Source organism: Streptomyces sp. JNUCC 63 (assembly GCF_054366325.1).
The window spans coordinates 6,837,872-6,895,542 of the sequence record NZ_CM135963.1; the positions used below are offsets into that span (position 1 = coordinate 6,837,872).

A 57,671-nucleotide genomic window follows, 5' to 3' on the forward strand; every position below is an offset into this window, starting at 1 on the left:
CAGGAAGCAAACCTGGCCTACCAAGACGAGTCCGGCTTCTGCTTCTCGGCGGATGTGGCGACTGTGCGCGAGCATGAGTACGCGCTGGCCCCGGCACGTTATGTCGGCGTGGGCCTGCCAGCCGCCGTGGAGCCGCAAGCGGTCCCGCGGAGCGGTCCCGCGGCCCTGATGAAGGACCTGTACGCAATCTTCGACTGAGAACCGCCAGCGAGAGCCCCGGCTGGGCGGGGTGCCTGAGGCGCGTAAAGCGAGAACGCTGGGCACACGCCGTCTGGCCCCACACGCTCGTCACGACTGCACTACGCCACCTGGGACGGCCGCGCCCCTCTACGGTGCTGTCCTGCCCACGACGGCACCGTGGAACCTGTCATTGGTCGGGACCCGGAACATAGGCACGAGCACAGGCTGCCGCCGACAGGGCCGTTGGATAAACGCGGCCGTGCGCGCATCGGCCCGCGAAGGGAGGGGAAGCGCGCACGGTAGCGGACCGTATGGCGCACCTTGACGGGGTCATGGTGCGCTTCAGCCCCGTCAAGGGCGCTCGGGGAAGCCGGGGAAGTTCTCGACCTCGGTTGTGGTGGTGAGCGCACCGCCGACGAAGATGGCGCTGCCGAAGAGGAGCGGCTTGAACTCTGGCGCGGGCGGTGTAGAGGGCGGCGGTGAATCCGGCGCGGCCGGAGTCGATGACGATGACCTCGCGTATGCCGGTGTCGGTCACTGAGGTCACGCGACGACGTGACCCCCCACAACGAGGAGCGGTGGGATTGCGCGGGTACCACCGCTCCTCTGCCCATATCTGGCAACCTTGCAGGTCGCTGAACTATCTGGGAGGGGACCCCGCTGTGACCGAAGTGCTGCCTAGCTTCGACAACGCCGGCGACGACGACGCCGACGCCGACGCCGACCGCGAAGCTGTCGAACAGGAGCGGGCCAAACTGCGGGAGTTTGTCGCAGGGCTGAGCGCGGACGACATCAAGTCGGGCGGCTGGTTTACGAAACTCTGCACCCAGGCGCTGCGGTCGTACGCCGAGAAGGCCACCTGGGAGTATTTCCAGCAGAAGTACAAGGGCGTGCCCGCGGACGGCATAGTCGGGCAGCAGATCAAGCTCGCGGTAAAGAACGCCATGATTGAAGGCGGGATCACCTCCAGCCTTTACAACGGGACGATCGCTGCCACCATCGGGTCGTTGGGTGGCGCCAGCCCTGCCACTGTTCCGGCCGGTGTCTTCACCTTTATGGTTGACCTGACGTACATTACCCAGCTGCAGATGCGCCTGGCCTACGACATCGCGGTGATCTACCGGATTCCCCTGGACGTGGACGATCCCGAAGACACGATGAAACTCGTCCGGGTGGCACTCGGTATAAAGGCCGGAGAAGCCGCCCGCGTCAGCCTGAAGTTCGTACCCGGCCTGGTCCGGCAAGTCCTCAAGAAGTACTACTCCGGTGCGGTCCTTGCCGCCGCGAAAAGCCTTCCGTTCGTCGGGAAACACCTCCTGCAACGCAATATCATCAAGTTCGGCATCCCCGGCGTTGGCATCCCCTTGACCATCCTCGTGAACCGCTACACGACCTTGGCCGCAGGACGCTATGCCAAATCCGTGTTTCGTGACGAGGCAGAGGTAATTGAACTCGCCGACACTTTGATCCGACGTACGCAGCACCCGAGGCTGATGCTGTGGGTCGCGTGGCTCGTCATCAACGCGGACGGCGAGATCACTGACGCCGAGCGCCTGCTGTTCCAGCGGCTGACGCGGCTTGCCTGGGAACGGCATCAGGTCGATGACGAGCAACTCGCCAACGTCGTCAACATTGACCCGGGCGAGGTATGGCACCGCATCGATGCCGAGCCTGGGGATCTCAGTGACGTTGTCTACGCCGCCGAACGGGTCGCCGCCGTTGACGGGGATCTCAACACACACGAGAGGGCGGTCATCGCCGAGCTACGGGATCGCTGCCAGCGACGCTAAACCCGTGGTGCGCAGACCCCACACGAAGGCCGAGGTCTGCCAAACGGCGGGGTCGCTGCCGGGGCGGCACCACCGGTTGCCCGGAGCGGCTGGCATCGCGCGAGGTGGATACCGCGGTGACGGCCGCCCTCGCGTTGACGTCCTGGTCCCGGCTATGCCGGGAGCCAGCCGGAGTTCATGCGCACCTAGCCCGATCCAAACGATCACGCGCATAAAGCGGATGGCGTCTGAAGTCAGAAAGCCAGGATGTTCATTCGCCTGCCGGGTGAGTCGACGGACGTCCATCCTGGGGGCATGACGCAGTTCGCGCCTACCCGGCGCCACAGAGCACACAGAGGATCACGACACTCGCGCGACGCGACATCTTCGACTACCTGTGCGGTGAGGGCGGCCCCTGGTGGGGAATGCTCGACGAGGTCGACTTTTTGGGATCCCTGTACGACCTCGACAGGCTGGCGTCGACGGACTCCCGGTTCACGGCGGCACCTGAAGACATTTTCCAGTACCGGATCAACAACCCACTCGACTGGTCTGACGACTGGGTCTTCGAATACCCCCAGTTTCAACTCCTCGATGGCCCTGACGAGGTTCTGCTCGCCTTCCTAGCGCGGTTCGTGCATCCCGAGGTGCAGCCCGACGTTGACCACTCATCCCAAGGGGTCGCGAAGCTGAACCGCCTCCTCGGGCCGGGCGGCTGGACCCTCCGCCCTTCAAGTTCATATCGGGGCGGCCGGTCTACGGATCAGCCCCCACACCGGACACCGGCCCGCTAGTCTCACTGCCGCTCGATGACGACGACACCGGCAAACTCGACCTCGTCCTCGGCCAGAACTACAGCCTCCTCGACCGCGACGGCGAGGAAGTCGCCCGAGACCTGCTCCGCCGGACTGTACTGACGCTGCGCCGCGACGGCGGCTTCTACCACCCCATTCCCGGTGACGGATGGACGGACGCCACGTCCGAGGCAGTCCTCACCGTGCCTTCTGTCCTCCTGCCTGCATTCACGGAGGCCGTCATCAACGCGGTCTGGCAACGACTGGAAGCCGTACTCACCCGTCTCCAGCACGAAGACGTCCAGTCCCTCGTGGTCGAAGGCGACATGGGGCCGCTGCCGGCCGTCTCACCGGACTGGAGGAACCAGACGGCCGAGCCCGATCTCCCTGTCCTGTCGCCTGGTTCAGTGGCCCGTCAACAGGAATGTGACGTATTTCCGGACACCGAGGTTGCGTCGGGTCTCCGTCCGTGCGGTGCTGAGTTCGCCCTTCACTCTCGCTCGTTCCGCCTCGGCGCCGCTCAGCTGCTTCTGGCGTTGCAACAGGTCAGCACGCCTGCGCTGGGTCTCCATAGCGCGCTGCTGTCGGTCGGCCGTGAGCCGCTGCCGTTCGTCGGTGATCTGCTTTTGGAGGACGTCCCTGTCCTGCTGGGCCTTGCTCTCCGCCTGCTTTACCTCCTGGTCGTACTGCGCCCGCAGCGTGGCGATCTCTGCGCGGATCCTCGTCAGGGCGGGCCCGGGCAGCTTGGCGGGTGCGGAGGCCCTGGCCCGTTGCTCCAGGGACCGCCGCCATGCGTCGAGGGCACTCGCCCGCGCTTCGCCCACGCCGGACACGCGGACGTGGTGGCCGCCTGGGCGGACGAAGTAGGCGACACGGCTCCCGGAACCCTGGCTCTGGGAGTAGGACACCCCCGTGAAGTCGGCCGCCGTGCGGATACCGGCCTGCACCAGAGCCCCGACCGTCTTGGCGCCCATGTTCGGCAGTGACCGCGCTTCCTGGATCGAGGTGGCGCGCAGCTTCGCCTCGACGTGCTGGCGCACCGCGGGTTCCAGCGCGGCGGCGATCATGCTCTGCTCTCTGGCGGGCAGTTCCGCCTTGCGCTTGCCGGACTGGTCGGTGCGGCGGTTCAGGTCCATAGTGATGCGGGCCAGTCCGTCGCGCAGGTCGGTCTGGAGGGTCTGGATGCGCTTGTCGGTGGCCGCGCCGTCCTTGGCCGTGGCGGCGTCCAGCTTCTGGATCTCCTGCTCCAGCCGCCGGTGGGCGCCGGCCGGATCCTTGAGTTCGCGGGCCCGGCGACGTAGTCCCCGGACCCGTTGGCGGGCGGTGCGGTACTCCGGCCTGAGCCGCCGGCCTACGCCGATCATGGCGGCCGAGGCGAGTAGGGCGGCCCCCTGCGCGGCAGGCAGGTAGCCCTCCGGCTGTCCGACAGTGACCGCGAGCACGGCGGGGGCGGCGGTGCTCAGTACGGCGGTGGCCGCGGCCGCCAGGTCGCGAGGGCGGCGCCCGGTGAAGCCGGCGGAGGCGGGGGCCGGCGCGCTAGTCGGCACCGCTCTGGCGGGGGCGGACGCCACGCGATCCACCAGCCAGGCTGGGATGCCACCGGAAGGTGCATTTGCCGGGGCGGCGGCACCCGTCGTACCGCTGGTCGCCGTCGGAGCCGCGGCGCCGCCCTTTCGCTTGCGGGGTGGGGCGGGGAGCGTGAGGGCGGCGGCGGTCAGGCGGGGCAGCCCGGAGCAGGGTTGCCCGAGGAAGCCCTGGACGCGGGCGGCCTCCGTGCGGACGCGTTGGTCGGAGTGGCCGAGGAGCAGGGGCCAGGCCAGGGAGGTCGCCGGGTCCTTGAAGTCGGGCTCGGAGAGGATCAGGTACTCGCCCTGGGTGTCGTGGAGCTGGGTCCACAGGCCGGGGTCGGTGGCGACGGCGATTAGGGAGAGGTGGATGAGCCAGGCCGAGAAGCGGTCCATGGTCGGCCCGAAGTCGGCGGCGCTGCGCTGCGGCGACTGGTAGTTGCGGTGGCCGTTCTCCGTCGCCGCCTCGCCCTTGAGGGCGGGGACGTACATGCCGTCGTAGTCGACGAGCCGGAGGGTGTTGTCGTCCGCCACGAGGATGTTGCCGTGCTGCAGGTCGCCGTGGGCGATGCCGTGGTCCTCCAGGTCGCCCGCCAGCGCGAGGAAGCGGTCGGCTAGGGCGAGGACGGCAGCCGAGTCGTGGCGGTGGCGGTCGATCCATGACATGAGGTCGGTGCCCTGCACCCACGCCATCCGCACCACCGGGAACCAGTCGCCGAGAGCCAGCACGCCCTGCTCCAAGAACTCGAAGCGCATAGGCCACGGCTGGGAGAGGCCACTGGTGTCGAGGGCGCGCAGGGCAGCGCTGATCGCGGTGTAACGGACGCCGATGGCGGAGGTGTCTCGGGTGAAGCACTTGAGCGCGTAGCGCTGCCCGTCCCGCGTGGTGACGGAGAAGACGCTGGCGAAGTTGCCAGAGATCGCCTTGGGTCCGAGGACGGGGCTCTGCTGGACGGTTCCCTGCTGGAGATCGGGATCGCGGAAGCAGAGTTCGGGGTGCTGCAGGGCCTCCGCGTAGTTCGCGCCCGTGGGGAACTTCCGGACCGCACCGGTTCCGGTGGCTTGGCGACCGCCGCGGGACACAGCCATCACGCCTCCGTTCTCACCCGGATCCGGATCAGGGTCACGTCGTCGTTGCGCATGAGCCCGCGCGCCCGCTGGTCCTCCACCCACTCCGTGAAGGGCTCATCGCCCACCTCGGCAAGCGTGGCCAGCACGGTGCCCGGTGCCCGGTGCCCGTGGTGCGGGGACAGCAGCCAGGCCGCGAGCGCGTCGCTGGCCAGCAGCACCTCGTCGCCCGGCGCCAGGGTGCCGTGGGCGAGCCGCAGCCGCTGGGCCACCAGGGCCGTGTCGTGGTTACGGCTGCCGAGGAGCTGGGGGGTGATGCCGAAGCCCTCGACGTCCTCGACGGGGAAGGCCCGCCGGACGACACCGTCCCGCAGGTGGAACAGGCAGCTGTCGCCCAGGGCGAAGGCGTGCCAGGACCAATCGGCCGTACCGTCACCGGACACGGTGGCTCGGACCTCCGCCCCCAGGACGGTCGCGAACGCGCCCTTCTCCAGGCCGGGTTGTTCGTACCAGGTGATGGGCCGGCCACGGGCGTCGCGCTCCGCCCGGTACCACTCGAGGTACGCCTCCCAGCGAGGCGCGGACCGTTCCATGAGGTCGACGACGAACGTGTCCACGTCGTCCCACCAGTCGCGGCCGAGGGACATCGACTCGACGGCGTCCGCGACGAGACGCTCTGCCCAGGCGCCCGCGAGCAGGCTTTCCGAGGCGCCGTCGGACACCGCCGCGTACAGTGGGAGGACGGTACGGCCCTGGTCGTCGGCCCGTGCGTCCCCGACCCAGGACCGCCCGGCGTCCTCGCACTCCTTGAGCGTGTTGCCCGCCTTGGGCACCCGCAGCAGCTGGCATTCCGGCAGGGCCGAAACGTCCTCCATGGTCAGCGCAGCTCCGTCTCGGTGGTCAGCGCAGCTCGGTGGCGCGGGTGCCGATGTCCAGGAACTCCACGATGGAGGTGATGTCCGCGTTGTAGACGAAGCCCCGGGTGGTCTCGCTGATGCGGTGCCCCTGCGAGGCCGCGTAGGAGCGCATGTGGCTGGGCAGCACGCTGGACATCTGGAACAGCAGCCGGGCGTACGTGTCCGGCAGCCCCTCCTCGCTGTCCGGGAAGGTGACCGGTGTGCCGCCGCTGCCGGACACGTGGAGGTTGAACAGGAGGACCGCGCCATCCGCGGTGGCGTGCGAGGCCAGCGCGATGGCGGCGCTGGTGGGGTCGCCATCGGTGGACTCGCCGTCGGTGAGGTTGAGCACGATCGGCGGGAAGCCGCTCGGGTGGGCCTCGACCCAGTTCGCGACGAGGCTGTCAGCGTAGCCGAGGGCGCGTGTCATGGGCGTGCCGCCGTTGGTCACCGGGTCCATCCAGACCGGGAACTGCACCGAGGTCTCGACCAGGCCGCCGGCGCCGTCCGGCACCTTCTTGGTACGGCTCTCCACCCGCGCCGGGTTGTTGGCGACCTCGCTCAGCGGAACGAGGTCGCGCCCGGCCAGCGCCCCCTGGAACGCGGAGCCCACGTGATTGTGTCCGTACCCGATCACGGCCACGTGGAAGTAGTCCCGTACGCCTTCCTCTTTGGCACACTTGACGGACAGTTCGGTCAGCAGCCGGTTGATCGCGTCGGAGACGACCTCGGCCCTCTGCTGCGCGACCTCACCGGCGCCCATGGGATCGCTCATGGAGGCGGACTGGTCCACGAGGAAGATGAAGCAACCCGGATTGGTTCGGCTGATCTCTGCGGTGTACGGCACTGCGCCCCCCTTGCTGTGAAGGGGATCACCATATCGAATGACCAGTGCTTTCACACTGCCTTCACAGTCTTGGTGCCGAAGGTGATCGACACTCACATGCCGCTCCACCGGCCGCCGGCATGAGCCCCCGACGGTCTGCTCGACGACGTTTGGATCCACGTGCTGCTCGGAGTCGTGAAGGAGGTTTTCGATGTCTCCGGAATCGAGGCTAGTGCCTTCACCCAGGGCAGATTCCCATCAGGGCAGATTCCCGTGATCAATGACATGCGAGGCAGTCTGCTGGTTACGTCTCGTGTGGCCACTGGGGCTGCGCGGCGCTCGGAGTGATGAACACCGCAAGGCAGCGGAACTCGCCACTTGAACCCTCCAGTTGGGTGTACTGACGCCAGGCGAGCGTGTAGGCGCCGCGCAGCACTCGGGTGTTGTCCGGGAAGGAACCGCCGGCCCACAGCAAGGTGCCGCTCAGTTCGCGCCCGTGGTGGATGCGGAACTCCTCGTCCCTGGTGGGCATCCTGCGTTGCCTGGGGCGCCACAGGGCCGCCTCGTTTGTGATGAGCAGGGCCAGCCCGTTCTGGTCCTCGCGGTCGCAGAAGCGTTCCAGCCTTGCTACGTCCCGCAGGAAGTCCCTACGTGCGACGTCCGGGGCGTTGTGTCCGCGCAAGGCGTACTCCTCGGGAGGCGTCCCTGTAGTACCCGACCATTGTCGGGTCACGTACTTGAACTCGATTGCCGTACGGCTCGCCGGCCCCAGGCACAGGAGGTCCAGGTACTCCGAGGCGTTGCTTCCGCGCACCGGGATCTCGAGACGGCACCTCACCTCCGGTGCGACCTCGCCTACGGCGAGGGCGAAACTGTGCTGGAGATCGGCCTCGGAGTGGAACACCGGCCGCCGCGCGCGTAGACACTCCAGGACTTCGTCCAGCGTGGCGCTACCCGCGATCGTCTCCAGAGTGGGGGGCGGGGGTGTTGACATCGGCGTGGCCATGACGCCATTGAAGACTGTGCGGCCTGCCCATGTCAGCTGACAGTCGACTACCGTCGACAGGACCTCGGCCACATCGCTGGACGCCGAAGCGCTCATGATCCGGCGAACTCATCTTCAAAGGGTGCCCCTATGGTCTTCGTCAAGTGGGTGTGACGGCCGGGGCCTGGTAGAAGGTGCCGTCGCGGAGCATGGCGAAGAGCACGTCGATCCGTCGTCGGGCGAGCGCGATGACGGCTGCGACGTGGTGCTTTCCTTCCCTGCGCTTCTTGTCGTAGTAGGCGCGGGACTCCGGCTGTTTGAGCGAGGCGAACGCAGCGAGATAGAGGGCGCGTTTGAGTTGCCTGTTGCCGCGCCGGGAGGGGTGCTCGCCGCGGATCGAGGAGCCGGAGGCCCGGGTGACCGGGGCGAGGCCGGCGTAGGTGGCCAGGTGGCCGGCGGTGGGGAAGGCGGTGCCGTCGCCGACGTCGATGAGGATGCGGGCTGCGGTCCTGACCCCGATGCCGGGCATGGAGGTCAGGACCTGGGAAAGAGGGTGAGCCTCCAGCAGGTCCTCGATCCGGACGGACAGGGCTTTGCGCTGTTCGAGGACGGCAGCGAGGGAGGAGGCGAGACTGGGGACGATCAGTGCTGCGGCCTCGGTCCCGGGAACAACGACGGTCTGCTCGTCGAGTGCGGTGAAGATGTCGTCCACCAGGCGCTCGGCCATGCGCGGGGCCTTGGGCCGTAGCAGCGTGACCAGACGGCGGCGTCCGGCTTTGCGGATCTGGGCGGGTGAGCCGTGTCGCTCCAGCATGGCGAGGACGGCGGGATGGTCCAGGCGGGGGCCCAGGACCTGTTCGAGGGAGGGGTGGATCTGGGTGAGCAGGCCACGCAGGCGGTTCTTGATGCGGGTGGTTTCAGTGGTGAGGTCGTCGTCGAAGCCGACGATCATCTGCAACTCGGCCGTGGCCTCATCAGCCGGGCCGATGGCTCGGAGCGTGTGCGGCATAGTGCGGGCTGCGTCGGCGATGACGTAGGCGTCCCTCGCGTCGGTCTTGGCCTCGCCTGGATACAGGTCAGCGATCCGACGCATCGTCAGTCCCGGCAAGTAGGCGATCCGGCAGCCCATGTCCCGGGCGACCGCCAGAGGCAGGGCGCCTATGGAGGCGGGCTGGTCGACCACGACCAGTACGGTGCCGTGCTTGGCCTGGAGCTTGGCGAACAGCTCGCGCAGCTTGGGTTCGGTGTTGGGCAGAGGCTTGTCGAAGGCCTTCTTCCCGGCCGGGGTGAGGGCAGTTGCGTGATGCTCGCCTTTGCCGACGTCCAGACCCAGGTAGACGTCGACGGTCTCGTCCTGGTTCACGCGAACATGCTCCCCACCTCAGAACGGTCCCGGCCTGCCTGCGGCATCAGCGTGCCGGCATCCACGTTACGGAGAGCCTGCCTCACCCAGTGCGGGTTCGGCGCCCATGCCCCTGATCAGCGGTCTGCCGATGCCTCCGTGCCCGGTGACAGCACCCTTTCGATCATGACTGACTGGGCCACAGAATCATGCCGGGACCGGAGGCCGGGAGCCCCGTTGCGGGGCCAAGAAGAAGGTAACGGGCCGATACCGAGGATGCCGTCGGGCGGCAGCGATCTCCTAAAGAAGGTTCGTACGACGGAACCCGGGCTTGCTCGACTACTGGTGCAGCGGCGGCGTGCATCATGACCAACGGTTATCGAGTCGCGCCTCGGGAGCACGTTCCGCACGCGGTACGGCCTCCTCTGATGCTGGTCAGGGTGAGGGTGATGGCCGTGCTGCACCTGCAGCGGCAGCGCCACCGGTCGGTGGTCTTCCCCGGATAGGGCTCCAACGGCTCGAACCCGGCGGCGCGTGCCTCCGCGGCGGCTGCCGCGGGATCGGTTCGGCCACCGGATCGGGGGCACTTCTTGCAGCCGGTGGTTCCAGACCGGACGGATGACAGGCGCGTCATGACCTCGTTTCCGCAAGAACAGCGGCAGCGCCAACGGTCCGTGGTACGGCCGGGGTACGGCTCCAGCGGCTCGAACCCGGCCGCCCGCACTTCGGCGGACGCACGCTCGTCGGTTGCCGAGTTGAGGGCACAGAACCGGCAGCCCTTCGAACCGCTGTTGACGTTGGAGTAGGTGGGGCTGGTTTCGCGACCGCATGTGGTGCAGCGGCACCGCCACGGCGTTTGGCTGCCCGGGTAGGGTTCAAGCGGTTGGAGTCCGGCCGCGCGCATGGTTTCTTGGGCCTTCGGCGCGTTCGTGGCGGCGCGTTTCGCCTGGGTTTCCTTTGCCCGGCAGACGCGACAGCGCTGGCCCGCGTTACGGACGGCATTGAACGAAGGACGCCCCTCGTGCCCGCAGGTCATGCAGCGCGAGGGCCAAGTCGCGTTGGTGCGGCCGGGATACGGCACGAGTGGCTCGTATCCGCAAGCCCGCATCTCAGCGGCTGCGGCCTCCGCGTCGATGAGGACCGCGGCACGTGGTCGGCCGCCAACTCGGGGCGCATAGGGTTTTTCTGCGCTCCGTGTTTCCTCATCGACCATGGCCCAGACCTCGGCCGCCGTGATGCGAGCTGCGGAGCAGGTCTCGGTCCAGCCGTTCGGCATGACGTCGCTCGTGAGGAAAGGAACGAGTCCGGCCTGATGCAGGCGGCCCAGCACGGCCTGCTCGACGTCGTAGGCGGCTGCGCCGGTGGTGTAGTCACGGGCCTGATGCAGTCGCCAACCCTGGCGTTCGTGTTGGATGAGGCGAGAGGTGTAGCCGGTGCAGGCACCGATCCCGATCTTGACGGCTTTCCACTCCTGGTGGGTGATCACGTAAACCTTCGACGGTCCTGACAGGTCGATGCCGTGGGTGGCACAGAACTTGCACCCTCCACCAGCACGAATCTTCATGAGCGTCGGGGAGACCTCGTTGCCGCAGGTTGTGCAACGGCACCGCCACGCCGTCACCGAGGTGGCATAGGGCTCCAGCGGCTCCAGCCCGGCCGCGCGCATGGCAGCCACCGCGGTGCCCGGGTCGGTCTTTCTACCCGCTGCCGCCCTCACGTCGGCACAGTGCCGACAGCCGCCCTGGCCCGCCAGAATGCCGCCCAGACTCGGTGACGTCTCACGCCCACAGCCGTTGCAGCGACACCGCCACGCCTTGTCACGACGCCCGGCGTACGGTTCGAGCGGTTCCAGGTCGGCGGCACGCATGAGGGCCTCGGCCTCGTCCGCGGGCCAGCGGCGTCGGCCACCCGAGGAGGGAGGGCAGTACGGGCAGGCCCGAAGGCCGCGCCTGAGGTTGCTCAACCTGATCTCGACGTCTCGGCCGCACGCGAGGTGGCGGCAGTGCCACAGCCCGCTCGGTCCCGGGTAGGACTCCAGCGGCTCGAGGTCGAAGTCCTTCGCCTCAATTGCGGCCCGGTCGCCGTCCGTGCGGGGCAGTTCGCGGCGACGCGACCATGCCCGGCTGATGCCCTGCCCGGCGCCCTTGCGCCCGCACGGGCCGCAGCCCCCTTGTCCGCCCTTGACCGACCCATGAGTGGGTGTCCCGATCGTGCCGCAGGTTGTGCAGCGGCACCGCCAGGGGATGTCGGTCCCGGGATAGGGCTCCAACGGTTCCAGACCCGCCGACCTCATGAGCGCGGCGGCCTGGTCCGGATCGACCGGCGCGTTCGGCGCGCACCATCGGCACGGTCCCCCTCCGCGTTTGATGTACGAGTAGCGCGGCTTGACCTCCCGACCGCACGGCACGTGCCGGCAGCGCCAAGGGGGTGTCGCCCCGGGATACGGCTCCAGCGGTTCCAGGCCGGCCGAGCGCATCAACGCCACCGCCTCCTCCGGAGGAATCGGAGCCGTGCCTGAGCAGTACCGGCAGCCGCCCTGCCGGCCCGCGGCAATGTTGCCCAGCCGCGGTGACACTTCTCTCCCGCACGCTTCATGGCGGTAGCGCCAGGGCTTATCACTTCCTGGATAGGGCTCCAGTGGTTCGAGCCCGGCATCCCGCAGAATCACCACCGGATCGCGTGGATCCTTCCGCGGACGTCCCCTCGCCATCTGGCCTCCTTCTGAAGTGCCCGCTTCCGGGGTGAGGATCGCACGAGGCACTGACAACAGCCTTGTTCGCGTCGCGAGCTTGGAGCGGGCTTCCTCGCGGCGGCCTTCTTGCTTGGCCCTTCCGGGCTGTCCTGTTCGTGGCCTTCGGCAGCTTGTGGACGTTGGCAGGCCCGTTTTCGCCGCGAGGAGACTTCGCTCGGGTGGGGACTCGTTCAGGGCGGTCATGAGGTCCGATGAGCTCTCCCAGTCCTGCAGGCGGTTTGCGCGCTGCTTGCGGGTATCGGCGGGTCGCTGCGCTCGTGACCGGGCGGCTCGTGGGCTGATGTCCCGAGGCGCTACTTGGTCCGCGACTGGTCCGGCGGGATCTCCTTTGGATGCCAGACAGTAGCTCGAAGAACCCAATTGATTACAGTGGGTACCTATAATGTCGGGGCGCCTGGAGCGCAAAATACCTCCAGGCAACCCGAATGCAGGCTCTAGAAGAACCCAAGCTTCTGAGGGCTGTAAGAACAAAGAACGTTCTTCGTCTGCTGGTAGCGCGGCGCTTGCGTGTCTCTGGCCTGTGTCGATGCCGTAAGTTGCTCCTGATGTGGCTTCGTTGGCCCGTCAATGGTCCGGATCTTGGCTTCTCGCATCCGCCGGTGAGGGCGAGAAATCCGGGCCCAGCTACAACCGATGGGGGGCGGCGAGACATCTTCGCGTGCTTGGGGCCCTGTGGTGCGGCGGGAAGGATGGCGCTCAATGAGAGGCGCCTCCGCGCGTGCCGGTACTACATGGCACAGGTTGTAAAGACTGTCCGTGGGCGTCCAGGCCAGTCCAGGACAGGCGCAAAAATGCAGGTCAGGGCCTCATGGCCTGAGGGAGTCCACCCAGTTTGTGATACGGGTGTGAGAGCTTGACCCGCAGAAGCCCCGTCGGGAAGCTTCCCGACGGGGCTTCTGCGGGGGTGAGCTACGACGGAGTGAAGCGGTCGGCTGAGGCTGCGCTGTACTCGGGCTCCCCGCTCTCGAGCACCCGGAGCAGGGACGCAGTGACGACACGCGTCGCACGGCCGACGCGCAGCACACGGCATGGGAACTCGCCGCGCCGAACCAGGTCGTAGCCCTTTGCCCGCGAGAAACCCAACGCCCTGGAGGCATCCCCCACACTGCCAGTCCCGTCCCAAGTGGCGCGCATGCGTGCGGGGCTGTACTGGGCGCCCTGCGATTCATTGCTCTGTCTGTGCATAGGGGCTCTTATTCATAGTTGCGTCCACTTGCTCCTATGTCAATCAGGCTGCTTGCCGGAGGGAGTCCTGGTGAGCGCCGATGTGGGCGTCGATGAGGAGGGCGCGGTAGACGACGTCGGAAAGTCGTCGTCGTAGTGCGCGTATGGCTTCGGTGGTGGTGTTGCCCCTTTCCTTGCGTCGCTGAAGGTAGGCGCGGGCATCGGGGTGGTAGTGGGCCTGGGTGATCGCGATGCGGTGCAGGGCTGCGTTGAGCTGCCGGTTTCCGGTGCGGGCGAGGCGATGGCGCTCGCGGTTGCCGGACCACACGGGTAGTGGTGCGGTGCCGTTGTGACGGGCGTAGGCGCTCTTGGTGCGGAACCGGCCGATGCCGGTGGTCTCGCCGAGGATCTTCGCCGCGTTCAGCGTGCCGCAACCGGGAATCTTCAACAGATTCGGGGCGGCCTGGCTGACCAGCTCCTTGATCTCTGCATCCAGGGAGCGGATCTCGAGGGTGAGGTGGTGGCACCGCTCCAGCAGGTACCGGGCCAGCCGCGCCACGGTGCCGCCCGCATCGGCCAGCTGTGTCGTGAGGGCGGCGAGGTGTTTGACGCGGACCAGGCAGCGGGCTGGCGGGTCCAGGGCCGGGTCGAGCTCATGGAGGTGCCAGCGCAGCCGGTTGATGGCGCGGGTACGTTCGGCGACCAGGTCGTCGCGATGATCGACCAGCAGCCGCAGCTCACGGGCATCGCCGTCCAGGCCGGCGGCGGGCAGGTCTGGTTCACGCAGTGCAGCGCGGGCCACGGCGAGGGCGTCGATCGGGTCGGACTTGCCGTAGGTGCGCGCCGAACTGCGGCAATTGGCCATCAGTTTGGGCGGTACTCGCACAATACGCTCGCCGGCGGCCAGCAGGTCCCGTTCCAGCCGACGGGACATCTGCCGGCAGTCCTCGATGGCCCACAGCCGGTCCCCGCCCCACTTCTGCGCCCAGGCGAGAAGGCGCAAGTGATCATCGCTTGTCGTTCCGGTGGTGCGCTCGCCCAGTTTGCGTCCGCGGTCATCCACGGCAACTGCGGTGTGGTTGCGTTTGTGTGCATCGATTCCGAAGATCACCATCAGCCGGACCCTCTTGCTGTCTACCGGTGTCGGGACCAGCCGGTGGGCACGCCTCAATCAGGGCCTGTGCCGTGCTCCTATCAAGCCACACCGGCCGGTGTGGTCCCGTCGGCCGCACAAGAGGACCAGGCCACAGCCGCGGGGCTGGGCAGGAAGTGGTGGAGCGAGCCCACGGAACCACCAGCAGCATGACATTGAGGGAAGTGGTGTACCGGTTCCCACCTGATCCGGGTGTTTGGCCCGGCGTCGGAGTGAGTGTCCGGATACGAGAACGGCCACCGGCTGATCTTTCAAGACGACCAAGTCTTTGAAGGAGATCAGCACGATGACCGCACCCGACAGTCTGCCCCTGCACGCCCTCGCCGAGGACAATCTCGCCGCGGCGAGTCCGGACCTGCTGCGCGCGATGATCAAGACGTTCGCCGACGCGCTCATGTCGGCGGAGGCCGACGCCCTCTGCAACGCCGAATACAGCCAGGTCAGCGACGAGAGAGTCAACCACCGCAACGGCTATCGCCCGCGCGAGTGGGACACGCGGGCGGGCACGGTCGAGCTCGCCGTCCCCAAGCTGCGGTCCGGCAGCTACTTCCCGCACTGGCTGCTGGAGCGCCGCCGCCGGGCCGAGCAGGCCCTGATCTCGGTGGTCGCCACCGCCTACCTCCTCGGCGTCTCCACTCGCCGGGTCGAGAAGCTCGCCGAGTCCCTGGGCGTCACCCAGCTGTCGAAGTCCCAGGTCAGCGCGATGGCCAAGCACCTGGACGAGCAGGTCGCCGCCTTCCGCAACCGGCCCCTGGACGCCGGCCCGTACTCGTTCGTCTGGGTCGACGCGCTCACCCAGAAGGTCCGCGAAGGCGGCCGGATCATCAACGTGCATGCCCTGATCGCGGTCGGCGTCAACGCCGACGGCCACCGCGAGATCCTCGGCATCGACGTGGCCACCGCCGAGGACGGCGCCGGCTGGCTGGCCTTCCTGCGCTCGCTGATCGCCCGCGGCCTGTCCGGCGTCCAGCTGGTCGTCTCCGACGCGCATGCCGGCCTGGTGGACGCGATCGGCGCGGTGCTGCCCGGCGCCTCGTGGCAGCGCTGTCGCACCCACTACGCGAGGAACCTGCTGAGCCAGGTGCCGAAGTCGGCCCAGCCCTGGGTGGCCACCCTGCTGCGGACCGTGTTCGAACAGCCCGATGCCGACGCGGTGAAGGCGCAGATGACCCACGTCCTGGACGCTTTGGAGGCCAAGTTCCCCAAGGCCGCAGCCCACTTGGACGCCGCCCAGCACGACCTGCTGGCCTTCACCGCCTTCCCGCGCGAGATCTGGCGGCAGATCTGGTCGAACAACCCGCAGGAGCGGCTGAACAAGGAGATCCGGCGCCGCACCGACGTGGTCGGCATCTTCCCCGACCGCACCGCGGTCATCCGGCTGGTCGGCGCGGTGCTGGCCGAGCAGAACGACGAGTGGACCGAGGCCCGCCGCTACATGGGCCGCGAGCTCCTCGCCAAGGCCCGACTCCACCCGATCGAGTCAGAAACCGACGACACCGCCCTGCCCAACGAACTCACCGCATAGCCTCAGATCGAGATCACCGAGTGGCCGTCGATACACCACTCCAGCGGACGTGACCCAATTCATTTCAAGGTGGCGCTGCTTGCGTACAGCCGATAAGTGCTGGAACTGTGAGATCTTGGCTCTAATGCCTGCGGCGAATCAGTGGACCGCGGTGCTGGGCCGGAAACTGGTTAGAACAGCCGGCAGCGAAACCGAAGGTCCGCCACGTCGCGCTCTAAGATCAGCGCCAGGCAGGCCCCGTGCGTCGAGATGGATCATTCCTGGCTCCATGGCATTGAGTACCTTGAGATTTGGGGCATGCCGTGAATCGACTCAGCGCGAGCTACGTGGCAGCGCGCTGCGGTCACGGTGCGTATTGAGCTAAGTGGTGGCCTGTCTTGAGTGTGCCTTCCGATGCAGGGAAGAGCGGTGGCGGTGGAGCATCCATGATGCGCGGGATCGCCGGTTTGGCTAACCGGCGATCCCGCGCTATGTTCCCTCGCTCCGTGCCTCGAGGCGGCAGGTATCGGCGCCGTTGGCGAGCAGTCGATCGCCATGGGATGGCATTTCGTGGGAATGTCTGGACGTGTTCCCGATGACTCATGTGCTTGTAGCCAAGGGCTCCGGACCCACAGTTTTGTCGGTGCGAGCTATGTGCAGTGCGGGTGTTGCGGGCGATATCTTGAGGCTCGCACCGCTCATTTGACGCTGTTTCTGATCGGAGGTCGGGCACGCTGCGTTGCTGGTCAGGCCCTCTGGTGCAGGGTGTCAGTGATCTCCCGTCTCAGGAAGCCGAAGCCGCCCGTAATGACGATCCTCATGCGCTGTCCCCTCGGTAGTCGTTTAGCCAGCCGAGGCCGTCGCTCGTGCCGGCACGGGGGGTGTACTCGCAGCCGATCCACCCGTCGAAGCCCAGGTCGTCGATGACGCCGAACAAGTAGCTCACGTCGAGCTCACCGTCGTCGGGCTCGTGGCGGTCCGGCACGCCGGCGATCTGCAGGTGACCGACCCGGCCGGTCGGGAGATCGCGGCGCAACGTCGTCGTGAGATCGCCTTCGACGATCTGGCAGTGATAGAGGTCGAGTTGCACCTTGAGATTCGTGGCGCACACCTCCCCGACCACCGCGTGGGCCTCCGCCTGCCTCGCCAGGAAGTAGCCCGGCATGTCCCGGCCGTTGATCGGCTCGACCAGGATGTCGACATCCAGCTCGGAGGCCCGCGCCGCGGCCCACTCCAGGTTGACCAGGTAGGTGTCGCGGTACTTGGCCAGTTCCTTCGGAGTCACGTCCGGCGGCACGAGACCGGCCATCACATGCAACCGTGGGCAGTCCAGTGCAACGGCGTACTCCAAAGCCCGGGCGATCCCGGAGCGGACCTCCGCCTCGCGGCCAGGAAGCGCCGCGATCCCCCGTTCTCCGGATTCCCGCGCCCCGTAAGGTGCGTTGAAGAGCACCTGGCTGAGGCCGTGGTCGTCAAGCCGGTGACGCAGCTCCGTGGCGTCGTAGGCGTAGGGGAAGGGGTACTCCACGGCGGTGAAGCCGTCCGCCGAGGCCGCGGCGAAACGGTCGAGGAAGTGGTGCTCTGTGTACATCATGGACAGGTTGGCTGCGAACCTTGGCATGCTGGCTCCTGTGTGCGGGACTGGAGGGGCTGGCGCGCACGCGGTTGTCGAGGTGGAACAGAGGGACCACACTGATGAGGACGGCGGGGATCGCCTCCAACAGGAGCATCCGCGCCAGCCCTGCCAGCCGTTCACATCCTGGAACCGGCCATGACCCAGACGGAAAGCGGGTTGCCGAAGACGCCGGACACCAAGATGGCGGACACGAAGAGAGCGATCACCTGAGCACGGCCCAGAGCGAACAGGTCCATGTCCTGCTCTGGCCTCCTGGGCGGCAAGCCGTTCGAGGAACAGCTGACGATGTTCGGCTCCGAGTGGGCCGTGGCGACCACGAGGCGGGTGACTGCATCCACAATGATCTGCATACCCGCCGAGCCATCGCGGAGCCCTCCGAACCCCGGCGCCTGTGACCGGTAATTACCCTACCCACCACGGGCATCCCATCCACCAAGGGTTGGATGGCAACTCGACCGCGGTTTTGCTGGTGCCAGTAGCGGTCCGCTGACCGGAAGGGTTTTCCCAGCGAACCGGCGCAGTCAGCCAGTCGACCACCTTCTGAATCGCGACAGCCTGCCACCGGTGGGTCTGTTCGTTGAGGTAGTCGGGATCCCCGCTCACTGCGAAGCCGTGCGCCGCCCCCTCAATCTGCACCAACACGTCACAAGCCTTGAGCCGCTTGATGGCGGCCCGGGAAGAGTCGATGGGGACGAATGTGTCCTCGGTGCCGTGAACGATCAGGGTTGGCGCCAGAATCTCATCGAGTACGGTGAACGCCCTGATCCAGAATACCTCGTTCAGCAGTGCACGCCCGTGGTGCACGGTGGGAGAGTGGTCCAGGAAACCACGCTCCCTGAGCTGCCGCGCATGCTCCTCGTCGAGAAAGTCATTGACCCACCACGGCTTCTGATCAATGAAACGATGCTTCTGAGTTTGGCTTCTCGGGGTGACGAATAGTGTATATGGGTGTATTCCGGAGGTATGCGGTACCCCGATGGTGGCGGCCTGACCGCGAAGCAACGTGCCCAGCGGGAGCGGCTGCGGTTCGAGGCCGCCGAGATGTTCGCCCAGGGGGTCCCGCCGCCCGAGGTGGCCAAGCGGTTGAGGGTCTCCCGGAAGTCGGCCTACGCCTGGCACGCACGCTGGCGCGAGAAAGGACCGGACAGCCTTGCCTCCAAGGGGCCCAGCGGCTTCCCCAGCCGGATGCGACCGCAGTGGCGGGCCTGGCTGGAAGCGGAGCTGGACCGCGGTCCCGCCGCTCACGGCTGGACCGAGGACCAGCGCTGGACCCTGGCCCGCGTGGCGACCGTGATCGCCCGCCGGTTCCACGTCCGGTTCAGCCTCAAGCATGTCTCGCGCATCCTGCACCAGATGGGCTGGACCGTGCAGAGCCCCGTGCACCGGGCCGCCGAACGCGACGAGCAGGCCGTAGCGACCTGGGTCAAGGAGGCCTGGCCCCGCGTGGGAAAACCGTGAGGAACCGGGATGCCTGGCTGTGCTTCGAGGACGAAGCAGGGCAGAGCATCAGGCCGCCCAAGGCGCGTACCTGGTCCCGACGCGGCCATCCGCCGGTGGTCAGGGTCAGCGGCAAGGGCTCCGGGCGGATCTCCCTGGCCTCGATGCTGTGCACCAAGCCCGGCACCCGCACCCGGCTGATCTACCGGATGCTGGTTCAGCACGCCGGGCGGAAAAAGGAGAAGAAGGGCTTCAAGGAGCCGGACCTCGCGGCGCTTCTGGACGCGGCGCACGCCGAGCTCGGTGCGGAAATCGTGCTGGTATGGGACAACTCCACGCAGCACACCGACCGCGCGATGCGTGACCTGCTCGCCGCACGATCCTGGCTGACGGTGTTCCACTTCCCGCCGTACAGCCCGGAGTTGAATCCGGATGAGGGCGTGTGGGCGAACCTGAAGGGGAGTCTGGGCAACCTGGCAGCGTGCACCACCGACCAGCTCGCGGCCTTCGCCCGGACCCGGTTGAAGAAGATGCAGTACCGGCCCGAGCTCCTCGACGGGTTCATCGCCGAGACCGGACTGGCCCTCGCGCCGCCGTAGAGATCGATGTCACCCCGAGAAGCCAACCTCAGTTGCGCCAGCGCCGCACGGTGTCCAGATGCACGCCAAGGGCGCGGGCGATGGCCGCATTCGCGCCACCGTCCGCATAGGCCAGTGCGGCCCGGGCCCGCTGCACCCGGCGCAACGGCGCGGTCCGTGACCGCGCCAACTCCTCCAGCACTTTGCGCTGTTCACCACCTCAGGCCACCTGGAACGGACTTGCCACCGGCACGCGCCCCACCCCTTCGAATCCATGAATCGCGTTGATCATTGCTGGGGGCGGCGGGAGACGTTCCACCAGGGCAAGGCGGGCGTGGGTGGCAGGATGGCCGCCATGGCGAACAGTAGGAGCGCGAAGACCCCGCAGACGGCACCGAGCAAGACCGTGCACAAGATCAAGATCACCTTGCGGGACTCCCGGCCTCCGATCTGGCGCCGCCTGGAGGTGCCGTCAGGCATCACCTTGCGCGAGCTGCACGACGTCATCCAGGCCGCCTTCGGCTGGGAGGACTACCACATGTGGGCCTTCGAGACCGGCCGGGACCGATACGGCGTCGCCGACCGCGACCTGGGAATCCGCAGCGCCGCTTCCAGGCGGCTCGGCCAGGTGGCCCCCCGCACCGGCGACCGGCTTCGCTACACCTACGACTTCGGCGACGACTGGGAACATGACATCCTCATCGAGGACGTCACCGCACCGGAGGCCGGCACCGCCTACCCCCGATGCCTCACCGGCCGCCGAGCCTGCCCGCCCGAGGACTGCGGCGGCATCTGGGGATACGACTACCTCATCGAGATCCTTGCCGACCCCCACCACGAAGAACACGAGGACCGCCTGGAATGGCTGGGCCTCGACTCTGCCGACCAGTTCGACCCCGCAGCCTTCGACGCAGCCCAGGTCAACTCCGCGCTCTCCGCCCTTGCGACCGTGCTTGTCAAGAACTGACGCATCACCCTCCGCCGTCAGCAGCCCGCGTCGCCGCTGACGGCGGGGCACATACCCCCGCAAGATCAATGCGGCGCTGCACTACTGAGGTTGGCTTCTCGGGGTGACATCGATCTCTACGGCGGCGCGAGGGCCAGTCCGGTCTCGGCGATGAACCCGTCGAGGAGCTCGGGCCGGTACTGCATCTTCTTCAACCGGGTCCGGGCGAAGGCCGCGAGCTGGTCGGTGGTGCACGCTGCCAGGTTGCCCAGACTCCCCTTCAGGTTCGCCCACACGCCCTCATCCGGATTCAACTCCGGGCTGTACGGCGGGAAGTGGAACACCGTCAGCCAGGATCGTGCGGCGAGCAGGTCACGCATCGCGCGGTCGGTGTGCTGCGTGGAGTTGTCCCATACCAGCACGATTTCCGCACCGAGCTCGGCGTGCGCCGCGTCCAGAAGCGCCGCGAGGTCCGGCTCCTTGAAGCCCTTCTTCTCCTTTTTCCGCCCGGCGTGCTGAACCAGCATCCGGTAGATCAGCCGGGTGCGGGTGCCGGGCTTGGTGCACAGCATCGAGGCCAGGGAGATCCGCCCGGAGCCCTTGCCGCTGACCCTGACCACCGGCGGATGGCCGCGTCGGGACCAGGTACGCGCCTTGGGCGGCCTGATGCTCTGCCCTGCTTCGTCCTCGAAGCACAGCCAGGCATCCCGGTTCCTCACGGTTTTCCCACGCGGGGCCAGGCCTCCTTGACCCAGGTCGCTACGGCCTGCTCGTTGAGCTGTCCCGAGTTTCGTAGAGTCCGGCGGTCTTGTTTCAGGCGGACTGCGGGGTGGCTTCCTGTTGCCGCCACCAGTCGCGTTCGTACTCGGCGGGCGGTACGTAGTCGAGGGCGGAGTGGAGCCGTTCCTCGTTGTACCAGGTGACCCACTGGAACACTGCTCGCTCGACCTGATCGAAGCCGGTCCAGGGCCCTTGCATCTCGATCAGCTCGGCCTTGAACGTGCCGTTCAGCGCCTCGGCCATCGCGTTGTCGTACGAGTCCGCGACGGAGCCGACCGACGCGGCGGCGCCGATCTCGGCGAGCCGGTCGGTGTAGCGAATCGACACATATTGCGACCCCCTGTCACTGTGATGGATCAGCCCGGAATCCTTCTTGATCCGCCTCCTCCACAACGCCATCTCCAGGGCGTCCAGCGGCAGGTCGGTGCGCATGTGGTTCGCGACCTGCCAGCCGACGATCATCCGGGAGAACACGTCCAGGACGAACGCCACGTACACCCAGCCCGTCCAGGTGCGGACATAGGTGATGTCCGCCACCCACAGCTGGTCCGGCCGGGATGCGGTGAAGTCCCGGTCGACCAGGTCCGGCGGCCTCGGCGCCGACGGATCAGGCACGGTGGTCCGCCGCCGCTGACCGCGGATGACGCCCTCCAGACCCAGCTCGGCCATCAGCCGCTCGACGGTGCAGCGGGCCACCTGGATGCCCTTGCGCCGCAGCGCGCGGGTGATCCGGCGGACACCATAGGTGCCACCCGACTCGGCGTGGACCTCCTTGATCAACGGCATGAGCTGCTCGTCACGCAGCCGGCGGGCCGACTTCGGCCGCTTCTTGCGCGCGTAGTACGCCGACTCGGACAGCCCCAGCACCCGGCAGGCGAACCCGACCCCGAGACCCTTGTCCCTGAGGTGCTCGATCACCTGGTCGGCCTCGTCCGGGGACGGTCGAGTTCGGCCGCAAAAAACGCGCTCACGGCCTTGAGGATCTCATTCGCCCGCCTCAACTCCGAGTTCTCCCTGCGGAGCTGTTTCAGCTCTTCCCGCTCAGCGGTGGTCAGCCGGTCGTCGCGCTCGCCGGCGTCCGCTTCGGCCTGGCGGACCCAACCGCGCAGGGCCTCCTTGTGGATGCCCAGATCCTTCGCGACGTGCGCAATCGGACGGCCGGTGGCGCGGACCTCGCGGACGGCCCGCTCGCGGAGCTCGTCCGGGTACTTACGTGGTGCTGGCACTGCTCGTGGTTCTCCTTCGGGCCAGGATCATAAGCCTGGCTTCAGGGACTCCACGAAACCGGGGTCAGCTCATCGTCGCGTTCGGCGGCCCGGTGCACGGGGCTCTGCACGGTCCAGCCCATCTGGTGCAGGATGCGCGAGACATGCTTGAGGCTGAACCGGACGTGGAACCGGCGGGCGATCACGGTCGCCACGCGGGCCAGGGTCCAGCGCTGGTCCTCGGTCCAGCCGTGAGCGGCGGGACCGCGGTCCAGCTCCGCTTCCAGCCAGGCCCGCCACTGCGGTCGCATCCGGCTGGGGAAGCCGCTGGGCCCCTTGGAGGCAAGGCTGTCCGGTCCTTTCTCGCGCCAGCGTGCGTGCCAGGCGTAGGCCGACTTCCGGGAGACCCTCAACCGCTTGGCCACCTCGGGCGGCGGGACCCCCTGGGCGAACATCTCGGCGGCCTCGAACCGCAGCCGCTCCCGCTGGGCACGTTGCTTCGCGGTCAGGCCGCCACCATCGGGGTACCGCATACCTCCGGAATACACCCATATACACTATTCGTCACCCCGAGAAGCCAAACTCAGTTGTGATCGAGCTGCGGGTTGAGCAGCACCAGTCGGGCGACCTCAGCCGGCTGCTTGGCAGCGTAGTAGGCAGCCAGACCGCCACTGAAGCTGGTACCCACCAAGCTGGTGGCGTCGACTCCGGTGACCTCACGCACGTGCGCCAAGGCGACCCGGATGTCATTGAGGTGCGACGACAGTGTCCGATCTTGTTGGCTCCCTTCGCTCTCCCCGTGAGCGCGAAGATCGAATCGGAGGCTGGGCACCCCTTCCCGCCCCAGCGCGGCAGCCAGCCGCGTGAACAATCCACACTCTTCCCGTGTGACGCCGTTGCCGTGTAACAGAACCACAGCAGGGCCTCTGGGGTGTGCCGGCAGTGTCAGCGTTCCGGCCAAGTGCAGGCCGTCGAGGGCACGGAATCTGGTGTCGATGCTTTCGATGAGCATCATTGCTCCACTTCACAGGCACGGACAGTCAACCCGGGAGGCCAGTCAGGCTGACGAGGAAGCGTCGCAGGCGGTGATCGATTCTTCCCAGGGCCGGACCGCCGGCATCATCCCCTCACCGTTGGCAGATATCCCGCTCGCAGTGTCGCTGACCGGGCCGCAGGACAGAGCGTCGAGAAGCATGCGGCCGCTCATCAGCAGGAAGCCAGCGAACGTGATGCTGCGCGACGTCGGCACCCATTGCAGGGTGCTGTTGTCCAGTTCGAATCTGCCGCCGATCGTCGGTAGAGCCGCATTGTTGATGTTCAAGCTTCCGGCATCGAGTGCCAAGGCTCCTGCAATGACGGAAAGCGCCAGACCAGTCCGCACCTTGGGCGCAGACGAACCATCGGCGGCACCCGTCTCGGGTGCAGTGCTCAAGTAGTACTCCTCATGTGCGAAATTTCAGCAGCATGCATCCCGCGAGAAAGTCCGTTCGCCATACAGAGATCGAGCGAATCACATGAACGGCCGCTCGTCGAGCAGACGGGTGGCGTCAAGTAGCGATTCTCCGCAATATGGCGGCGATTGCGTCGATCGGGTCGTTGGCCTCCAGTCGAAGGACCATGTCCGTATCCTGGGCGCTCTCCTTGAGCGGCGTGTCCACGAACACGTCCAGCAGGGCCAGCCCAGCCCGCTCGTGTGCCCGGCGTACCTCGGCGAGGCCGGTGCGGCCGGAACTGTCCAAGGAGACAACCGCCACCACGCCGGCGTGGGCGAGCAGCCGTGCGATTTCGCCCACCCGGCGTACGCTCTCTGCCTGGTCTGCGGCGCCCCGGCCGAGGTCGGCATTGAGACCATGCCGGAGGTTGTCGTCGTCGAGCAGGACGACGGGGCGGCCAGCGGCCAGCCGTAACTTCAACTCCCGCGCGATGGTTCTACTGTCCCACGTCGACGGACCGCTCAGCCACACCGTCAGGCCACGTGAGGGCCCCATCTGGCCGCCCACCGAGGCCGCATGCTGAACTCCACGGCGGACGGACAGGCTCGGACCGGAGATCACGCCCACGCCGCAGGTGTTGTTGGTGGCGTCGTCGATGAGGATGAAGCTGCCCGTGGCGCGGTTACGGCGGTAGGGGTCGAACATAAGCGGATGCCGGGTGCGCAGATGGACCCTCCCGATCTCGTTGAGCGACAGCGCCGAGGCACTCTTGTCGCGGTGCAGCGTGTTGACGTCGAGCCGGTAGTCGAGCGCAGAGACCTCCGCGGAGGTGGCCATAGTGGTGTGCTGGATGGTGTAGGTCGAGCCCGGCGTGAGCGTGGTCCCCTCGGCGAACCAGCAGACCATGGCGTCGATGTCCTGCCCTGCGTGCGGCTGGTTTCCCGGCCGGCAGATCAAGTCGCCTCGCCCGACATCGAGGTTGTCGGCGAGTTCCAGGGTCACCGCCTGCGAGGCGAACGCCTCGGCGAGCGGCTTGCCACCCGGTACCCGGACCGCCGTCACTGTGGAGGTGAACCCTGACGGCAGCACGACGACCTCGTCGCCCGGTCTGAGTATGCCTCCCGCGACTGTGCCCGCGTACCCACGGAAGTCCTGGGAGTGATCGCGAATGACGTACTGCACCGGGAATCGAGCGTCGATCAGGTTGCGGTCGGAGGCGACGTGTACCTCCTCCAAGTGGTGAAGCAGGGGTGTGCCCTCGTACCACGCCATGTTCATGCTGTGATGCACGATGTTGTCGCCGCGCAAGGCGGAGACCGGTACGAATGTCAGGTCGTGCACGTCCAGCTTCATGGCGAACCGGCCGAATTCCTCCCGGATCTGTTCAAACCTGTCCTGCGACCAGCTCACCGCATCCATCTTGTTCACGCACAACACCAGATGTGGAATGCCCAGCAGGGACGCCAAGAACGCGTGCCGTCGCGACTGTTCCAGTACCCCCTTGCGCGCATCGACCAGGATCAGAGCGACGTCCGCAGTCGAGGCGCCGGTCACCATGTTCCGGGTGTACTGGGTGTGTCCCGGGCAGTCGGCGACGATGAACTTCCGCCGGGGCGTGGCGAAGTAGCGGTAGGCCACGTCGATGGTGATGCCCTGCTCACGTTCGGCCCGCAGGCCGTCTGTGAGCAGGGCGAGGTTCGGGTACTGCTCGCCACGTTCCCGGCTTGTCCGCTCGATGCCTGCCAGCTGGTCGGTGAAGATGGTCTTGGAGTCGAACAGCAGCCGCCCGATCAGGGTGGACTTGCCGTCATCGACGCTGCCTGCAGTGACCAGACGCAGAAGCTGCTGGGCGGTCATCGGCCCTCTGGGGGACGCAACCATCAGAAGTACCCTTCTCTCTTGCGATCCTCCATGCCTGTTTCGGAGATGCGGTCGTCGGCACGTGTGGCGCCGCGTTCGGTGACGCGGGTGGCGACGACCTCGGCGAGCACCTGCTCGGGCGTCGCCGCGAGCGACTCCACACATCCGGTGCAGGTGGCGTCCCCGACAGTACGGAACCGCACCGTAGCCGCATACGGCTGCTCCCCGTCGAGAAGCGGGAGGAAGCGGGTGTGCGCGAGCAGCATCCCGTCGCGCTGGATCACCGGCCGCCGATGGGCGTAGTAGAGCGACGGCAGGTCGATCCTCTCCGCCACTATGTAGGACCAGATGTCGACTTCGGTCCAGTTCGACAGCGGAAACACCCGGATGTGCTCGCCCCTGCGGTGCTGCCCGTTGTACAGGTTCCAGACCTCCGGCCGCTGATTTCGGGGGTCCCATTGGCCGAACTGGTCGCGGAAGCTGTACACCCGCTCCTTGGCCCGGGCCTTCTCCTCGTCCCGGCGCGCTCCGCCGAAGACCGCGTCGAACGCATGCTGGTGGATCGATCGCAGAAGGGTGACCGTCTGCAGACGGTTCCGGGATGCCTGAGGTCCCCTCTCCTCGATGACCCGACCCGCGTCGATGTCGTCCTGGACATGGCCGATGAAGAGACGCGCGCCTGTCCGCTCGACAGTCGCGTCGCGAAAGGCGATCACCTCGTCGAAATTGTGCCCCGTGTCCACGTGCAGCACTGGGAACGGCGGCGGTGCGGGCCAGAATGCCTTGACCGCGAGGTGCAGCATGACCGCCGAGTCCTTGCCACCAGAGAACAGCAGCCCCGGTCTGGCGAAGGTCGCGGCAACCTCGCGGATGATGTGCACGGACTCCGCCTCGAGCGCGCCGAGGTGGGTCAATTCATATGTGCTCACGGACTGCTTCACCCCCGGTGTTGCTCCAACTGCAGAGAAACACCTCGACACACTATGCGACCGCGGCCTCGGCGGCAGGGGTGCGCAACAGACACTTCGCCTCAGTTGCGCAGTCCTCGTGACTGGACGTCAGGCAGTGCTGTTGCCCCACGGCAGGGCGGCTAGAAAGTGAGCAAGAAACGCTGTTTTCCACGCCTTCTTGCCAATCCACGCCGTGTGCGTCTCGAAGAGGAGAAGCAGTGAAAGAATGACGTTGCCCCTATGCCCTCGACGCTTCCGGAAGTGACATTCAGGCTGAGGTCGCGGTCCTCCTTCAGCGCGGCGCCGCGACACAGGTGGAACTGCCCGGTGGGGTAGTGCGTCTGGGCCGTGACCAAACAGGACGCGCTGAGACAGCTGTTGTCCGATCTGCGTGTGTCCAAAAGTGCGATCAAGCACTGGCCGGCGTGAATCAAGGTCGAGATTTCCGCAGTCTGGTCACTGCGTATGTGGGCGTCGATGGACAACATGTTCACCGCGTACGGCGAGGGTCACCGGCGGTTGCGGTCGCTGGTCTCGGGCGCGTTCAGCGCGCGTCGCGTAGCCGCTCTGCATCCGGAGATCGAAGAGATCACAGGTGAGCTAGCGGCCTCGCTCCCCGGAGATGCCAATCTTCGCGAGGGATTCGCCTACCCGCTGCCGATCGAGGTGATCTGTCGGCTCCGCGGCGTTCCGGACAACCACTGTCCGGGGCTGCGCCGCTTCATCGATGGCGTGTTCGACACCACCACTACGGCAGAAGAGGCGCTGGCCAACGAGCAGCAGCTGTACACCATTCTGGACGATCTCATCGAGCTCATGCGGACGACTCCTGGCGACGACCTGGCCAGCGCCCTCATCGCCGCCGGGACAGCGACGGCTCGAGGCTCACCGAGAAGGAACCGGTCGACATGGTGGCCCAGGTGATCGTGGCCGGCCACGAGACGGCCGTCAATCTTCTCGACCAAGCCTTCGCGGCCCTGCTCACCCACCCCGACCAGCTCGACCGCGTGCGGGCGGGCGACAGTTCCTGGAACGACGACATCGATGAGACGCTGTGGTGGCAGGCCCCGGTGGCCAATCTTCCGCTGCGCTACACCATCGAGGACATCCAGGTCGACGGAGTGATCAACCGCGCCGGTGACGCCATCCTGGCGTCGTTCGCCGCCGCCGGACGAGACCCGGACCACCACCCCGAGCATCCCGAGAGCTTCGACATCCACAGGCCCAACAAGGAGCGTCTCGCCTTCGGCCACCGCTTGCACTTCTGTCTGCGTGCCCAACTCGCCCGACTGAAGGCGGAGGTGGCGCTGCCGGCCCTGTTCGGTCGGTTCCCCGACATGTCGCTGGCCGTCGCCCTCGACGAGCTGCGGCCGGTGGAGTCCTTCATCTCCAACGGTCACCGCAGGCTGCCGGTCGTCATGCGGCCAGCCTGACGCCCGTCTTGCCCGGCGTCTCGGCATCGTGCACGGAAGTCGGTGACGCGAGCCACACCCAGTCATGAGACTCATCAGGCCGAGCAGGTCGTCGTAGCCGTACGCGGGGCTGTCATCTGCTGTGATCGTCATTCCGTGATCGTGCAACCTCAACCAAGCTTGAGGTCAACCGGGAAAGTGATACGCGCCCACCGGTCCGAGTGCGGTATGGTTTCCCTGCACGTTTCGACCAGGGAAACTCCAGGTCAAACGGCACCGGGATGTGGCGCAGCTTGGTAGCGCACTTGACTGGGGGTCAAGGGGTCGCAGGTTCAAATCCTGCCGTCCCGACTCGGATACAGCTCCGCAGTCGTATGTCAGAGCCCTGTTTCGCCACGGCGAGACAGGGCTCTGGGCGTTCCCGGCCGGTCTTGTGCCGAGGAGGGCCGGGTGCGGCCTTACCCGTCAGGTCGCGGTTCAGTGGCACCGGCCCGCAGGCCAACTCGCCATCGACTCGGGAGTCGAACGCGCAGGTGAGGAGCTGACGCCCATGGCTGAGTACAACCGCGCCAGATCGGAGTCCCTCGACGTCGAGATCTTCAAGATCAGTCTGACGGACGACGAACTCAAGGATCTGTGTGCCGAGCCGGCAGACTTCCTGAGACGCCTGCTCGAGGCCGACGGACACAAGGTCAACAACGTCCTGGTCGACGCCAGGCTGCTCGGGGAAGGCCACTTGCCTGAGTGTCTCGCGGATTGCGCGTCCGCCTTCACCGAAGGGCTGGCCGCGACGCGCCCTCAGGCGTCGCTCGATCCGATGTGCCGCACCGTGATGTTCAGGCTGACGTCGTCCTTCCACATCACCATGTCGTCGATGAGGAGCACGTCGAGCCCGGACTCGGTGAAGCACCGGATCGCGTCCTCCGGGGTACGCGCGATCGGCTCGCCGCGGACGTTCAACGAGGTATTCAGGACCATGGGGACACCGGTGAGCCCTGCGAAGCAGTCGATCAGCCGGTGGTAAAGGGGGTTGGCCTCCTCGGTGACCGTCTGGACCCGGGCGGTTCCGTCGACGTGGGTGATGGCCGGCACGAATTCCCGCCGGTCCGGCCGGACGTTGAGGGCGAGCAGCATGTATGGCGACTCGATCGCGGGCTCGAACCACTCAGCGTTCCTGTGAGCCAGGACAGACGGAGCAAACGGGCGCCACGGTTCCCGAAACTTCACGCGCATGTTGATCTTGTCGGGCATACCCGGGTCGCGCGGATCCGCCAGGATCGAGCGATTTCCCAGCGCCCGCGGGCCGAACTCCATGCGTCCCTGGCACCAGCCCACGACCAGGCCATCCGCCAGGGCCGCCGCGGCGACCGCAGCCGGGTCCTCGACCTTCGCGACCCGGTTGACTCCACTGGCCGCCACGGCCTTTGCGACTTCGGCCTTGTCGATTGCGTCGCCTAGATAGATCTGGTCGGCGGGGACCTTCGGTGCCTGCCCCGAGTGCTCGACCCACTGAAGGAACGCCGCCCCGACCGCGGCTCCGGCGTCATGGGCGGCCGGCGGGATGAAGATCTTGTCCACGATGGGAGACGCGGCCAGCATACCGTTGGCATTGCAGTTCAGCGCGACGCCGCCCGCGAGTACCAACTGCTGGTATCCGGTAAGGGACTCGAGGCGTTCCGCGAGGAAGTAGTACACCTCCTCGAGCTTCTTCTGTACGCCGTAGGCCAGTTCCCGTGAGTTCTCGTCGGGCTGCCCCTGGGCCACCTTGTAGACGTCCAGCTCCCGCAGCTTCTCGCGGTTCACGTGGTACCGCCCGGACGCGTAGGTGACCACTTCATCGAAGTTGATCCGGCCGGAACCGTAGCCAGAGAGCCCCATCGTCTTGCCCTCGTTGCCGATCGCGCCGAGGTGGCCGGCCTTCTCCTGCCGCCCGCTCCTTCTGTACAGGCCGCAGAGACTGGTGATGTAGGTGTACAAGTGCCCCAGCGATTCGGCCACCGGGTAGGATTCCAGGTAGTCGATCTTTGTGCCGGAGGCGCTCCAGAGAGAGGTGGACTCCTCCTCGCCGCGGCCGTCCATCACGAGCACATTGGCCTCGGTGAAGCCGCTGAGGTAGTAGCCGCAGGCCGCGTGCGTCAGATGATGCCGGAAGTGGCGGGCGTGACTCAGCCCGTTCTGCTCCAATTGACCCTTCGCTTCCTCCCACGTCTGCGTGTTCTGGTCTCTGATCACATTGAGGCCGTCGGCGCGGAGGTCGTCGTGGTCGATCAGGTTCTGGTCGAACGGGTTGGCGTTGTCCTTGAACTTCTCGTAGTCGAAGGTGAGGCCGACACCCAGCACGTCCTGGCGACGCACTCCTGCCTGTTCCAGGCAGTACTCGATCGCTGCGTTCGGGAACGCTGCGGTGTGCCTGTCCCGGTTGAAGCGCTCCTCCTCGACGGCACAGACCAGCTCACCATCCACGACGATCGCCGCCGATGTGTCATGCAGGATGTTCAACCCGAGAAAAGCGGCTGTCATTTGCCCCTCCAGAAACCTTCTGAGTGTTTCGCTCGACAGATTCGATAAGGGCGACGTTAATGTAGTTGGCGCCCAGCTGCCCGATTATGGTGGCTCGGAGCGCGCCGCGATGAAAGCGTCACAAATCTACGGGGAGTGGACGCTAACCCCTGGTGAAGTACCTGAGGGCAAAGTTACGGAAGTTGATCCAGCAGGGCAAGGAACACGTTCCGGGATCGTCTACAAGACGATCGTGTCGAGATGTCTGCCAGCGGGTCATCCTACCGCTGCTCTGGTGCAGCAGTTGGCGGTGCCGGTGACTGTCTTGCCCTGCGGGCGCGCAACCGAGGACTTGCGTCAGTTGCGCGCCGGAGGAGGTAGACAGGTTCAGCTGGGGGTGCGTAGACAAGCACACGCTGGCCGACTGACCGGATGTTCGATCATGTTAAGGGGCTCACGGCTTCGGTGACGGCTTCCTCGTATCCGCCCTGATGTCCGGTCTGGCTTTTTCGTTTCCCTTGACACGGTCAAACCCTCGTGATGCCCTGGATTTTCCCCGTGTCAACCTGGAATACGGAATTTCGGGCCGGCGGCGATCGAATGCACGTCGATTCTTGAAAGGAAGCGTATGCACCGACTTCCGGGCACCTTCGAGTTTCAGACATCCGCGGAGACCATTCGCGCCCACCACTGGCGGTCCTACACGGACACCTACAAGGGGTGTGAGTTCGAGTGCCAGTACTGCCTGTACAAGGGTCCCGGAGAGTACGGACGGCACGTCCGACCCGTCGAGATCTCTGTCCCGGCGCGTTCCGACCTCGGCATCGTCGACATCGGCACGACCACGGATCCGTATCAGCCGATGGAGGCCGAGCAGAAATTGACCCGCTCGATTCTCGAGGCGGCTATCGCAGAGCAGATCCCGCTGTTCGTGCTGACACGGGGCTCTCTGGTGCTTCGTGACGTGGACCTGCTGCGCGAGCTGGCCAGCGCCGGGCTAGTGGAGGTCTGTGTCTCCATCATTACGCTCAACGAGGACGTAACCACCCGTATCGAGCCGAACGCACCGCGCCCCAGTGAACGGCTGCGGGTCGCCGAGCAGTTGGCCGCCCAGGACATTCCCGTGGCGTTCCACGTGGCACCGCTGATCCCGGGCTTGGACACCCCAGAGGACCTAGCCGCCATGGGCAAGCGACTCGCGGAGGCGTGCGGCAGCCACGTCTTCAGCGCCATGCTGGGGGCCCGCAAGCCGTACTGGGAGCCGTTCTACCGGGGCATGGACGCCGTCGCGGACAAGTGCGGTTCGTTCGAGACCTTTGAGCGAGCCTACCCGCGAGACTTCGACTTTAGCCGTGACGCTGCCGGTACCTGCGACTTCGAGTACGCGCTGCCGGCTCTCACCCCACTGAGGGACGGCGTCACCGAAGGCGGCGCACTGTACGTCTCGGAGAACTACCCCTTCCTGACGACCGGAGCGCTGGAGAAGGGCATCTACCGGTGGAAGCTCCCGACGGTATACGACATGGCCAGCTGGATCGAGAGGCGCGGATCGATTGCCGAATGGCCCGAGTTCCTCGACTGGTATCGCGGTTTCCAGCCGAGCGACCGGCTCGTCGGGCTGGTCCGCTCCCTCTGGGAGAGCGGTGAGCTGTTCCTCGGCACCCATCTGGCCAAGCAGGGCGATGGCTATGCCCCCTCCGAAAAATTGCTGCTTCCCGCGCAGCACACCCTCGTTGCCAAGCGCACGCCAGTTGCGTGATCACCAGGTCGACCGCATAGTGCGGCTGCCCCGCTGCCAGTTGTGGCAGCCGCTCGAAGGGACGTAACAATGACGCACACGGAAGGGCACGCGGTCGAACGCCCGGTGAATTCTGCGGGCAAGAAGTTTGCCACGCTGGGGGAGATCTACGCCCGCGCGCGAGAACGTCTGGATGCGGACGCGTGGGCGGTGCTAGACGGAGGGGCTGGCGCGGAGCAGAGTCTACGGGACAACCTTGCCGCGCTGAACCGGTGGAGCTTTCGTCCGGCGTACATGACCGGGGTGACCGAACTGGTCACCAGCACGACCTTTCTCGGGATCGACCTAGCCTTCCCCGTCCTCACCGCACCGATCGGCGGAGACGGTCTGTTCCATGAGCGCGGCCAGTGCGAGATCGCCGCGGCGACTGCCATGGCGGGCATCGCGCCCGTGGTGTCCGAGGCGTCCCGCTTCTCCCTGGAGACCGTTGCCGAGGCGAGTGACGGACCGAAGATCATGCAGCTGCATGCGTGGGGTGAGCCCGACGAGTTCCTGGTCCTCGCCAAGCGGGCGCACCGAGCCGGCTACGCCGCGCTCTGCGTCACCATCGACTGCCCCACCCTGGGCTGGCGGGAGCGCCTCATGACGCGGCGCTTCGAGACCCCCGCGGAGCAGTGGAGCGGCAACTACGACCCCATCGGCACCACGGCGGCCAGCCGATTGGTATCTGGGTATGGCTCCGACTGGACTTGGGAGACCCTTGCCGCCGTGAAGGCGGCGGTGGGGAGTCCGTTGCTGGTTAAGGGGATCCTCACGGCGGAGGACGCCGAGCAGGCGATTTCCGCTGGGGCGGACGGGATCGTGGTGTCCAACCATGGCGGACGGCAACTGGACTGCCTTCCTGCCACCTTGGACCAGCTCCCGGAGGTAGTGGCCGCAGTGCGGGGCCGGGTACCGGTCGCGATCGACGGAGGCATCCGCCGCGGTGTCGACGTGCTGAAGGCTCTGGCGCTGGGCGCGGACGTGGTCCTGGTCGGCCGTATGACGGCGATGGCTGTGGCGGCCGACGGGGCGGCCGGGGTGTATGCGGCGCTGCGGCTGCTGCGAGAGGAGTTCGAGCGCTCGATGCTGCTCGCGGGCCGGCGGTCCCTCGATGAGCTGGACCGCTCGTTGGTGCAGCCGCGTGCGGTGGATCAGCTGTGATGGGCGTAGTGAAGGGAAGAGTCCGATGACTGACGGCGGCAGGACCGACTGGAAGGCGATGGCCGAGAAGGTCACGCCGGATCCCCGCCCGCTGCTCCATGGAGTGCGGGTCGATGTCAGCTGTGACACCTTCGATCTGCTGAGTCCCCGCGACGGCAGCCTCTTGTGCGCGGTTCCCGCCTGTGATGCGGGCGAAGTGGACCAGGCGGTGGCCCACGCCCGGGCCGAGCAACGCGTCGGATGCTGGCCGAACTTCTCGCCCCGTGAACGCGGCGCGATCTTGAGCGCCTGGGCGGACGCGATCGAGGCCGAACGCACTGAGCTCGCACTGCTGGTCAGTCTGGAAACCGGCAAGCCGATCAGGGACGCGGTGGAGATCGATGTTTCTGGCGTCCAGCGGGCCATCCGATGGTACGCAGCGCTCGCAGACAAGTTGCACGGCGACCATCCCAACGTCGGCGCGAACGATGTGGCGCTGGTCAGCAGGGAGCCCGTGGGCGTCGCCGGGATTCTGCTCCCGTGGAATTTCCCGCTGGCGCTCGTCGGCTACGACGTGGCACCCGCATTGATGCTCGGTAACTCGGTGGTCGTCAAGCCGTCCGAACAGGCGCCGTTGTCCGTGTTGCGCGCTTGCGAGCTGGCCGTGGAGGCCGGCGTATCCCGGGACGCCTTGAGCGTCGTCCCGGGACTGGGTGCCGGAGCCGGACAGGCCATAGGCAGGCATGGAGACATCGACGCGGTGTCGGTGACCGGCTCGACGGCGACCGGGCGCGCGGTGATGCGCGCCAGCGGGGAGAGCAACGGCAAGCGCGTCTGGCCCGAGCTGGGGGGCAAGTCGTCCGCCATGGTGTTCAAGGACGTCCGTGACCTGGCCGAGGCGGCTCGCGCCGTGGCATGGGGCGGGTACTTCAACCAGGGCGAGATGTGTACCGGTTGCTCGCGCGTGATGGTGGAGCGCGAGGTGTACGACCAGTTCCTGGACGTGCTGAGTGTCGAGGTGGACAAGCTGCGGGTGGGGGATCCTCTCGACTGGGAAACCTCGATTGGCGCGCTGACCACTGAGCATCAGCTGCACGATGCCCGCTCGGCCACCGAGGAGGCGGTGGCGGGCGGCGGCCGGGTGGTGCGGGGCGGCGAGCCGCTGCGCGTAGTGGCCGGGGGGCACTACTTCGCACCGACGCTGCTCGCCGACACGCCGGAACATAGCCGTATCTTCACCGAGGAGGTGTTTGCCCCCGTCGTCGCCGTACGCCCCTTCGATGACGTGGATGAAGCACTCCGGGTGGGATTCGCATCTGGGTACGGGATGGGCATCTCGGTGTGGACATCCGCTCTGGACAGAGCGTTCCGGGTGACGCGCGCGGCGAAGGCGGGCATCGCCTGGGTCAACTGCTTCGAGGGCGACGACCTCACCGTCCCGGCGGGCGGCGTCGGCAGGTCCGGATTCGGACGAACCAAGGGACTCGCCGTCCTCGACAAGTACTCCGATGTGAAGACCACCTGGGTGCACCTCGGTAGCTAACGGCGCCGCTTGTGAGCCCAGAGCCTTGGTCGCCTTCTTGACGCTGCTGCTGAAAGGAATTCCTGATGCTGTACGCCTTCGGCTTCGACAGGCTGGGGCTGGTGGTGAGTGACTTGTACTTCCAGCACCCCGACCCCCCGGAGGGGCAGGAAGGGCCGGAGCACGGCGTCCGGCTGGAACTGCGCCAGATCAAGGCAGGCGAACTTCGAGGGGGGGTCTACTCCGCTCGCCCGATCTCCGTCGAGGAGCCGATCTGGCGTGTGGACCTGCTGGAGTCGGTGGGCGGCCGGCCCGGTAGCCTCGACCGGACGCATCATCACCCGAGGTTCTCGGGCTGGGACGAGAGCGAGCGGAAGTTCGAGAAGGAGCTGTCCACCGACCCGTTGGCCTGGCTGGGGGAGAGGCTCTCGGATCTGGCTGGTGTGCTGGACCAGGCCGATGTCACCGCGGACACGGCCAGCGCCGAGGACCTGAGCGGTTTCCGGGCAGCCGTTCCGGAGATACTCGAGACCGTCCAGCGGCTGTTGGTCAGGGTACGAGCCGGGGAGCTCGGGCGGCCACCGGGAATCCCCACGTCGGGTCTCATCCGTTCCAGTTGGCTCTAAGGCTCCACATGACTGTCAGTAGGAGAGGAAGTGCGGTCGTGGAGAGGTGGGGCGCGGAATTGTACGGCGATCCTTGCCGCGATTGCGGTTACGGGTGGTCCGTGACTCCGCAGGAGGCGATCCAAATCCTCTTGAGGCTTCCCGTCCAGTTCCGCGCGTTGCTCGACGGCTGCACCGGGCAGGAACGCCACCCCGATCTCTCATGGGGGCCCACGGCCTACGTCTGCCACGTGGCGGACAACCTGAGAGCATGGGCCGAAGGGGTCGCTGCTGGGGTCCGGCTCTCCGCAGAAGTGGCCGTGCCCGGCTACGACCCCGATCTCCTCGCGGAAGCGCGTCGTTACGACAGGATCGAGCCCGCGGCCGCTCTCTGGTCGCTGGAACGCGCGGCGGACGCCTGGTCGGAGACGGTTACCGCCGCCCTTCAGAAAGACGTCGTGCTGCAGCACGCCGCCAGAGGCGTCCAACGTGCTGAAGACGTCGCGCGCAACAACGCACACGACGCCTTCCATCACGCATGGGATATTCGGCGCATCCTCGAGTACACGAGCCGGGCCGCCGTCAGAACAGCCGACGGAGCTTCTCCTCACGCAACGCCGCGAGCGCCTGCCGGGTGATCGTCCTGACCTCATCCGCAGCCGGCCGCTCCAGAGGGCTGCGGCGGTGTGTCTTGGTCGGGTCGAAGACCTCCGCCCGCCCTCCCTTGGAGTACCGCTTGCTCTCCTGCTCGAATCCGTTGGGCAGTTCGGCAGTGGGGGCGAGGTCGAACCAGCTCTCCGTCGCCAGCAAGGAGGCTTTCTTCTCGCGTACCAGGTTCTGGAACTCCAGAGCGCGCCAGGGGAGGTCATCGCCAGCGGACAGGAAACTGTCCACGACCCGACACCACGTGGTCGCGTAGAACCTGACGGAGTCTGTGGAGACGTCGCTGACGCCCGCGAGACGCCGAGCGGCGCTCCCGTTCTCGGTGTCGCGGCCCCAGGTAGACGGCGTCGCCATGTTGGACGCGACTACGTTCTCCGGTTCGCGCCAGAGGAACAGCCACCTGGTGTTCTCGGTCTTGGCCAAGCCGGCCACCACGATGGGCACGGTCCAGCTGGTGATCTTGACGACAGGCTCACGGTCGGCCGCCGCCGCCGCGTAGCAGGTGTAATTCAGCAAGGATTTCAACAGGGAGTGGAACGTCTGGGACTCCGCCCTGTGAGCGGCAAGTGCGATCCTGCGGGCGGTGACAGTGACGAAGTCCGGCTCCTTGAGAACCATGGTGGTCGGGCGCAGGGTCAGGAGATTGGCCAGCAATGTCGATCCGCACCGAGATGTGTGCGCGATGAGCCGCAGTGGCTGGTCGCCCCGCCGATCGGCGAACTGCTCGATGAATGACGCGAGCGGGACAGTCCTGCTGCTGCCGGGAGTGGTCGTGGCCGTGGTGTCGCTGTACCAGACCTCGTGGAAGCCTCGATGTGTCAACTTGCCCATGGACACGAGACCGGCGTCCGTGTCGATGTCCGTGGGCAGGTAGCCCGATTCCGCCAGATCGGCCAGTTCTTCGTTCTTGGGCATATTTTTTCCTTCCGGACCTGGGATCTGTCGTTTTGATCAGGAGGAGTTGTGAGGGACAGAGCCTCTTGGCCGAGGCGAGCGGGGCGTACCTTCCGCTGCGAGCAAAGCCGAGCGTGGGAGATTCGGCGAGTGACACAACACGGCGGATGCGCGTGGAAGGCCCTGCGATGCTGGCCTGATCCAAAGACGCGCTAGCCGCCGATCTTTTCCCGGTCCTGGGTGTGCCGTACCGCGTATGTCGCCGCCACCACTGCGGACCTGGCCGATCCCAGGGCGTCGCGTGCGGTTTCCAGACCATGCTCTTCGGTCAGCAGGGTCGAGACGTCGACGGCGCAGTCGATCAGGTGCAGGGCGACGCGCGTGAGTTGGTCATCCGCAATGCCTTTCCTTCCCAGAATGTCGCGGGCCTTGGTCAGCAGCCCGAGTACGTCCTGCAAGGAATGTGGGGGATTGATGTCTATGTCGCTCAACTTGTGTCCCCCTGTGGAAGCTGCAGCGGGGTCCGATCCATGAACTGAATCTTGGCTGATTCGAGCGGGTGTCGTTGATCCAGTCGTGTGCTTGCATGTCGCAGGTACAACGACGAACCATCCAAACTGTGGCGGTGAGGCATGCGGCGGGACGCTCCGGTCTGCGGGCGTCGTTCTTGTTCAGACCAAGAGCAGAGCCGAACGCAGACGACTAAAATGGAAACCGCTGGCGCATTTCTGGGGCGTCCTAGAGGTGCGGGCTCAGATTCTACAAGTCGACGGTCACTAGGCAGTGCAGCCTGCTCAGGAATCCAGGGTGACATGGGGGACTGCGGATGACATTCCAGCCTATCCCTGACGGTGAACATTCCAGCCTGTCGTTGCTGGAAGACAAATTAAGCCCTGCTACGACAGTTCCTATTCGAACGTTGCTGTCACCGGACTCTCCGAGGCTCCATGGTGAGAGTGACGCACACGCGCAAGTGCTTGCCGAGTCAGAGGACGACTTTCCCCCGATAATAGCGCATCGCGAAACCATGCGCGTTATCGATGGCGCGCACCGGTTGCGAGCTGCCGTGCTGCGTGGGGAGAGTGAAATCCAAGTGCGCTTCTTCGATGGAAACGAAGCTGACGCTTTCGTCCTCGCGGTGAAGGCCAATATTAAACATGGCCTGCCACTTTCACGTGCGGATCGCAGGGCTGCGGCCGAACGTATCATCGCGTCCCATCCGCACTGGTCCGATCGCGCCATCGCCTCGTCGACCGGCCTCGCGGCTAAGACCGTGGGCGCGATCCGCCGCGCGACCGGGGACATTCCTCAGTTGCGCGCCAGGGTGGGCCGGGACGGGCGGACCCGCCCGCTCGACGCCGCGGATGGGCGTCGGCGAGCCACCGCGCTGATACGGGAGAATCCCGCGGCGTCGATGCGGCAGATCGCGGCGGCGGCCAGGATTTCGCAGGGAACGGCCAGGGACGTGCGAGATCGACTGGCGCGTGGAGAGGACCCCGTGGCACCTCAGCGGCGGAGGTCCCCGCAACTGAAGCAGCAGCAGTTCAGAAGCGGCGGTCTGCCCAGAGATCGCCAGTTCACTGCGCTCGCCTCGAGTCCTGAGAATCGAGCGCTGCTGCTCGAACGCCTCAAACAGGATCCGTCGCTCCGGTTCACCGAGACGGGACGCGCCTTGATCCGGTTGCTGGGCCTGCATTCTCTCGGCCCGCGCGAGTTGCGTCGATTAGTGGATACCGCTCCCGCCCACTGTCGCGGCACCATCGCAGAATTGGTCCGAGCATGTGCCGAGATGTGGCAAGAACTCGCCTCGCTGTTCGATCAGGGTGCTTGCGCGGGGTCTCATGAGGCGGCCGCTAGGACTGACAATGGATTCGAGTAGCCGCTAGCCCAATCAGGGTCTCCGGGCAGCTCGGCGAACTGAGGGAGGCGGTGGCGCGGACAGATGGCGCGTCCGCCCGGGAGCGCGCCACCAGCGGTGCGTTCGCTGCATGTTCACTCCGTGCCGGCGGTGCTTGTGGGAGTAGTCGGCACGGCTGTCGCCGACCCGGGCGCACTCGGCAAGGGTGCCGTCCAACAAGACGTAGCCCAGGTCGGCTTCGCGCACCGCGCGCAGCAGGCGGGGCGCGCGATCGGCGAGCAGGCCGATCACCGCGGCCGTGTAGGCGTGGGCGGTGCCGATCGAGATTCCGAAGCCGGCGGCAAGCTGCGCGAGAGTGATGTGCTGGCGCAGGTACACCAGACCGACCAGAGCACGCTGGTGTGGTGGGAGCTTGCAGCGGCGGTCACCCTCGCGGGTGACGATCAGCATGGTGACTCACTCGACCAGGGCATGAGGCAGGTCGGGTGCGGCAGGACAGAGAATCAACAAGGCTTCGGCGCCATGGAGTTGAGACGTCGAACACCTCACTCAACGGCACGGGAGGCTTGTCCGTTGCGGATACCTACGCCGTCACCCGATCAGTGGCCGCGCTGAAAGACCTCACTCTCTCATTTCCCCAGAGCGGAATCGTGGTCGGAGCACTGATCGGGACGCCGGTGCGCTCCTTTGACACCAGGGCCGGATATCTGGCGCTGGTCCTGCTCTACGGCTGCGCATGCTTCATCTGTGTTGGTGCTGCGCGTTCCGCACGTTACGTCGTTGCGGGACCGCCGGGTCAGGCATAACTGCCTGTTCTCTATCCGCTCGCGCGGTCGGGCAGGGTCGAATGGTGGCCTGGTTTGGGTGAGTTGTCCGGGGCGGGTGCATGAAAAAAGGGGGCCTCCTGGTAGCTCGCGGTTGTCGAGTCCAGCGCGAACAAGAGGCCCTGTTGTCGAAGTGTCGCGTGGTCGTGGTCGCCGAGTCCAATTCGTCCACTTGTGGGCGTGACTGCCTCGCCCACAGGTTCGGGAACGCGGTCGACTGCCGCAGCGCCGGCCCCGATACGGCTCGGACATGCACGATGCCGAGTGGGCCGTGGTCAGGGACCTGCTGCCGGTGCCGGGCTGGCTTCCTCGGCGATGAAACGGAGTCAACCGCCTACTGGGTGGTCCAGCCGCCGTCGACGACGACCGTCTGCCCGGTCACGTGTCTGGCCGCGTCACTGACAAGCCAATGAACAGCGCCGGTGAAGTCATCGAACGTGGCCTGCCCGGACAGAGGTTGGTTGCGCGCCAGCCACTGGCGGAACTGTTCGTCCTGGAAAAGCTCATCGTTGATCTCGCTGCGGAAGAACCCGGGGGCCACGCAGTTGACCCGGATGCCGTTCCGCGCCCATTGCACGGCCAGCTCAGCGGTCAGCCCGGCCAGGCCCTGCTTGCTGGCGGCGTAGGACGCCTGCGGGAAACCAGGGATGCCCACCTGTCCGCTGATCGACGTGACGTTGACGATCGAGCCGCGCCCTGCGGAAGCCATCAACGGGAAGACGCCCTGGCACAACCGGAACGGCGCGACGAGATTAAGGTCCAAGGTGCGTCGGATCGCTTGGATCGGCTCGGCCTCGGCCGGGTCCCGGCTGAAGATGTCGCCCGCGACATTCACCAAAATCGTCGGCGGCCCCAGGGCTCCCGAGACCTGGGAGATGAGCCCGCTGAGCTGGGCGTCGTCCAGCAGATCGCACGGAAAGGCGGTCCCGCCCGTCTCCTGCGCCAGCGCCGCCAGCCGGTCCTGCCTGCGTGCCACGAGGGCCACACGAGCGCCCGCCGCGGCGAGGGTCCTGGCGACCTCGGCGCCGAGGCCAGAGGAGGCGCCGGTGACTACAGCCACCCGGTCAGTGAGGTCGAAGTTGCGTGACATCGACGGTGCGGAAACAGCCAAGGAAGGAGTCCTTCTCATGGTCAGAGACGGCGACGATCGCCAGTGCCGTAGCTAGGGTACGCGCTATGGATATGAAGTCCCCCGAGCCCGGATTCGCAACTCGCGCCATCCACGCCGGCCAGGAGAGCGACCCGCTGACCGGCGCGGTGGTGCCGCCGATCTACGCGGTCTCCACCTTTGAGCAGGACGGAGTGGGCGGCCTGCGAGCTGGATGCGATTACAGTCGCAGCACCAACCCGACCCGGACCGCGTTAGAGACCTGCCTGGCGTCGCTCGAGGGCGGCGCCCGCGGCCTGGCATTCGCCTCGGGGCAGGCGGCCACCGACGTCCTGCTGCGGACGATCTGCGCACCTGGTGACCACGTGCTGATCCCCAGCGATGTCTACGGTGGCACCTATCGGCTCTTTTCCACTGTGTACGCGCGCTGGGGAGTCGAGTACACGCCGGTGCCGCTGGAGGATCTCGACGCGGTCCGAGCCGCGGTCCGACCGACGACCAAGCTGATCTGGTGCGAGACTCCGACCAATCCGCTGCTCCGGATCGCCGACATCGCCGCCCTCGCACAGATAGCGCACGACGCGGGGGCGCGTTTGGCTGTGGACAACACGTTCTGCTCGCCCGCTCTGCAGACGCCGCTCGCCCTGGGTGCAGACGTGGTCATGCATTCCACGACCAAGTACCTCGGCGGGCACTCCGACGTGATCGGCGGCGCCCTGGTGGCCCGGGACGCGGAGCAGGGTGACGAGCTGTACTTCCACCAGAACTCGCTCGGCGGAGTGGCCGGCCCGTTCGACGCCTGGTTGGTGCTGCGTGGGATCAAGACCCTCGAGCTCCGGCTCGAGCGGCACTGCGCCAACGCCGCGGCGATCGTCGAGCTGCTCCAGCGTCACCCCCAAGTCACGCAGGTGTACTACCCGGGCCTGCCGGACCACCCGCAGCACGTGGTCGCGGCCAAGCAGATGCGTGGCTTCGGCGGGATGGTCTCGTTCCGGGTGGCCGGCGGGGCCGCCGCTGCGCTCGCAGTGTGCGAGGGGACACAGTTGTTCAAGCTGGCTTACTCACTCGGTGGCGTCGAGTCATTGATCGAGTATCCGGCGAAGATGACTCACGCCGCAGTCAGTGGCTCCTCGCTGGAGGTCCCGGACGACCTGGTCCGGCTCTCGGTCGGTGTCGAGAACATCGAGGACCTGATGGCCGACCTGCGCCAGTCACTCGGATGACCAGCCGCTCGGAGATGTTCCTCGGTCCATCGATATGTCTCTCGTTGGGCCCGCCTGATCGCGACCTGGGAGGCTCGCCGTGAATCGTGCGGGAAAACTGAAGGCCCGCGTGTGCGCCGAGGTGGACGCCTGGGCCGAGGAGTTGGTGAGCATATCCCGGGCGATCCATGCCCACCCAGAGGTCGGGCACCAGGAGGTCTTCGCCCACGACGTGCTCACCGATGCGCTAGAGCGAGGCGGACTCGCCCCCGAGCGCAGCGCCTACGGCCTGGCCACCGCATTCGCAGCACGGGCGGGGAACGACGGACCCACTGTCGCGGTTCTTTGCGAGTACGACGCGCTGCAGGACATCGGGCACGCGTGCGGACACAACGTGATCGCCGCCGCAGGATTGGGGGCCGGGCTCGCGGCCGCTACCGTGGCCGACGAGGCGACCGGCAGACTTCTCGTGTTGGGGACGCCGTGCGAGGAAGCAGCACCTCAGGGCAAGATGACCCTGGCCGAGCGAGGTGCCTTCGCTGGTGTCGACGCCGCCATGATGGTGCACCCGGCCGACGCCGACCTGTGGGAGATGGATACGCTGGCCAGCATCGGCCTCGTGGTCACATACACCGGCCGGGCGGCGCACGCCGCGGCGGCCCCGCAGCACGGACGGAACGCACTGGACGCCGCGGTCCTGGGATACAACGCCGTCGCCGCGCTCCGTCAGCACATCGCGCCGGACGAGCGCATCCACGGTGTGTTCACCGAGATGCCCCAGAAGGTCAACGTGGTGCCCGACCGTGTCGTTGCGCGGTGGAGCCTGCGCTCGGCGACGCTGGCCCGCGCCCAACATCTGGAAGCACGGGTCATCGCGTGCCTGGAGGGCGGGGCGACGGCCGCCGGGTGCGAGATCCACGTGACGAACCTGGGAGCGACGGAGGAGGTCAGGACCAATCGCGCGCTGACCGCGAGCTACGTCGCCAACATGGCGGCGCTGGGCCGTACCGTCGGTGACCCAGCCGACGGTGGGGGAACGGTCGGATCGACCGACATGGGTCACATCAGCTATCGGATGCCGGTGATCCACCCACTGATCGCAGTGGCTCCTCCAGGGGTCAAGATCCATGAGGTGGAATTCGCAGCAGCCGCCGCGTCCGAGGCCGCCGGCCAGGCTGTCATCGACGGCGCCAAAGCCATGGCGATGACGATGGTGGATTACTGGACGGATTCGTCCGTGCGCGCGCGGGCCCGGTCGGAGTACGAGTCCACCTTGGTCTGTGGCACCGACTACTGAGGTCTTTCAGCGCGGCCACTGATCGGGTGACGGCGTAGGTATCCGCAACGGACAAGCCTCCCGTGCCGTTGAGTGAGGTGTTCGACGTCTCAACTCCATGGCGCCGAAGCCTTGTTGATTCTCTGTCCTGCCGCACCCGACCTGCCTCATGCCCTGGTCGAGTGAGTCACCATGCTGATCGTCACCCGCGAGGGTGACCGCCGCTGCAAGCTCCCACCACACCAGCGTGCTCTGGTCGGTCTGGTGTACCTGCGCCAGCACATCACTCTCGCGCAGCTTGCCGCCGGCTTCGGAATCTCGATCGGCACCGCCCACGCCTACACGGCCGCGGTGATCGGCCTGCTCGCCGATCGCGCGCCCCGCCTGCTGCGCGCGGTGCGCGAAGCCGACCTGGGCTACGTCTTGTTGGACGGCACCCTTGCCGAGTGCGCCCGGGTCGGCGACAGCCGTGCCGACTACTCCCACAAGCACCGCCGGCACGGAGTGAACATGCAGGTGGTGACCGACCCGGCGGGGCGGCTGCTGTGGATCTCGCCTGCACTACCCGGCCGCGCTCACGACCTGACGGCGGCCCGCACCCACCGGATCTCCGGATCTGTGAGCGCCAAGGTGTCCCGATCCTCACCGACAGGGCCTACATGGGCGCCGGCCCGTGGGTGACAACATCCCTCAGACGCCCGCCGGGCCGAGAACTCACACCGACCCAGCAAACCGTCAACCGTGCGCTGTCCGCGGCGCGGGCACCGTTCGAGAGCGGCGTGGCACGACTGAAGTCCTGGCGCATCTACCGCAGATCAAGGTGCAGCTCGAAACGAATGACGTCAATCGCCGCAGTCGTCCATCACTCTGGAGCGGCAGCGCTGAAAACGCTCACTGAGCCTCTTTCATCCTGTGCTGGCGGGTGAAAGGGGCTGGTCAGCGGGTCTGGTGACGAGGCAGGGCCCCTCGTCGTTGGCGTGGTGATTCCACTCATCACACCGGCGACCGAGGGGCCCTGTTGGTTCCGTATCCTTCCATGCTCGACGTCCCGCACGAGCTCGTCGAGCACGTCTCCTGGCTCATCTACGCCCGAAGGCGTGAACTGCGATCGCCCTGGAGCAAGTTGAGCTGCTTCAAGCAGGCCCTGCTCGCCCTGGCACATCTGCGCAAGAACGAGACGTATCGGCAGGTCGGCGCCGGATTCGGGGTGTCCGAGGCAACCGCCTGGCGCTACGTCGACGAGACGATCGAGATACTCGCCTCCTGGGCACCCGGCCTGCACGAAGCCCTGACCGGACTCGGTGAAGGCGACTTCGTGATCGTCGACGGCACCCTCATCCCCACCGACCGCATCAGAGCGGACGAACCGTACTACTCCCAGAAACACAAGAAGCACGGCATGAACGTCCAGGTCATCGCACGGCCGGACGGAACCCCACTCCGCAGCACGAGCCCACGGCATCGTCCAAGCGTGCCTGACCCGGCAGATCCTCGTGCTCGCGGACAGGGCCTATCAGGGAGTCGGCGCCACCGTTCGTACCCCCTACTACCACCACAGCGAACAACCCGCGCACTACCAGGAGTTCAACCGCGATCACGCCCGTCTGCGGGCTCCTGGAGAACGCGCCTTCGCACAGCTGAAGACCTGGCGACTGCTCCGGCGGGCCAGATGCTCCACCCGCCGCATCGGCACCATCGTCCAGACCGTCCACACCCTCCTGACCTGTACGTATTCAGGATGAAAGAGGCTCACTGAACAAGCCACACCGGCAGGACAGAAGATGGGCGACGGCATGGAGCCCGGAGCAGATCTCGCGCCGGCTTCATGTCGACTCCCCCGATGATGAGTCCATGCGCATCAGCCACGAAGCGATCTACCAGGCGCTGTTCATCGAGGGCCGTGGTGCGCTCAAGCGGGAGCTGGTCACGTGTCTGCGTACCGGCCGGGCACTACGGACTCCCCGTGCGCGGTCGCAGAACAAGCCGCAGGGGCATGTCACCGCGGACGTCGTCCTCAGCGAACGCCCCGCCGAGGCTGGGGACCGCGCGGTCCCCGGACACTGGGAAGGCGATTTGATCATCGGAACGGGCCGCTCCGCGATCGGCACGCTTGTCGAGCGCAGTAGCCGCTCCACGCTGCTCGTGCACCTCCCTCGGCTCGAAGGCTGGGGCGAGAACCCGCCGGTGAAGAACGGCACCTCGCTCGGGGGCTATGGCGCGATCGCGATGAACGCGGCGCTCACCACGTCGATGGGGCAACTGCCCGAGCAGCTACGCAAGGCGCTCACCTGGGACCGCGGGAAGGAACTCTCGGGCCATGCCCAGTTCGCTCTCGATACCGGGACGAAGGTGTTCTTCGCCGATCCGCACTCGCCCTGGCAACGACCGACGAACGAGAACACGAACGGGCTGCTGCGTCAGTACTTCCCAAAGGGCACCGACCTCTCCCGGTGGTCGTCCGCGGACGTCGAAGCCGTCGCTCTGGCGATCAACAACCGGCCCCGCAAAGTCCTCGGTTGGCGGACACCGGCCGAGGTCTTCGAGGAACAGCTACGCTTGCTACAACAGCCCGGTGTTGCAACGACCAGTTGAACTAGCCCAGTACACGAGTTTCCGGCTCGCCGAGCACCTGGACGCCGCTGGCATCGCCGCCTCGATCGGATCGGTCGGCGACGGCTACGACCATGCCCTGACGGAGAGCACGATCGGCCTGTACAAGACCGAGCTGATCAAGCCCCGACGGCCATGGAAGACGCTGTCCGACGTCGAGCTCGCCACCGTCGAGTACGTCGACTGATACAACCACCGACGACTCCACGGTGAGATAGGCCACGTCCCACCCGTCGAATACGAGAACAACCACTACCACACAACCACGAAGCCCCAGGTCACAACCAACATCTGAGATCTCTACCGAACCCGGAACGGTTCAGAACACTCAGTTGATCGCAACCTTCCCACCGTGGCGGCGTTCCGGGAGACTGTCCAGCCCAAAACAGTATTCAGGTATGGGAGCATGCACATGGCCGACCGTGAGACACCTCGTCCAGAGATCAAGCAAGTCGACCGTTGTGGCTACCTACCCGTCTCCTTCACTCAGGAGGAACGGCTCCGATTCGGTCGCGAAATCCACCTGCCGAACCACCTGATCGCGTTCGGTTTGCTGGTGACCGGCTCCCTGTCGACATCAGTACTGGCCCGCGCCGTCCGCCGTCTCCTGGAACGCCACGAGGGTCTACTGCTCAACTTTCCTGAGATGCCCGGTGAGCCCCGCTTCGGCATCTGCGCCCCCTCTGATGTCGATCTGCGTGTGGTGAGCGTGAGCGGGCCGGGCACAGATGCGCAGGCGCTGGACAGAGCGGTTGCGGTCGTCGCCCGGATGACGGACGAACCATTCGACCTCGGCGGGGAACCACTGTTCAGAATCACCGCGGTACGTATCGACGACCACCAGCACCTGATCGGGATCGTGCTCGACCACGTCATAGTTGACGGCATGTCCACCCAGATCCTCGTACGCGATCTACTCACCTTGTACCAGGCCGAGTGCGATGGGACACGGGCTCAACTTCCCCCTATCCCGTTGCAGTTCGTGGACTATGCCGCTTGGGAGCGAGCCCGGCTCGACGGCCCGGGTCTGGCCAGCGCCCTGGCCTACTGGAGATCCACGCTGGCCGGGATTGACCCAATCCCCGGCTCTGGGCTCGTCGACCCCGACATGCCCGCACAGGGCGCTGGAGCCCCCGCACTAGGTGTCGAGTCCCGGCCCCTTGATATCGGCCTGTACAGCGGCATCAAACGAACCGCGCGCACTTTGCGCGCCACGCCCTACATGGTCATCTCCGCCGCCCTCAAGACCGTGATCCGGTCACGTCGTCTGGAACTCGGTCACACTGAGGACGCCGCCTCCGACGTCGCCATCATGGGCTCCCTCGCCAACCGCACCCATCAGGGAATTGCTCAGGCGATCGGCTATTTTGCCACCCCGTGCGTACTGCGCACCGATCTGGCGGGAGCCGCGACGCTTGCGGAACTGGTCGGGCGAGAACGCTCCACTGTGCTCGGTGCGCTGGAGCACCAGGATGTGCCGCACGCGTTGATCACCCGGGAGCTCAATCCCGCCCAGTATGGACTGCGCCAGCGCTTCGGTACCGTAGAGGTTCCACGCTACGTAAACTTCGAGATCTCCGGTGGATGGGAGGGCTGGATCCCCTCTCTCAATGGATTGCAGGTCGAGCCCGTGCCGATCCCAATGCCGGAGATACCGCGCGGCGGGATTCGCGTCATCGTGCACGACCTGGGCACCACAGCTCGTGTCGATCTTCGCTTGCGCACCGACTTCTACGGCAAGCGCTGGGCGCGCCACTTCCTCGCCGACCTGACGGCCGTCCTGCGGCGGATGGTCGACGCTCCCGAAAGTACACCCGCAGCCACACCCTGAACCGCACACCCCAGCAAAATGATCGCGCTGGACCCGCCCCTGGCGCCCCCAGACCAACGGCAAGGTCGAACGCTTCCACCGCACCCTGCTCAACGAATGGGCCTACCACCAGCCCTACACCTTGGACCAACAACGCCAAGCAGCGTTCACCGACTGGCTGCACTGGTACAACTACCACTGACCCCACACCGCCATCAGCGGCCAAACCCCAGCCGACCGCGTCACCAACCTGCCCGAACAACACATCTAGGGCCCGGTTCCAGTGGACCATGCCCAGAGCAGGAAAGATCCGAGGGTGACCGCCACTTCCCTGGATCCTCGGTCTCCTCATCCGCGACATCCGGAGTATCCCGACCTGCTGGCAGCAGCTGATGGCGGCCGCCCCGGTCCGCCGCCGATGGGGTCTGGCCTCCAGACGGTGCCTCCGTTGTACAGGCCGACGTTGTGCGAGAGCATGCGCGTTTGTGACCTCGCGAGCAGATGAACCCGTTGACGAAGTGGCCCCGCCCGCCCCCGCCGTAGCCACCCCCCCTTCCACTCCAGTGCACCGGGACGGCAACGTCCTGCGCTGGCTCATCGCCTACACGTTCTCCGTGGTCGGCGACGCCGCCTACTTCGTGGCACTCGGCTGGGGCGCGCAGAAGGTGGCCGGTCCGGCCCAGGTCGGCCTGGTGATGGCGGTCGGCGCGATACCCCGGGCGATCCTCATGCTCGGCGGTGGTGTGATCGCCGACCGGTTCGGCCCGCGCCTGGTGGTCATCTCTTCCGACGCGGTCCGCGCTGTGGTGATCCTCGCCGCCGCAGCAGCACTCGCGCTGAGCACGCCCGGCCTCTGGTTGCTCGTCGCGCTTGCCCTTGTCTTCGGCGTCGTGGACGCCCTGTTCATGCCGGCGGTCGGAGCCATGCCGCCGCGGCTGACCGGCCGCGATCAGTTGATGCGGGTGCAGAGCCTGCGCAATCTCGTGCAGCGCTCTGGCCACATCGCCGGTCCGCCGCTGGCCGGGCTCTCGATGGGGCTCGGCGGCCCCGCCGCCGCGTTCGCCGTGACCGGGGCCCTGTTCACCCTGTCCGTGCTCCTGCTGGTCGCGGTCCGGCTCGCGCCGCTCCCGCCCGAAGAACAGTCCGCCGCGGACTCCACCGTCCGCCGCGATCTGGTTGACGGCATCGTCTACCTGCGCCACGAGCCCGTCGTCGGGCCGCTCGTCCTGTCCGGACTGCTCTCCATGATCGGCTGCAGCCCGCCGATGACTGTCGGCGTCATCCTGCTCGCGGAGGAGCGCGGCTGGGGCCCCTTGGGCGGTGCTTGGGTGAACGCCGCCCTCAGCGCCGGCGTCTGCACGACCTCGCTCTTGCTCGTGGTGCGTGGCCGCTTCCCCAGGGCCGGGCATTGGCACAACGTCACCCTGCTCGTCGCCTCCGCCGGCATCGGCCTGATCGGCGTCATGCCCAACCTCGCTCTTGCGGCCGCCGTGGCGCTCGTCTCCGGCCTCCTGTCCGGCCTCTGCGGCGGTCTGGCCCTGGCTCTGATGCAGGCCAACACCGCTCTTTCCTTCCAGGGCAGGGTCGCCTCCGTCCAGGCGCTCAGCGCGGTTGGCATCACCCCGGTGATGTTCCCGCTCTTCGGCCTCTTGGCGGATGGGTGGGGCGCAGGCCCGACATTCCTTCTCTTCGGCTGCATCAGCATGCTCGGCGCTACCGTGTCCACCGCCTCCCACGCTGTCCGCCATGCCGACCTTGACTTCACGAAGACCGCAGACTGACACGAGGCCCCGGCCGAAGAAGCACCCAGGGCCTCTTTTCCCAGATCACCCGGGGAGTGGGGAACGTGGTGGCGTGGAACGTCGCCACGAACTCACCGACTTCGACTGGGGGTTACTCGCTTTGCTGACACGGCAGCTGTAGTTCTTGATCATGGTTGGTCGTGGCGGTGGTGTCGTTGTTGGTGGCAGGCGGTCGCGACGGCTTGGTGATGGCGCCGCCAGGCGGTCCAGTGCAGGACGTGCTCGCGGTCGCGGATGGGTGGCGGTAGCACGAGGGCTCGCAGGAGCCGGATGAGTTCGGGGCAGCTCAGCGGGACGAGCGCGGGCTCGTCCTCGGCAGCGTCGTGGACGGCGGCGGCCGTGAGGGCAACGACGGCGGCGGCGATCAGGGAGAACAGTGACCAGCGCATCCAGGAGTTCCAGCAGTTCACCTGGCCCTGGTCGAGTCCGGAGAAACCCTTGGCGAGCTGGAAGGTTTCCTCGATCCGCCACCTGCGACAGATCACCTCCACCAGCGCACCGAGCGAGACGTCGCCGGGTGCCCAGCAGCGGAAGTAGGACACCTCTCCGGTGTAGCGGTGCCGCCGCGCCACCAGCACACTCGTCCCGGCCTCCTTCTCGTTCCGGTTCTCGTCGGGAGCGTCGTCGGGGCGGACATCGAGCCAGGCCCAGTCGTACTCGCGGGTGCCCTTCATGCCGTGTCCGGTCTGCCTTCGCATCCACTGCCCGGGCCGCACTTTGTTGATCAGTTTGCGGGCCTCCCACCGGCGTCCGGTTCCGTCGGTGACCTGGTAGGTGGCGGCGATGCCAACGGTGTAGCCGAGCCCCAGCGCCCGTATGCCCCGGCGTAGTTCCCGCCCGCAGTACACCTCGTCGCCCGCGAACCAGCGGGCTTCCAGCCCAGCAGCCAACGCGTCGGTGACCATGGCCAGCGCCTGCTGCGGCTTCGTCGCGAAAGCGATCTCCTCCGGCACTCCGGCGGCCTCGCGGCGTTCCTCGTCCGCAGCCCAGTCCGCCGGGAGATACAGGGCCCGATCGATGATCACCTTCGTCGTCGCGGTGACCGCCGCCAGGTGTACCGCCACCTGGCACAGTCCCACACCGCCGATTGCACCGGAGTATTGCCGGCTGGCGCCCACGCAGTCGGTGGACGACTTCGCATCACCTGTCTCGTCCGCCACCAACACCACGCTCTGACCAACCAGTTCACCGATCACGAGGCAGGCGTTCTCCGGACGGGCCCGCTCATGGTCGAACCGGGCGCGCGAGACCAGGTGCTGCAGCCGGTGCGGGCCCGGATGCCCCAGAACCTGCGCGAGCGTCCAGCAGTTCCGCGTATTCAACTCCAGCAACAACCCCGCGACTAACTCCGCTGCCGTCGCCCGGGCTTGACGTCGCACGAAGCAGCCCGCGATCAGGGCTTGATCAAGTTCCTTGAGCGTCCGGGTTGTTGGTGATGCCCAGGAGCGGGAGGGCTCGTTCGGGCTGGTCGCGGATTGCCCGGGTGGTCTTGGCGATGTTGACAGCGCCGAGGGTTTTGAGCAAGCCGATGGCGAGGTTGCGGAAGGTGGCCATGGCGCGGGGTGCAGTGCCGGTGTGGAGGGTGGAGGCGTCCTCGGCGTAGGTCACGTCTCTCACGTGGTGCAGGGCCTCGACGGCCCAGTGGCCGCGGACGGCGGTGGCGAGTTCGGCCGGGGTGGTCTGGTGGGCGTCGAGACTGGTGACGGCATAGACGGTCTCGCGGCTTTCGCGCCCGCCGGTCTGTTTGCGGCGTCGGTGGACGCGGAGGGCGAGGCGGCCGTGGGGGAAGGCAATCCCGCCAAGTTCGTCAGCTATGCCGCAGGTCTTGATCGAGCGGGACTCCCGGCGGCCGTGTCCGGTGGAGGAAGCGGTGTGCTGGACGGCGATGTCCGGCCAGGGCAGCGCGGCGAGTTGCCGGTAGGCAGTCGGTTGATTCCGCTTGATCATGGCGATGTAGTGGGCGTTCTTCGTCTCGACCAGCCAGGTGACGTTCGCCTGGACCGAGTGCAGGGCGTCGAAGGTGACCAGGGATCCGTTCAGGTCGAGCGGTTCGAGCAGGGGCCGGAAGTGCGCGGTCTCGTTCGTCTTGGTTCCGACCTCGGCCTGGGCGAGGGTCAGGGCCCGGTGGTGGGTGACGGCGGAGAGCAGATGTCTGCGGCCGGCGGACAGGCGGGCCGATCCTCTCAGCGACTTGCCGTCGACGGCGATCACCTGCCGTTTCCCCGAGGCTGTTCCCGCGGTGTTCCGCGCGGTGAGGTAGGCGCCGACGGCCTGGTCCAGGGCGTCACCGTCGAGGGCCGCGAGCACGCGGCCGATCGTGGTCCGCGAGGGGGCACGGCGCCACCTGAGCGGATGCCGGCGAACTCCGACGGCCGTCAGCACGGTGTCCGAGGCCCGTGCCGCCCACTCGGCGATCTCGTCCACACTCCTCGTTCCGGACACGGCCGCACAGGCACAGACGAGGAGGATCGCGGTCAAGCGAGCACCAGCGGCCCCGCCTCGCCCTCGGGTCGGGCACCCGCTCGAGAAAGGGCCGCAGGTCAGCGACTTGACCGGCATCCAGAGGACCCAGCTTCACCAGCACCGGCGGGATGGGAGAAGATACAGCGGCAGGCACGGGCCACCTCATGATCGTTGAGCTTCGACACCCCAATGATCACGAAGCCCGTGCCTGCTCTGCTACGCACCCCAAGCGGTCACGGCCCGACCAACCGCCCCGACCCCGGAACTCGCCCAAGCCCTGCGCGGAGGTCGCCGAGGCCGAGTACACGGCCTTCACCGGCCGTAAGAAGGCCGAGCACGTCACCGCGCGGCTGATCGTGCGCCGGGTCCGGCGTCTGAACGCCGCGGCCGCAGCCGGCCAGGGCGAGCTGTTCACCGCCTGGCGCTACCACCCGGTGTTCACTGACAGCCCCTTCGAGATGCTCCAGGCCGAGCTCCAGCACCGGCAGCACGCCGTGATCGAGCAGGTCATCGCCGACGGCAAGGGCTCCGCGCTGGCCCACCTGCCCTCCGGCGACTTCCAGGCCAACGCGGCCTGGCTCACGCTCTGGGCGATCGCCCACAACCTGCTGCGGACTGCCGGAGCCTTCCACGCGAAGGCCACCACCGCGACGCTGCGAGCGCACCTGGTCCATGTCCCGGCCCGAATCGCCCGCACCGCCCGGAAGCTGGTCCTCCACCTTCCGCAGCGATGGCCCTGGCAGCTCGCGTTCACCGACCTGCTCGCGGTCGCCCACGCGCCGCCGACCCGCTGATCAAGCCGACCAGCCGCCCGCGAGGGCCCTACCGGAGCACATGTGGAAGAGCTGGGCAGACCAGCGGACGCCGCATGCCCTCCGCTGGCCCGCGCGCCCAAATCCTCCGAAGCGATCACCGTGGAGTCACGCCGGTGGAATCGGGCTCAGTCGTCGTGTTGTAGTTGACGTACCACCCTCCCATCGGAGCGAGGTTCGCGGCCATCTGCTCCGCCAGCTCCTCGGCTGCGAAGTCCAGCAGTGTCCACTGCCGCGGCTGGCCGACTCCGGCAGTGGACACCTCGATCCGTGCGATCTGCTGATCTGCAGCGGGACGCCCGTCAGCGTGGCCTCGACGCGCAGGCTCTCGGCGATGGGTACACCCGCAAGCACCTGTTCCTCCCTGATTCCGGTGCGCGAAGACTACCGAGGCTGGGGGCATCGCTCTCCAAGTTGCCTGCATTTTCGCGGTACTTGATGGCTTGCCCGGTGGGGTGGAGGCTCGACGGCCTTGGCCAGATCGTTCACGAGCATGGTAGCCAGGGTGTAGCGGACCCGGATTACCTCGAACGAGTCCGTTGGGCGGAGGGCGAAGACGTTCACGGACACGCGGCTCTGCGCGGCCATCGTCGATGACGGACGCGCCTGCTCACCGAAAGATCCGTGTGGCCTGCTGTGGATTTTCCCGACGGGCGACAACCTCAGCGTAGAAATTCGCGACTTGCCTGTGCATGTTCTGCATGCCGTAGTGCATCTGTGCGTGCCGCCTTGCGGGTTCGGCAGCCTCGCGGCCGGCTTCCAAGGCCGTACGGATGGCCTTGACCGCAGTGGCTGCGTCCCCCTCCGGAACGAGATGCCCGTAAGAGCCGCCACCGAGCACCTTCGGTACTCCACCCACTGCGGATGCGACAACTGGCGTTCCTGCCATCATGGCTTCGACGATCACCCTTGGGGTCGCCTCTGTACTTGACAGCAAGGCGAGCACGTCCGCAGCCGCGTAAACGACCCCCACATCACGCACCAGTCCGGTCCAGGTGGTGGCCATCGACAGAGAGAGCCGATCGGCTTGCTGCCGTAGCGCGGTTTTCATGCGGCCGGCACCTGCCATCAGCAGGTGAACGGGCGTGCCCTCGCTCCGGAGCTGCGCCGCAGCATGGAGTACCCGGTCCGGCCGCTTCTCAGGCGATAGTCGCCCCATGTAGGCCAAGAGTGGGGGTTCCACAGGCACACCATGGCGTTCGTGGAGCAACTTGCGTGCATCTGCGCGTGGTGAGGATCCTGGATCACCCACACCGTTGGGTATGTACCGGACCTGGGCGCGCGGACTCCAGGCTCGCATCCGGGAGATCAGGTCGGGGGCACACGCGATGACCCCGTCCGCGCTGCGTGTGGCAAGGGCATCCAGCATGGTCATGCTGCGTCGCCAGATTGTGTCCTGCACAACCCCGTGCTGAGTGAAGACGAGTGCGGCGTGGCCGGTTGTTGCAGGTCGGGTTCGCCGTGCAAGGGCGCACCACAGGTCGGCGCCCAAACCGTGCGCATGTACGACGTCGGCCTTCTGTGCCCGGACGGTACGTGTCAGGAGGCGGATGAAGGACCACGACGGGCGCCCTTGAGCGGAGACCACACCGATGCCTCGTTCGCGGGCGCGTATGACGAATTCATCGCAGCCATGCTGGATGACAACCACTCGATGCCCTGACTCGGCCTGGCTTTGGGCCAGTTCCAGTACATGCATATCAACGCCGCTGAGCTCACCGGCTGATTCCTTCGCTAATACGTGAACGACGCTTGGCATCACGCTCGTGAGTCCTCTCTAGTCGAAGGCTGCGTGGTTCTGGGCGCTCTCAAACCGGCTGCCCCCAGCGGGTGCGTCGTAATGGGGGAGTGAGGTTCTGCCCTGACCACAGGACGGTGTAGCGCTTCATTTCCTTCGGGGCGTTGTCCGGCCACGTCAAATCACCTCGGCAGAGGCGACGGAGAGCCCGTGGCTCTTGTGGAGGTATGCGGCTACGCTGTCGCGGTTGCAATGCCCAATCACCATGTCAGCCACGGCCAGGAGGGCCGGCTCGGCGTTGTCCACCGCGATCCCTAGTCCCGCCCACTGCAGCATGTCCAGGTCGGCTCTCGTATCACCGAAGGCAATGACCTCGTCGGCAGCGAAGCCCCGCGCCTGGCAAAGGGAACTGAGGGCGCTGGACTTGCTCACGCCTGGCGCGACCAAGTCCACGAAGCCGGCTGTGCTGTGCGCGATTCGAGCGCGGCCGACGAGCAACGGCGCAATGCTATCCACGAATGCGGATTCCGTGCGATGGGGCGCCCGCGCGAAGAGTTTCAGGAGAGGCTGGTCGATGCTCTCGGTATCAGCGACAGGCCAGTCCGGTCCAGTCCGGTCCGGGAAGTAGTGTGGCTCGACGGTGACGTCATGGGTCGAGTCGGGCACAACCCAGCCGAAGGCGATATCGGGTACGGTGGCGCGGACCTTCTCCACGATGTCCCGGGCAACTTCCGCAGTGAGAAGCCAGCTTTCCAGTACATGTCCGGAAGGTAAGGCGCAATACGCTGCGCCGGCGCAGACCACCGCCTCCCGCACTGCGGTATACGGTACGTCGAGGGCCAGCACGGCGCTCAGGTGGCGGGCTGTCACGAAGACGGTCTCCACGCCGCGTTCACGTAGTTCTGCGATCACGGAGAGTGTGAATGCAGACAGAGTGCCGTCGGAACGCAGAAGCGTGCCGTCCAAGTCGGTGGCAACGAGCCGGTATGCGGCCATAGTCTTTGATCTCTCGGTGTCCTGGATCCAGTCAGAGGTGGGTGGATTTCCCGCGTTGTCATCGGAATTCGGACAGCCACGTCTCGGTCCGCTCTAGGCAGATCGCCAACGGGCGTGTTGCGGTTTCCGTGTATGCCCGTTCTTTGATGTTCTGTTGGCTTAGCGAAAGGCTGATCACTCGGTGGTGTTTGGCCGCAATGCGCCGAGGTCGATCCTGGCGCCTTAGTAGCCGACGAGGGACGTTGATCGCGGCCGTCCAGTAATGGGTCCGCCGACCGTCGGATACTGGCTGCCCCATTCCTGTTCGAACTCAGCGAACCGGGCCTTGGCCGCCTCTTCGGTCGGTGCGGTGTGGATCTGTCGCAGTTCTTTGATGATGGCCTGCCGGTGGGCCCGGGAGGTCAACCGCAGCGAGTTGCGAATCATGCGGACGATGCAGAGCTGCACGTTGGTCTGCGGCCAGATCGCGGTCATTGAGTCCGGTAGGCCTTTCAGGCGGTCGCAGCATGAGCCAGCACGCCTGGATGCCGCGGTTGCGGAGTTCGTTGAGCCGGGTCATCCACTGCTTGGCCCCCTCGCCGTCAGTACCGACACATACCCAGCCCATGGCGTTCTCCCTTGAGATTGATCCCGGCCGCGATGTAGACCGGCTGGTTGGAGGCCGCCCCATCTCGGATCTTCAAAACGATGGCATCGATCATCAGGACTGCGTAGATCTTGTATAGCGGACGGGATCGCCATGCGTCGACCCCGTCCTTGATCTGTCGACCATCGCATTGGCGACCTACCGGTCGTCCATGCGGGGTTGCCCCGTTGCGGCCCTTGGTATCAGCCACGGCAGCTGTAGTTCCAGCGTCTGCGCTGGTCTTGTGTCCTGAACATGAAAGGGAGTTGGTCGTAGGCAACTTCTAGAAGTGGTGCTGTGTGGAAGATGAAGGTTTTGTGGCCCTTCAGAGCCGCCCTGTGGGGGGAGGTTCTAAACCGCCTCATGCTGCGTTAGCCAATGACTGTCGTGGTGAGCGATGAGGAAAAGGCGTCGTGAGAGGCGTCAGGTGGGGACCGGAAAGACGAACGCAAGTGAATCGCTGCTGACGTGTCGAAAACAGAACAGATGGCATCGAAACCGGGGTGTGACCAGAATTCCGGGATGAGCCTGGCGGGTGCCCGCTTATTGACCAGGTGGTGTCCGGCATGTAGGCGACGTGAGTCCGGTCTGCGGCTTCCGCATGGAACAGGAGAAGGCAGGACCCGATAGTGCCTGCTGTGTGGCGGCAGGCGAGAGGGAGTGCCCCAAGCGGAAGACACCGCAAGGGGTCGAGTACCGACGCGGGGCCTGCTGGCGGACCGGCTCGTAGCAGTGACGAAGCCCCTGTAACGGGGGTGGAGCGAAGGGGCCGGGTCGTTCGTGACTGAGTTGATCGCATCAACCGGACCGTGTCCGGGAGGAGTTCGATGGGCCAGTTGAAATCATCGGTCAAGCCGTTTGAGATTTCTAAGTGGGAAGTCAAGGAGGCATGGGAGGAAGTCAGGGCTAATAAGGGTGCACCCGGTGTGGACAGTCAGAGCATCGCCGACTTCGAGAAGGACCTGAAGAACAATCTTTATAGGGTCTGGAACCGCATGTCGTCGGGCTCGTACTTTCCGCCGCCGGTGCGCGCGGTGACCATTCCGAAGCCACACGGCGGGAGTGCAAGAATGCTTGGCATTCCCGCCGTCGCCGATCGTGTGGCACAGACCGTTGTGGCCCGGCATCTGATGCGCAGGGTGGAGCCTATTTTTTACCCGGGCAGCTTCGGATACCGGCCCGGACGGTCCGCCTTGGACGCGGTGGGAA

48 protein-coding genes, 1 tRNA gene and 9 pseudogenes (2 of these 58 running past the window's edge) are annotated in these 57,671 nt (G+C 66.6%); 26 read left to right on the top strand and 32 right to left on the bottom strand.

Features of this window, described 5'->3' with window-relative positions:
* Window positions 1–198 carry the end of a class I SAM-dependent DNA methyltransferase gene (locus ACX25U_RS31560; RefSeq protein ID WP_234375911.1) on the top strand. The gene continues 1,329 nt to the left of window position 1, outside the view, so only the last 198 of its 1,527 coding nucleotides appear in the window; its start codon lies beyond the left edge, outside the window; it ends in the stop codon at window positions 196–198.
* Window positions 199–540: 342 nt separating this feature from the next.
* Here ACX25U_RS31560 and ACX25U_RS31565 read toward each other — a convergent pair.
* A pseudogene (locus tag ACX25U_RS31565) lies at window positions 541–718 on the bottom strand (thioredoxin-disulfide reductase); the annotation flags it as partial.
* Window positions 719–842: 124 nt separating this feature from the next.
* Here ACX25U_RS31565 and ACX25U_RS31570 point away from each other — a divergent pair.
* Together ACX25U_RS31570 and ACX25U_RS31575 are read left to right on the top strand one after the other, a co-directional pair.
* A complete protein-coding gene (locus ACX25U_RS31570) occupies window positions 843–1,970 on the top strand; it encodes a hypothetical protein (protein WP_454385083.1) in 1,128 nt (375 codons plus the stop codon).
* Window positions 1,971–2,344: 374 nt separating this feature from the next.
* Window positions 2,345–2,743, top strand: coding sequence for an AbiJ-related protein (locus ACX25U_RS31575; protein ID WP_454394600.1), 399 nt, complete (start codon window positions 2,345–2,347; stop codon window positions 2,741–2,743).
* 2 nt (window positions 2,744–2,745) lie between these two features.
* Here the strand turns inward: ACX25U_RS31575 and ACX25U_RS31580 are convergent, their stop codons facing one another.
* The 8 genes from ACX25U_RS31580 to ACX25U_RS31615 all read right to left on the bottom strand — a co-directional run bounded on the left by ACX25U_RS31580 (window position 2,746) and on the right by ACX25U_RS31615 (window position 14,455).
* A complete protein-coding gene (locus tag ACX25U_RS31580; RefSeq protein ID WP_234375909.1) occupies window positions 2,746–3,036 on the bottom strand; it encodes a hypothetical protein in 291 nt (96 codons plus the stop codon).
* A gap of 111 nt (window positions 3,037–3,147) precedes the next feature.
* The gene (locus ACX25U_RS31585) at window positions 3,148–5,397 is read right to left on the bottom strand and encodes a hypothetical protein (protein ID WP_454385084.1); all 2,250 of its coding nucleotides are present in this window, start codon (window positions 5,395–5,397) and stop codon (window positions 3,148–3,150) included.
* Window positions 5,397–6,251 carry a hypothetical protein gene (locus ACX25U_RS31590; RefSeq protein WP_100572673.1) on the bottom strand — a complete coding sequence of 285 codons (855 nt, stop codon included), beginning with the start codon at window positions 6,249–6,251 and terminating at the stop codon, window positions 5,397–5,399. Before ACX25U_RS31590 ends, ACX25U_RS31585 begins: the two co-directional genes overlap by 1 nt.
* Before the next feature lie 25 nt (window positions 6,252–6,276).
* On the bottom strand, window positions 6,277–7,119 hold the full coding sequence (locus ACX25U_RS31595) for a vWA domain-containing protein (RefSeq protein WP_100572672.1): 843 nt from the start codon (window positions 7,117–7,119) through the stop codon (window positions 6,277–6,279).
* Between the two features lie 283 nt (window positions 7,120–7,402).
* On the bottom strand, window positions 7,403–8,104 hold the full coding sequence (locus ACX25U_RS31600; RefSeq protein WP_454385086.1) for a hypothetical protein: 702 nt from the start codon (window positions 8,102–8,104) through the stop codon (window positions 7,403–7,405).
* 139 nt (window positions 8,105–8,243) lie between these two features.
* Entirely contained in the window at window positions 8,244–9,446 is a 1,203-nt protein-coding gene (locus tag ACX25U_RS31605) for an IS110 family RNA-guided transposase (RefSeq protein WP_454385088.1), read from the bottom strand.
* A 355-nt stretch (window positions 9,447–9,801) separates the two neighbouring features.
* Complete coding sequence (locus ACX25U_RS31610; RefSeq protein WP_454385090.1) at window positions 9,802–11,142, bottom strand: hypothetical protein; 1,341 nt, start codon at window positions 11,140–11,142, stop codon at window positions 9,802–9,804.
* A gap of 2,263 nt (window positions 11,143–13,405) precedes the next feature.
* Entirely contained in the window at window positions 13,406–14,455 is a 1,050-nt protein-coding gene (locus ACX25U_RS31615) for an IS110 family RNA-guided transposase (protein WP_454385091.1), read from the bottom strand.
* A gap of 325 nt (window positions 14,456–14,780) precedes the next feature.
* On the opposite strand from ACX25U_RS31615, the gene ACX25U_RS31620 reads away from it, so the two are divergent.
* Window positions 14,781–16,019, top strand: a complete 1,239-nt coding sequence (locus ACX25U_RS31620; RefSeq protein ID WP_454385092.1) for an IS256 family transposase — start codon at window positions 14,781–14,783, stop codon at window positions 16,017–16,019.
* 796 nt (window positions 16,020–16,815) lie between these two features.
* Here the strand turns inward: ACX25U_RS31620 and otnI are convergent.
* The 3 genes from otnI to ACX25U_RS31635 all read right to left on the bottom strand — a co-directional run bounded on the left by otnI (window position 16,816) and on the right by ACX25U_RS31635 (window position 18,438).
* The gene (gene otnI / locus ACX25U_RS31625; RefSeq protein ID WP_454385093.1) at window positions 16,816–17,619 is read right to left on the bottom strand and encodes a 2-oxo-tetronate isomerase; all 804 of its coding nucleotides are present in this window, start codon (window positions 17,617–17,619) and stop codon (window positions 16,816–16,818) included.
* 131 nt (window positions 17,620–17,750) lie between these two features.
* The gene (locus tag ACX25U_RS31630; protein ID WP_454385095.1) at window positions 17,751–17,984 is read right to left on the bottom strand and encodes a hypothetical protein; all 234 of its coding nucleotides are present in this window, start codon (window positions 17,982–17,984) and stop codon (window positions 17,751–17,753) included.
* Window positions 17,985–18,036: 52 nt separating this feature from the next.
* The gene (locus ACX25U_RS31635) at window positions 18,037–18,438 is read right to left on the bottom strand and encodes a dienelactone hydrolase family protein (RefSeq protein ID WP_454385096.1); all 402 of its coding nucleotides are present in this window, start codon (window positions 18,436–18,438) and stop codon (window positions 18,037–18,039) included.
* Window positions 18,439–18,597: 159 nt separating this feature from the next.
* Here ACX25U_RS31635 and ACX25U_RS31640 point away from each other — a divergent pair.
* Window positions 18,598–19,670 (top strand): IS630 family transposase gene (locus ACX25U_RS31640; protein ID WP_454385098.1). Its coding sequence is split into 2 segments (ribosomal slippage): window positions 18,598–19,081 and window positions 19,081–19,670, totalling 1,074 coding nucleotides; the frame shifts between segments, so codons are not numbered across the junction.
* Window positions 19,671–19,698: 28 nt separating this feature from the next.
* Here ACX25U_RS31640 and ACX25U_RS31645 read toward each other — a convergent pair.
* The gene (locus tag ACX25U_RS31645) at window positions 19,699–19,851 is read right to left on the bottom strand and encodes a helix-turn-helix domain-containing protein (RefSeq protein ID WP_454385100.1); all 153 of its coding nucleotides are present in this window, start codon (window positions 19,849–19,851) and stop codon (window positions 19,699–19,701) included.
* Between the two features lie 153 nt (window positions 19,852–20,004).
* On the opposite strand from ACX25U_RS31645, the gene ACX25U_RS31650 reads away from it, so the two are divergent.
* Window positions 20,005–20,616 carry a plasmid pRiA4b ORF-3 family protein gene (locus ACX25U_RS31650; protein WP_454385102.1) on the top strand — a complete coding sequence of 204 codons (612 nt, stop codon included), beginning with the start codon at window positions 20,005–20,007 and terminating at the stop codon, window positions 20,614–20,616.
* Between the two features lie 116 nt (window positions 20,617–20,732).
* Here the strand turns inward: ACX25U_RS31650 and ACX25U_RS31655 are convergent.
* From ACX25U_RS31655 to cysD, 7 genes and pseudogenes are all read right to left on the bottom strand, one after another.
* Window positions 20,733–21,364: pseudogene (locus ACX25U_RS31655) on the bottom strand (transposase); the annotation flags it as partial.
* Window positions 21,365–21,408: 44 nt separating this feature from the next.
* A protein-coding gene (locus ACX25U_RS31660; protein ID WP_454385104.1) for an IS3 family transposase occupies window positions 21,409–22,601 on the bottom strand; the annotation gives its coding sequence in 2 pieces (ribosomal slippage) (window positions 21,409–22,331 and window positions 22,331–22,601; 1,194 coding nt in all).
* A gap of 68 nt (window positions 22,602–22,669) precedes the next feature.
* Window positions 22,670–23,113 (bottom strand): annotated as a pseudogene (locus ACX25U_RS31665) (winged helix-turn-helix domain-containing protein); the annotation flags it as partial.
* Between the two features lie 50 nt (window positions 23,114–23,163).
* Window positions 23,164–23,595, bottom strand: coding sequence for an alpha/beta hydrolase (locus ACX25U_RS31670; protein ID WP_454385106.1), 432 nt, complete (start codon window positions 23,593–23,595; stop codon window positions 23,164–23,166).
* Window positions 23,596–23,637: 42 nt separating this feature from the next.
* Entirely contained in the window at window positions 23,638–24,012 is a 375-nt protein-coding gene (locus tag ACX25U_RS31675; RefSeq protein WP_454385108.1) for a hypothetical protein, read from the bottom strand.
* Window positions 24,013–24,127: 115 nt separating this feature from the next.
* Entirely contained in the window at window positions 24,128–25,870 is a 1,743-nt protein-coding gene (locus ACX25U_RS31680) for a bifunctional sulfate adenylyltransferase subunit 1/adenylylsulfate kinase (RefSeq protein WP_454385110.1), read from the bottom strand.
* A gap of 23 nt (window positions 25,871–25,893) precedes the next feature.
* Complete coding sequence (gene cysD, locus ACX25U_RS31685; RefSeq protein ID WP_454385112.1) at window positions 25,894–26,787, bottom strand: sulfate adenylyltransferase subunit CysD; 894 nt, start codon at window positions 26,785–26,787, stop codon at window positions 25,894–25,896.
* 513 nt (window positions 26,788–27,300) lie between these two features.
* Between cysD and ACX25U_RS31690 the strand changes: the two genes are divergently transcribed.
* The 3 genes from ACX25U_RS31690 (at window position 27,301) to ACX25U_RS31700 (ending at window position 28,586) form a co-directional block, all read left to right on the top strand.
* Complete coding sequence (locus ACX25U_RS31690) at window positions 27,301–27,747, top strand: hypothetical protein (protein WP_454385114.1); 447 nt, start codon at window positions 27,301–27,303, stop codon at window positions 27,745–27,747.
* On the top strand, window positions 27,732–28,256 hold the full coding sequence (locus tag ACX25U_RS31695; RefSeq protein ID WP_454385116.1) for a cytochrome P450: 525 nt from the start codon (window positions 27,732–27,734) through the stop codon (window positions 28,254–28,256). The genes ACX25U_RS31690 and ACX25U_RS31695 overlap by 16 nt, the downstream gene beginning before the upstream one ends.
* 256 nt (window positions 28,257–28,512) lie before the next feature.
* Window positions 28,513–28,586, top strand: a tRNA-Pro gene (locus tag ACX25U_RS31700).
* A gap of 447 nt (window positions 28,587–29,033) precedes the next feature.
* Here ACX25U_RS31700 and ACX25U_RS31705 read toward each other — a convergent pair.
* A complete protein-coding gene (locus tag ACX25U_RS31705) occupies window positions 29,034–30,755 on the bottom strand; it encodes a carbamoyltransferase family protein (RefSeq protein WP_454385118.1) in 1,722 nt (573 codons plus the stop codon).
* A gap of 607 nt (window positions 30,756–31,362) precedes the next feature.
* Between ACX25U_RS31705 and ACX25U_RS31710 the strand changes: the two genes are divergently transcribed.
* The 5 genes from ACX25U_RS31710 to ACX25U_RS31730 all read left to right on the top strand — a co-directional run bounded on the left by ACX25U_RS31710 (window position 31,363) and on the right by ACX25U_RS31730 (window position 36,419).
* Window positions 31,363–32,493 carry a radical SAM protein gene (locus ACX25U_RS31710; protein WP_454385120.1) on the top strand — a complete coding sequence of 377 codons (1,131 nt, stop codon included), beginning with the start codon at window positions 31,363–31,365 and terminating at the stop codon, window positions 32,491–32,493.
* 69 nt (window positions 32,494–32,562) lie between these two features.
* The gene (locus tag ACX25U_RS31715) at window positions 32,563–33,675 is read left to right on the top strand and encodes an alpha-hydroxy acid oxidase (RefSeq protein WP_454385122.1); all 1,113 of its coding nucleotides are present in this window, start codon (window positions 32,563–32,565) and stop codon (window positions 33,673–33,675) included.
* Window positions 33,676–33,700: 25 nt separating this feature from the next.
* Window positions 33,701–35,197 carry an aldehyde dehydrogenase family protein gene (locus tag ACX25U_RS31720; RefSeq protein WP_454385124.1) on the top strand — a complete coding sequence of 499 codons (1,497 nt, stop codon included), beginning with the start codon at window positions 33,701–33,703 and terminating at the stop codon, window positions 35,195–35,197.
* A gap of 65 nt (window positions 35,198–35,262) precedes the next feature.
* A complete protein-coding gene (locus ACX25U_RS31725) occupies window positions 35,263–35,802 on the top strand; it encodes a hypothetical protein (RefSeq protein ID WP_454385125.1) in 540 nt (179 codons plus the stop codon).
* A 101-nt stretch (window positions 35,803–35,903) separates the two neighbouring features.
* Window positions 35,904–36,419 carry a hypothetical protein gene (locus ACX25U_RS31730; RefSeq protein WP_454385126.1) on the top strand — a complete coding sequence of 172 codons (516 nt, stop codon included), beginning with the start codon at window positions 35,904–35,906 and terminating at the stop codon, window positions 36,417–36,419.
* Here ACX25U_RS31730 and ACX25U_RS31735 read toward each other — a convergent pair.
* Complete coding sequence (locus ACX25U_RS31735; RefSeq protein WP_454385128.1) at window positions 36,364–37,359, bottom strand: hypothetical protein; 996 nt, start codon at window positions 37,357–37,359, stop codon at window positions 36,364–36,366. The genes ACX25U_RS31730 and ACX25U_RS31735 overlap by 56 nt on opposite strands.
* Window positions 37,360–37,550: 191 nt before the next feature.
* A complete protein-coding gene (locus tag ACX25U_RS31740) occupies window positions 37,551–37,829 on the bottom strand; it encodes a hypothetical protein (RefSeq protein ID WP_454385130.1) in 279 nt (92 codons plus the stop codon).
* Between the two features lie 536 nt (window positions 37,830–38,365).
* On the opposite strand from ACX25U_RS31740, the gene ACX25U_RS31745 reads away from it, so the two are divergent.
* Window positions 38,366–39,217, top strand: a complete 852-nt coding sequence (locus ACX25U_RS31745; protein WP_454385131.1) for a hypothetical protein — start codon at window positions 38,366–38,368, stop codon at window positions 39,215–39,217.
* 18 nt (window positions 39,218–39,235) lie between these two features.
* Here the strand turns inward: ACX25U_RS31745 and ACX25U_RS31750 are convergent.
* Together ACX25U_RS31750 and ACX25U_RS31755 are read right to left on the bottom strand one after the other, a co-directional pair.
* Window positions 39,236–39,646, bottom strand: a pseudogene (locus ACX25U_RS31750) (helix-turn-helix domain-containing protein); the annotation flags it as partial.
* Window positions 39,647–40,354: 708 nt separating this feature from the next.
* Window positions 40,355–41,131, bottom strand: coding sequence for an SDR family NAD(P)-dependent oxidoreductase (locus ACX25U_RS31755; RefSeq protein WP_454385133.1), 777 nt, complete (start codon window positions 41,129–41,131; stop codon window positions 40,355–40,357).
* Window positions 41,132–41,202: 71 nt separating this feature from the next.
* On the opposite strand from ACX25U_RS31755, the gene ACX25U_RS31760 reads away from it, so the two are divergent.
* From ACX25U_RS31760 to ACX25U_RS31800, 9 genes and pseudogenes are all read left to right on the top strand, one after another.
* A complete protein-coding gene (locus ACX25U_RS31760; RefSeq protein ID WP_454385134.1) occupies window positions 41,203–42,351 on the top strand; it encodes a cystathionine gamma-synthase in 1,149 nt (382 codons plus the stop codon).
* Window positions 42,352–42,430: 79 nt separating this feature from the next.
* Entirely contained in the window at window positions 42,431–43,627 is a 1,197-nt protein-coding gene (locus ACX25U_RS31765; protein ID WP_454385136.1) for an amidohydrolase, read from the top strand.
* A gap of 171 nt (window positions 43,628–43,798) precedes the next feature.
* Window positions 43,799–44,491 (top strand): annotated as a pseudogene (locus ACX25U_RS31770) (transposase).
* A 92-nt stretch (window positions 44,492–44,583) separates the two neighbouring features.
* Window positions 44,584–45,348: pseudogene (locus ACX25U_RS31775) on the top strand (transposase family protein).
* A 13-nt stretch (window positions 45,349–45,361) separates the two neighbouring features.
* Window positions 45,362–46,198 (top strand): annotated as a pseudogene (locus ACX25U_RS31780) (IS30 family transposase); the annotation flags it as partial.
* Window positions 46,182–46,403, top strand: a complete 222-nt coding sequence (locus ACX25U_RS31785; RefSeq protein ID WP_454385137.1) for a hypothetical protein — start codon at window positions 46,182–46,184, stop codon at window positions 46,401–46,403. The pseudogene ACX25U_RS31780 and the gene ACX25U_RS31785, both read left to right, overlap by 17 nt.
* A gap of 225 nt (window positions 46,404–46,628) precedes the next feature.
* A complete protein-coding gene (locus ACX25U_RS31790) occupies window positions 46,629–48,047 on the top strand; it encodes a condensation domain-containing protein (RefSeq protein WP_454385138.1) in 1,419 nt (472 codons plus the stop codon).
* Between the two features lie 25 nt (window positions 48,048–48,072).
* Window positions 48,073–48,297: pseudogene (locus ACX25U_RS31795) on the top strand (integrase core domain-containing protein); the annotation flags it as partial.
* Window positions 48,298–48,589: 292 nt separating this feature from the next.
* A complete protein-coding gene (locus ACX25U_RS31800; RefSeq protein WP_454385139.1) occupies window positions 48,590–49,807 on the top strand; it encodes an MFS transporter in 1,218 nt (405 codons plus the stop codon).
* A 149-nt stretch (window positions 49,808–49,956) separates the two neighbouring features.
* Here the strand turns inward: ACX25U_RS31800 and ACX25U_RS31805 are convergent.
* A pseudogene (locus tag ACX25U_RS31805) lies at window positions 49,957–51,222 on the bottom strand (IS701 family transposase); the annotation flags it as partial.
* Between the two features lie 10 nt (window positions 51,223–51,232).
* Window positions 51,233–52,306 (bottom strand): ISAs1 family transposase, encoded by a 1,074-nt coding sequence (locus ACX25U_RS31810; RefSeq protein ID WP_454385140.1) that lies wholly within the window; start codon window positions 52,304–52,306, stop codon window positions 51,233–51,235.
* Between the two features lie 149 nt (window positions 52,307–52,455).
* Between ACX25U_RS31810 and ACX25U_RS31815 the strand changes: the two genes are divergently transcribed.
* The gene (locus ACX25U_RS31815; protein WP_454385142.1) at window positions 52,456–53,085 is read left to right on the top strand and encodes a transposase; all 630 of its coding nucleotides are present in this window, start codon (window positions 52,456–52,458) and stop codon (window positions 53,083–53,085) included.
* Between the two features lie 115 nt (window positions 53,086–53,200).
* Here the strand turns inward: ACX25U_RS31815 and ACX25U_RS31820 are convergent, their stop codons facing one another.
* From ACX25U_RS31820 to ACX25U_RS31840, 5 genes are all read right to left on the bottom strand, one after another.
* On the bottom strand, window positions 53,201–53,365 hold the full coding sequence (locus tag ACX25U_RS31820) for a hypothetical protein (RefSeq protein ID WP_454385143.1): 165 nt from the start codon (window positions 53,363–53,365) through the stop codon (window positions 53,201–53,203).
* Window positions 53,366–53,713: 348 nt separating this feature from the next.
* Entirely contained in the window at window positions 53,714–54,862 is a 1,149-nt protein-coding gene (locus tag ACX25U_RS31825; RefSeq protein ID WP_454394602.1) for a glycosyltransferase family 4 protein, read from the bottom strand.
* Window positions 54,863–55,018: 156 nt separating this feature from the next.
* Entirely contained in the window at window positions 55,019–55,837 is an 819-nt protein-coding gene (locus ACX25U_RS31830; RefSeq protein WP_454385144.1) for an HAD family hydrolase, read from the bottom strand.
* A 222-nt stretch (window positions 55,838–56,059) separates the two neighbouring features.
* Window positions 56,060–56,311, bottom strand: a complete 252-nt coding sequence (locus ACX25U_RS31835; RefSeq protein WP_454385145.1) for a transposase — start codon at window positions 56,309–56,311, stop codon at window positions 56,060–56,062.
* A gap of 107 nt (window positions 56,312–56,418) precedes the next feature.
* Window positions 56,419–56,673 (bottom strand): transposase, encoded by a 255-nt coding sequence (locus tag ACX25U_RS31840; protein WP_454385146.1) that lies wholly within the window; start codon window positions 56,671–56,673, stop codon window positions 56,419–56,421.
* Between the two features lie 616 nt (window positions 56,674–57,289).
* On the opposite strand from ACX25U_RS31840, the gene ltrA reads away from it, so the two are divergent.
* Window positions 57,290–57,671, top strand: the start of a protein-coding gene (ltrA, locus tag ACX25U_RS31845) for a group II intron reverse transcriptase/maturase (RefSeq protein ID WP_454385147.1). 881 nt of this gene lie beyond the right edge of the window; the window shows 382 of its 1,263 coding nt (coding positions 1–382); the start codon lies at window positions 57,290–57,292; its stop codon lies beyond the right edge, outside the window.

What these genes read in the sequence shown, in the direction of transcription:
- ACX25U_RS31620 (WP_454385092.1), top strand. Translation starts at nt 14,781, where the DNA reads ATGACCGCACCCGACAGTCTGCCCCTGCACGCCCTCGCCGAGGACAAT.
- otnI (WP_454385093.1), bottom strand. Translation starts at nt 17,619, where the DNA reads ATGCCAAGGTTCGCAGCCAACCTGTCCATGATGTACACAGAGCACCAC.
- ACX25U_RS31680 (WP_454385110.1), bottom strand. Translation starts at nt 25,870, where the DNA reads ATGACCGCCCAGCAGCTTCTGCGTCTGGTCACTGCAGGCAGCGTCGAT.
- ACX25U_RS31670 (WP_454385106.1), bottom strand. Translation starts at nt 23,595, where the DNA reads ATGATGCTCATCGAAAGCATCGACACCAGATTCCGTGCCCTCGACGGC.
- ACX25U_RS31745 (WP_454385131.1), top strand. Translation starts at nt 38,366, where the DNA reads ATGCGCGTTATCGATGGCGCGCACCGGTTGCGAGCTGCCGTGCTGCGT.
- ACX25U_RS31715 (WP_454385122.1), top strand. Translation starts at nt 32,563, where the DNA reads ATGACGCACACGGAAGGGCACGCGGTCGAACGCCCGGTGAATTCTGCG.
- ACX25U_RS31630 (WP_454385095.1), bottom strand. Translation starts at nt 17,984, where the DNA reads ATGCAGATCATTGTGGATGCAGTCACCCGCCTCGTGGTCGCCACGGCC.
- ACX25U_RS31830 (WP_454385144.1), bottom strand. Translation starts at nt 55,837, where the DNA reads ATGGCCGCATACCGGCTCGTTGCCACCGACTTGGACGGCACGCTTCTG.
- ACX25U_RS31705 (WP_454385118.1), bottom strand. Translation starts at nt 30,755, where the DNA reads ATGACAGCCGCTTTTCTCGGGTTGAACATCCTGCATGACACATCGGCG.
- ACX25U_RS31710 (WP_454385120.1), top strand. Translation starts at nt 31,363, where the DNA reads ATGCACCGACTTCCGGGCACCTTCGAGTTTCAGACATCCGCGGAGACC.
- ACX25U_RS31790 (WP_454385138.1), top strand. Translation starts at nt 46,629, where the DNA reads ATGGCCGACCGTGAGACACCTCGTCCAGAGATCAAGCAAGTCGACCGT.
- ACX25U_RS31600 (WP_454385086.1), bottom strand. Translation starts at nt 8,104, where the DNA reads ATGGCCACGCCGATGTCAACACCCCCGCCCCCCACTCTGGAGACGATC.
- ACX25U_RS31585 (WP_454385084.1), bottom strand. Translation starts at nt 5,397, where the DNA reads ATGGCTGTGTCCCGCGGCGGTCGCCAAGCCACCGGAACCGGTGCGGTC.
- ACX25U_RS31725 (WP_454385125.1), top strand. Translation starts at nt 35,263, where the DNA reads ATGCTGTACGCCTTCGGCTTCGACAGGCTGGGGCTGGTGGTGAGTGAC.
- ACX25U_RS31815 (WP_454385142.1), top strand. Translation starts at nt 52,456, where the DNA reads ATGATCGTTGAGCTTCGACACCCCAATGATCACGAAGCCCGTGCCTGC.
- ACX25U_RS31835 (WP_454385145.1), bottom strand. Translation starts at nt 56,311, where the DNA reads ATGACCGCGATCTGGCCGCAGACCAACGTGCAGCTCTGCATCGTCCGC.
- ACX25U_RS31690 (WP_454385114.1), top strand. Translation starts at nt 27,301, where the DNA reads ATGGACAACATGTTCACCGCGTACGGCGAGGGTCACCGGCGGTTGCGG.
- ACX25U_RS31720 (WP_454385124.1), top strand. Translation starts at nt 33,701, where the DNA reads ATGACTGACGGCGGCAGGACCGACTGGAAGGCGATGGCCGAGAAGGTC.
- ACX25U_RS31735 (WP_454385128.1), bottom strand. Translation starts at nt 37,359, where the DNA reads ATGCCCAAGAACGAAGAACTGGCCGATCTGGCGGAATCGGGCTACCTG.
- ACX25U_RS31760 (WP_454385134.1), top strand. Translation starts at nt 41,203, where the DNA reads ATGAAGTCCCCCGAGCCCGGATTCGCAACTCGCGCCATCCACGCCGGC.
- ACX25U_RS31590 (WP_100572673.1), bottom strand. Translation starts at nt 6,251, where the DNA reads ATGGAGGACGTTTCGGCCCTGCCGGAATGCCAGCTGCTGCGGGTGCCC.
- ACX25U_RS31650 (WP_454385102.1), top strand. Translation starts at nt 20,005, where the DNA reads ATGGCGAACAGTAGGAGCGCGAAGACCCCGCAGACGGCACCGAGCAAG.
- ACX25U_RS31695 (WP_454385116.1), top strand. Translation starts at nt 27,732, where the DNA reads ATGGTGGCCCAGGTGATCGTGGCCGGCCACGAGACGGCCGTCAATCTT.
- ACX25U_RS31825 (WP_454394602.1), bottom strand. Translation starts at nt 54,862, where the DNA reads ATGCCAAGCGTCGTTCACGTATTAGCGAAGGAATCAGCCGGTGAGCTC.
- ACX25U_RS31615 (WP_454385091.1), bottom strand. Translation starts at nt 14,455, where the DNA reads ATGGTGATCTTCGGAATCGATGCACACAAACGCAACCACACCGCAGTT.